Source organism: Streptacidiphilus sp. MAP12-20 (assembly GCF_041262525.1).
In the GTDB taxonomy this organism is placed as follows: domain Bacteria; phylum Actinomycetota; class Actinomycetes; order Streptomycetales; family Streptomycetaceae; genus Streptacidiphilus.
Window position 1 is genome coordinate 396,853 of record NZ_JBGCCK010000002.1, and the last position, 57,671, is coordinate 454,523.

48 protein-coding genes and 2 riboswitches (2 of these 50 only partly in view) are annotated in these 57,671 nt (G+C 73.5%); of the genes, 25 read left to right on the forward strand and 23 right to left on the reverse strand.

All coding sequences use genetic code 11. The features are described 5' to 3' along the window. The 5 genes from ABIA32_RS04040 to ABIA32_RS04060 form a co-directional block, all read right to left on the reverse strand. A protein-coding gene (locus ABIA32_RS04040; RefSeq protein ID WP_370092380.1) for a glycosyl hydrolase crosses the window boundary here: on the reverse strand, positions 1 to 1,306 show its 5' portion. Its footprint begins 1,181 nt before the window's first position; 1,306 of the gene's 2,487 nt are visible here — the first part of the coding sequence; it begins with the start codon at positions 1,304 to 1,306; its stop codon lies beyond the left edge, outside the window. A gap of 259 nt (positions 1,307 to 1,565) precedes the next feature. Further along, complete coding sequence (locus tag ABIA32_RS04045) at positions 1,566 to 2,696, reverse strand: amidohydrolase family protein (RefSeq protein ID WP_370092382.1); 1,131 nt, start codon at positions 2,694 to 2,696, stop codon at positions 1,566 to 1,568. Further along, the gene (locus ABIA32_RS04050) at positions 2,696 to 4,168 is read right to left on the reverse strand and encodes a glutamine synthetase (RefSeq protein WP_370092383.1); all 1,473 of its coding nucleotides are present in this window, start codon (positions 4,166 to 4,168) and stop codon (positions 2,696 to 2,698) included. The genes ABIA32_RS04045 and ABIA32_RS04050 overlap by 1 nt, the downstream gene beginning before the upstream one ends. A 47-nt stretch (positions 4,169 to 4,215) precedes the next feature. Beyond that, positions 4,216 to 5,613, reverse strand: a complete 1,398-nt coding sequence (locus ABIA32_RS04055; protein ID WP_370092384.1) for a hypothetical protein — start codon at positions 5,611 to 5,613, stop codon at positions 4,216 to 4,218. 393 nt (positions 5,614 to 6,006) lie between these two features. Continuing rightward, entirely contained in the window at positions 6,007 to 7,125 is a 1,119-nt protein-coding gene (locus ABIA32_RS04060) for an alpha/beta hydrolase family protein (protein WP_370092385.1), read from the reverse strand. Positions 7,126 to 7,341: 216 nt separating this feature from the next. Between ABIA32_RS04060 and ABIA32_RS04065 the strand changes: the two genes are divergently transcribed. The 10 genes from ABIA32_RS04065 to ABIA32_RS04110 all read left to right on the forward strand — a co-directional run bounded on the left by ABIA32_RS04065 (position 7,342) and on the right by ABIA32_RS04110 (position 21,547). After that, positions 7,342 to 8,742: an NAD(P)/FAD-dependent oxidoreductase gene (locus ABIA32_RS04065; protein WP_370092386.1), complete on the forward strand. Its 1,401-nt coding sequence runs from the start codon at positions 7,342 to 7,344 to the stop codon at positions 8,740 to 8,742. Between the two features lie 266 nt (positions 8,743 to 9,008). Beyond that, positions 9,009 to 9,164, forward strand: coding sequence for a hypothetical protein (locus tag ABIA32_RS04070; RefSeq protein WP_370092387.1), 156 nt, complete (start codon positions 9,009 to 9,011; stop codon positions 9,162 to 9,164). Positions 9,165 to 9,202: 38 nt separating this feature from the next. Further along, positions 9,203 to 9,396: riboswitch (cobalamin riboswitch) on the forward strand. Positions 9,397 to 9,429: 33 nt separating this feature from the next. Continuing rightward, on the forward strand, positions 9,430 to 10,365 hold the full coding sequence (locus ABIA32_RS04075; protein WP_370092388.1) for a cobalamin biosynthesis protein: 936 nt from the start codon (positions 9,430 to 9,432) through the stop codon (positions 10,363 to 10,365). Continuing rightward, entirely contained in the window at positions 10,362 to 11,867 is a 1,506-nt protein-coding gene (locus ABIA32_RS04080; protein ID WP_370092389.1) for a cobyric acid synthase, read from the forward strand. The genes ABIA32_RS04075 and ABIA32_RS04080 overlap by 4 nt, the downstream gene beginning before the upstream one ends. Positions 11,868 to 11,977: 110 nt before the next feature. Then, the gene (cobN, locus tag ABIA32_RS04085) at positions 11,978 to 15,616 is read left to right on the forward strand and encodes a cobaltochelatase subunit CobN (RefSeq protein ID WP_370092460.1); all 3,639 of its coding nucleotides are present in this window, start codon (positions 11,978 to 11,980) and stop codon (positions 15,614 to 15,616) included. A gap of 53 nt (positions 15,617 to 15,669) precedes the next feature. After that, a complete protein-coding gene (locus ABIA32_RS04090; RefSeq protein WP_370092461.1) occupies positions 15,670 to 17,700 on the forward strand; it encodes a putative cobaltochelatase in 2,031 nt (676 codons plus the stop codon). Between the two features lie 2 nt (positions 17,701 to 17,702). Continuing rightward, positions 17,703 to 18,299, forward strand: coding sequence for a cob(I)yrinic acid a,c-diamide adenosyltransferase (gene cobO, locus ABIA32_RS04095; RefSeq protein WP_370092390.1), 597 nt, complete (start codon positions 17,703 to 17,705; stop codon positions 18,297 to 18,299). Next, positions 18,293 to 19,681: a cobyrinate a,c-diamide synthase gene (locus ABIA32_RS04100; RefSeq protein WP_370092391.1), complete on the forward strand. Its 1,389-nt coding sequence runs from the start codon at positions 18,293 to 18,295 to the stop codon at positions 19,679 to 19,681. Before cobO ends, ABIA32_RS04100 begins: the two co-directional genes overlap by 7 nt. 5 nt (positions 19,682 to 19,686) lie before the next feature. Next, positions 19,687 to 20,100: a YchJ family protein gene (locus ABIA32_RS04105; RefSeq protein WP_370092392.1), complete on the forward strand. Its 414-nt coding sequence runs from the start codon at positions 19,687 to 19,689 to the stop codon at positions 20,098 to 20,100. A gap of 70 nt (positions 20,101 to 20,170) precedes the next feature. Beyond that, positions 20,171 to 21,547, forward strand: a complete 1,377-nt coding sequence (locus ABIA32_RS04110; protein WP_370092393.1) for a xylan 1,4-beta-xylosidase — start codon at positions 20,171 to 20,173, stop codon at positions 21,545 to 21,547. A gap of 17 nt (positions 21,548 to 21,564) precedes the next feature. Here the strand turns inward: ABIA32_RS04110 and ABIA32_RS04115 are convergent, their stop codons facing one another. From ABIA32_RS04115 to ABIA32_RS04145, 7 genes are read right to left on the reverse strand one after another with little or no spacing between them, the layout of a single operon-like run. After that, entirely contained in the window at positions 21,565 to 23,631 is a 2,067-nt protein-coding gene (locus ABIA32_RS04115; RefSeq protein ID WP_370092394.1) for a hypothetical protein, read from the reverse strand. An 8-nt stretch (positions 23,632 to 23,639) separates the two neighbouring features. Beyond that, positions 23,640 to 25,004: a lipopolysaccharide biosynthesis protein gene (locus tag ABIA32_RS04120; RefSeq protein WP_370092395.1), complete on the reverse strand. Its 1,365-nt coding sequence runs from the start codon at positions 25,002 to 25,004 to the stop codon at positions 23,640 to 23,642. Further along, positions 25,001 to 25,891: a polysaccharide deacetylase family protein gene (locus ABIA32_RS04125; protein ID WP_370092396.1), complete on the reverse strand. Its 891-nt coding sequence runs from the start codon at positions 25,889 to 25,891 to the stop codon at positions 25,001 to 25,003. Before ABIA32_RS04125 ends, ABIA32_RS04120 begins: the two co-directional genes overlap by 4 nt. Then, positions 25,891 to 26,883: a glycosyltransferase family 2 protein gene (locus ABIA32_RS04130; RefSeq protein ID WP_370092397.1), complete on the reverse strand. Its 993-nt coding sequence runs from the start codon at positions 26,881 to 26,883 to the stop codon at positions 25,891 to 25,893. The genes ABIA32_RS04125 and ABIA32_RS04130 overlap by 1 nt, the downstream gene beginning before the upstream one ends. After that, positions 26,880 to 27,338 (reverse strand): hypothetical protein, encoded by a 459-nt coding sequence (locus tag ABIA32_RS04135; protein WP_370092398.1) that lies wholly within the window; start codon positions 27,336 to 27,338, stop codon positions 26,880 to 26,882. Before ABIA32_RS04135 ends, ABIA32_RS04130 begins: the two co-directional genes overlap by 4 nt. Further along, positions 27,335 to 28,597 (reverse strand): hypothetical protein, encoded by a 1,263-nt coding sequence (locus tag ABIA32_RS04140; RefSeq protein WP_370092399.1) that lies wholly within the window; start codon positions 28,595 to 28,597, stop codon positions 27,335 to 27,337. Before ABIA32_RS04140 ends, ABIA32_RS04135 begins: the two co-directional genes overlap by 4 nt. Then, positions 28,590 to 29,375 (reverse strand): glycosyltransferase family 2 protein, encoded by a 786-nt coding sequence (locus tag ABIA32_RS04145; protein ID WP_370092400.1) that lies wholly within the window; start codon positions 29,373 to 29,375, stop codon positions 28,590 to 28,592. The genes ABIA32_RS04140 and ABIA32_RS04145 overlap by 8 nt, the downstream gene beginning before the upstream one ends. A gap of 390 nt (positions 29,376 to 29,765) precedes the next feature. On the opposite strand from ABIA32_RS04145, the gene ABIA32_RS04150 reads away from it, so the two are divergent. The 11 genes from ABIA32_RS04150 to cobC all read left to right on the forward strand — a co-directional run bounded on the left by ABIA32_RS04150 (position 29,766) and on the right by cobC (position 41,421). Next, entirely contained in the window at positions 29,766 to 31,004 is a 1,239-nt protein-coding gene (locus ABIA32_RS04150) for an ATP-grasp domain-containing protein (RefSeq protein ID WP_370092401.1), read from the forward strand. 84 nt (positions 31,005 to 31,088) lie between these two features. Next, on the forward strand, positions 31,089 to 32,327 hold the full coding sequence (locus ABIA32_RS04155) for an FAD-dependent oxidoreductase (protein WP_370092403.1): 1,239 nt from the start codon (positions 31,089 to 31,091) through the stop codon (positions 32,325 to 32,327). Between the two features lie 92 nt (positions 32,328 to 32,419). After that, positions 32,420 to 32,549: riboswitch (cobalamin riboswitch) on the forward strand. 29 nt (positions 32,550 to 32,578) lie between these two features. Beyond that, positions 32,579 to 33,349, forward strand: a complete 771-nt coding sequence (gene cobI / locus ABIA32_RS04160) for a precorrin-2 C(20)-methyltransferase (RefSeq protein ID WP_370092404.1) — start codon at positions 32,579 to 32,581, stop codon at positions 33,347 to 33,349. 56 nt (positions 33,350 to 33,405) lie between these two features. After that, the gene (gene cobM, locus ABIA32_RS04165) at positions 33,406 to 34,248 is read left to right on the forward strand and encodes a precorrin-4 C(11)-methyltransferase (RefSeq protein WP_370092462.1); all 843 of its coding nucleotides are present in this window, start codon (positions 33,406 to 33,408) and stop codon (positions 34,246 to 34,248) included. Then, complete coding sequence (locus tag ABIA32_RS04170) at positions 34,241 to 35,377, forward strand: cobalt-precorrin-5B (C(1))-methyltransferase (protein WP_370092405.1); 1,137 nt, start codon at positions 34,241 to 34,243, stop codon at positions 35,375 to 35,377. The genes cobM and ABIA32_RS04170 overlap by 8 nt, the downstream gene beginning before the upstream one ends. Continuing rightward, a complete protein-coding gene (gene cbiE / locus ABIA32_RS04175) occupies positions 35,374 to 36,636 on the forward strand; it encodes a precorrin-6y C5,15-methyltransferase (decarboxylating) subunit CbiE (protein ID WP_370092406.1) in 1,263 nt (420 codons plus the stop codon). The genes ABIA32_RS04170 and cbiE overlap by 4 nt, the downstream gene beginning before the upstream one ends. Further along, on the forward strand, positions 36,633 to 38,354 hold the full coding sequence (cobJ, locus tag ABIA32_RS04180; protein ID WP_370092407.1) for a precorrin-3B C(17)-methyltransferase: 1,722 nt from the start codon (positions 36,633 to 36,635) through the stop codon (positions 38,352 to 38,354). Before cbiE ends, cobJ begins: the two co-directional genes overlap by 4 nt. Positions 38,355 to 38,581: 227 nt before the next feature. Further along, positions 38,582 to 38,806, forward strand: a complete 225-nt coding sequence (locus ABIA32_RS04185; RefSeq protein ID WP_370092463.1) for a DUF362 domain-containing protein — start codon at positions 38,582 to 38,584, stop codon at positions 38,804 to 38,806. After that, positions 38,803 to 39,420 (forward strand): precorrin-8X methylmutase, encoded by a 618-nt coding sequence (locus ABIA32_RS04190; protein WP_370092408.1) that lies wholly within the window; start codon positions 38,803 to 38,805, stop codon positions 39,418 to 39,420. The genes ABIA32_RS04185 and ABIA32_RS04190 overlap by 4 nt, the downstream gene beginning before the upstream one ends. Continuing rightward, the gene (locus ABIA32_RS04195) at positions 39,417 to 40,343 is read left to right on the forward strand and encodes a sirohydrochlorin chelatase (protein ID WP_370092409.1); all 927 of its coding nucleotides are present in this window, start codon (positions 39,417 to 39,419) and stop codon (positions 40,341 to 40,343) included. The genes ABIA32_RS04190 and ABIA32_RS04195 overlap by 4 nt, the downstream gene beginning before the upstream one ends. Beyond that, entirely contained in the window at positions 40,333 to 41,421 is a 1,089-nt protein-coding gene (gene cobC / locus ABIA32_RS04200; protein ID WP_370092410.1) for an Rv2231c family pyridoxal phosphate-dependent protein CobC, read from the forward strand. Before ABIA32_RS04195 ends, cobC begins: the two co-directional genes overlap by 11 nt. On the opposite strand, the gene ABIA32_RS04205 is transcribed toward cobC, so the two are convergent. The 7 genes from ABIA32_RS04205 to ABIA32_RS04235 all read right to left on the reverse strand — a co-directional run bounded on the left by ABIA32_RS04205 (position 41,390) and on the right by ABIA32_RS04235 (position 52,820). Beyond that, complete coding sequence (locus tag ABIA32_RS04205) at positions 41,390 to 42,451, reverse strand: SCO1860 family LAETG-anchored protein (RefSeq protein ID WP_370092411.1); 1,062 nt, start codon at positions 42,449 to 42,451, stop codon at positions 41,390 to 41,392. The genes cobC and ABIA32_RS04205 overlap by 32 nt on opposite strands. 173 nt (positions 42,452 to 42,624) lie before the next feature. Further along, positions 42,625 to 43,233, reverse strand: a complete 609-nt coding sequence (locus tag ABIA32_RS04210; protein WP_370092412.1) for a hypothetical protein — start codon at positions 43,231 to 43,233, stop codon at positions 42,625 to 42,627. A 275-nt stretch (positions 43,234 to 43,508) separates the two neighbouring features. After that, a complete protein-coding gene (locus ABIA32_RS04215) occupies positions 43,509 to 44,186 on the reverse strand; it encodes a uracil-DNA glycosylase (protein ID WP_370092413.1) in 678 nt (225 codons plus the stop codon). A gap of 200 nt (positions 44,187 to 44,386) precedes the next feature. After that, on the reverse strand, positions 44,387 to 47,032 hold the full coding sequence (locus ABIA32_RS04220; protein ID WP_370092414.1) for an AAA family ATPase: 2,646 nt from the start codon (positions 47,030 to 47,032) through the stop codon (positions 44,387 to 44,389). A 334-nt stretch (positions 47,033 to 47,366) separates the two neighbouring features. Next, the gene (locus ABIA32_RS04225) at positions 47,367 to 48,458 is read right to left on the reverse strand and encodes an amidohydrolase family protein (protein ID WP_370092415.1); all 1,092 of its coding nucleotides are present in this window, start codon (positions 48,456 to 48,458) and stop codon (positions 47,367 to 47,369) included. Positions 48,459 to 48,460: 2 nt separating this feature from the next. Then, positions 48,461 to 50,995, reverse strand: coding sequence for an aminopeptidase N (gene pepN, locus ABIA32_RS04230; protein ID WP_370092417.1), 2,535 nt, complete (start codon positions 50,993 to 50,995; stop codon positions 48,461 to 48,463). Positions 50,996 to 51,326: 331 nt separating this feature from the next. Next, positions 51,327 to 52,820, reverse strand: coding sequence for an aldehyde dehydrogenase family protein (locus ABIA32_RS04235; RefSeq protein WP_370092418.1), 1,494 nt, complete (start codon positions 52,818 to 52,820; stop codon positions 51,327 to 51,329). A gap of 167 nt (positions 52,821 to 52,987) precedes the next feature. Here ABIA32_RS04235 and ABIA32_RS04240 point away from each other — a divergent pair, with 167 nt between their 5' ends. Beyond that, positions 52,988 to 53,761, forward strand: a complete 774-nt coding sequence (locus ABIA32_RS04240) for a hypothetical protein (protein WP_370092419.1) — start codon at positions 52,988 to 52,990, stop codon at positions 53,759 to 53,761. After that, positions 53,758 to 54,972 (forward strand): TerD family protein, encoded by a 1,215-nt coding sequence (locus tag ABIA32_RS04245; RefSeq protein WP_370092420.1) that lies wholly within the window; start codon positions 53,758 to 53,760, stop codon positions 54,970 to 54,972. Before ABIA32_RS04240 ends, ABIA32_RS04245 begins: the two co-directional genes overlap by 4 nt. 36 nt (positions 54,973 to 55,008) lie before the next feature. Here ABIA32_RS04245 and ABIA32_RS04250 read toward each other — a convergent pair whose 3' ends face one another. Next, positions 55,009 to 55,329 (reverse strand): hypothetical protein, encoded by a 321-nt coding sequence (locus ABIA32_RS04250; protein ID WP_370092421.1) that lies wholly within the window; start codon positions 55,327 to 55,329, stop codon positions 55,009 to 55,011. A 111-nt stretch (positions 55,330 to 55,440) separates the two neighbouring features. Between ABIA32_RS04250 and ABIA32_RS04255 the strand changes: the two genes are divergently transcribed. Further along, positions 55,441 to 55,635, forward strand: a complete 195-nt coding sequence (locus ABIA32_RS04255) for a hypothetical protein (protein ID WP_370092422.1) — start codon at positions 55,441 to 55,443, stop codon at positions 55,633 to 55,635. Between the two features lie 47 nt (positions 55,636 to 55,682). On the opposite strand, the gene ABIA32_RS04260 is transcribed toward ABIA32_RS04255, so the two are convergent. Both ABIA32_RS04260 and ABIA32_RS04265 read right to left on the reverse strand, forming a co-directional pair. Next, positions 55,683 to 55,835 carry a hypothetical protein gene (locus ABIA32_RS04260; RefSeq protein ID WP_370092423.1) on the reverse strand — a complete coding sequence of 51 codons (153 nt, stop codon included), beginning with the start codon at positions 55,833 to 55,835 and terminating at the stop codon, positions 55,683 to 55,685. Between the two features lie 69 nt (positions 55,836 to 55,904). Next, positions 55,905 to 56,351, reverse strand: a complete 447-nt coding sequence (locus ABIA32_RS04265) for a DUF1772 domain-containing protein (protein ID WP_370092424.1) — start codon at positions 56,349 to 56,351, stop codon at positions 55,905 to 55,907. A gap of 91 nt (positions 56,352 to 56,442) precedes the next feature. On the opposite strand from ABIA32_RS04265, the gene ABIA32_RS04270 reads away from it, so the two are divergent. Next, positions 56,443 to 57,021 carry a TetR/AcrR family transcriptional regulator gene (locus ABIA32_RS04270; RefSeq protein ID WP_370092425.1) on the forward strand — a complete coding sequence of 193 codons (579 nt, stop codon included), beginning with the start codon at positions 56,443 to 56,445 and terminating at the stop codon, positions 57,019 to 57,021. Between the two features lie 139 nt (positions 57,022 to 57,160). On the opposite strand, the gene ABIA32_RS04275 is transcribed toward ABIA32_RS04270, so the two are convergent. Next, positions 57,161 to 57,671, reverse strand: partial view of a DUF2332 domain-containing protein gene (locus ABIA32_RS04275; RefSeq protein ID WP_370092426.1) — the final stretch only. It continues 548 nt past the right edge of the window; 511 of the gene's 1,059 nt are visible here — the last part of the coding sequence; its start codon lies beyond the right edge, outside the window — the gene reads right to left on this strand; it ends in the stop codon at positions 57,161 to 57,163.

Consider the following 57,671-nt stretch of genomic DNA (forward strand, 5'->3'; position numbering starts at 1 on the left):
TCTGGGCGAGCGGGTCCAGGCTCCAGCAGGCGAGCGGGAAGTTCCAGTACGGGCCGGGGGTGGTCCAGGTGGCGCCGCCGTCGGCGGACTCGAAGACCTCCTCCAGGCCGGCGTAGACGTGGTCGTGGTTGTTCGGGTCCACGGTCAGCGACTCGTCGTACCAGGACTGCCCGCCGGGGTTGTCCAGCACCGAACCGGAGCCGGCCAGCTTGGCCTTGTTCGCGACCAGGGTCCACGGACCGAACGGCGACCCGCTCTTGGAGACGTAGATGCCGCCCAGGCCGCCGCCCGCGGCCAGCGAGGCCGGGGACTGCACGACGGCGTAGTAGCGCTGGTGGTCGGCCGAGGGCGCGAAGGTGACGGTGCCGACATCGGCGGCGTCGGTGGGCAGGTCGCCCATCGAGGTCAGCAGCTGCCAACTGCCGCCGACCTTGGTGTAGTAGCCGTTGTACGTGCCGCCGGAGCGCCAGCCCGCAGCGACGACCATGCGGCTCGGGTCGGCCGGGTCGAAGGCGATGTCGCTGACGATGTTCTTGTAGGCCGCGCTCGGGTCGCTCGCGAGCGGGTGGCCGGGCAGGTAGTCGGGGCTCGGCGCGAACTCCAGCGTCCAGGGGCCGCTCAGGTGCGTGGTCGAGTGCGACCAGAGGCCCTCGGTGGTGGCCGCGTAGACCCTGTCGCCACTGAAGCGCAGGGCGTGGATGCTGGTGCTCTGCAGCTCGTCGCCGCCGATGCGGTTGTGCGGCGAGAAGCGGCTGTGGGCGGGGTCGTCGAGCATGTAGACGCCGCTGCCGAGGTAGGCGTCGGCGTTGGTGTTGGCCTCGCCGGTGCCGAGCCAGAGGCGGCCCTTGCCGTCCAGCGCGAGCGAGCCCGTGGCCTGCGCGGAGAGCTGGTCGCTGATCGACTTCCACTGGCCGCCGTTGGTGCTGGAGCGCCAGACGCCGCCACCGGCGGTGCCGGCGTAGACGTTGCCCTGGTCGTCCGCGACGACGGCGGCCGTGCGGCCGGTCACCAGGCCCATGCCGGCCGTGGAGTTGGAGTTGTAGTCGCGGTAGCGCGGGTCGTCCGAGTTGTACGGCAGCTTGGTGACGTGCCGCCAGTCTCCGCCGGTGCGCTGGAGGTTCTGCATGGAGGCCCAGGCTGCGCCGTAGGCGCCCGGTGCGACGATGCCAGGGGACTGACGCTCCTCGGCGCGCTGGTCGGCGCCCTCGGCTATGGAGTCTGACTCCCCGGTGGAGCCGTCGCCACCGCCGGTGCTGACCATCGCGCGCATGCCACCGCTCTTCGCGTGGCGGTGGTGGATCGGCATGCCGACAGCGGGAGTTGTGGCCACCAGTCCGCCGGCTGCGGCGATTGCGGTGGCTATGAGTACGAGACGCCGACTGCCACGGTGCGGGCTTGTCAACAGGTCCTCCCCGAGTGTGTGGGTGAACACCGGATGTGTCACTGCGTGCACGACCGTCAGGTACAGGCCGCGAGTGACTTGACCACACTGGGGAGGGTGGCAGCTAGTGCCATGGCACAGCGTTTACCCAACTGTTACGACGCCACATGAGTATCGACTCGTGTCAGCGCGACACAGAGTCAACAGCAGGTAGTTTGTACAGCTTTTGGGCGTTTCCGCCGCCGATGAGCCCAGCGATGCGGGCCGCCTCGGCGGGCACCGGCACGGCCTCGGCAAGCCAGGAGTCGAGCGCGTCGGTGAACGCGGCCGCGCCGACCCGGTAGAGCTCGGGCAGGCCGTAGGCGTCGGTCGAGAAGAGCAGCTTGTGGAAGGGCGCGAGTTCGAGCGTCTCGGCCAGCACACGGCGTGCCCCGGTGCCGACATGGCCCAGCGCGAGCCCGAGGTCGCAGTGGACGGTCGGGAAGGCCTGGGCCAGCCAGGCGGCCTGGCGGTGGTAGGGCCAGCCGTGCAGCAGGACGAGCGGTGTACCGAGCGGCTCGGCGGCGCGGACGAAGTCGGTGAGCAGCGACGGGTCGGTCCGGTGCAGGGTGAGGTCAGGATCGCCGAAGCCGGTGTGGAGTTGCAGCGGCAGGCCCAGCTCCAGCGCCTCCCAGAGCAGTTGGCGCAGCAGCACCGGGTGACGCAGTCGGCCGCCGCCTTCGTCCAGGTACTCCCCCGCCGCACGCGTGGTCTCGGCGGCGGACGGGCGGGCCGGGTCGAAGTCCAGACCGTGGCGGTAGGCGATGACGGACTTGAGCCCGACCGCGTGCCGCGTCGCACGCCGCAGCGCGCTGCGGACCGCGTCCGACCAGCCCGCTGCCGTGGTCCCCGGCGTCGCCAGCTCGGCGACGCGCTCGATCCGCACGATCTCGTGCACGTCCGCCCCGGCCAGGCCGCCGAGCTCGTCCGGCGTCAGCAGGGGGACACCCGCGGCTTCGGTGAGCCCGGTGTCCACCAGGCAGGCGGCCAGGCCGGAGCGGCGCAGCAGCCGTCTAGTGGCCTCGGCCGCGCCGAGCTCGCGGCGGCGCTCCAGATACGCCTCGGGCGACGCGAAGGCGGGCAGGTCCAACTCCGGCGCGCACCACCGCCGTACGGCGAGCCCGAGGGCGCCGTCCCAGGGCGTGGCGCCGGGCGCGGGAGGCCGGTCGGACTCGGTGAGCAGCGAGGCGAACGCGGACGACGACAGCTCGGAGGCGACGACGCTGTGGCAGTGCTGGTCGACGAGCGGCGGCGCCGCGCCGGGCGTCGCGGGCATCAGTAGCGCCAGCGGGTGGCGGCGATGACGTCCTCGGCGGACCTTCCGCCCAGCGTGGCCTGCTCCGCCGCACGGACAGCGGCGACGGCCTCGAAGAGCACGTCGCCGAGCGCGTCGCGCAGCACCGTGGAGCCACGGAAGGCAGTGAGCGCCTGGTCGAGGTCGGTCGGCAGGCGGCGGGGCTGACGCGACGGCGGCAGCTGGGCCGGGTCGCCCTGGACCGGCTCGGGGAGCCGGGCCTTCGCGTCGATGCCCGCCAGACCCGCCGCGATGACGCCGCCGACGGCGAGGTAGGGGTTGGCGGCCTGGTCGAAGCACTTGACCTCGACGTTGGCCGCCGCGTCGGGGCCCTGGATCAGCCGCAGCGCGGCCTCACGGTTCTCCACGCCCCAGCACTGGTACGCCCCCGCCCAGCGGGAGGGCACCAGCCGCAGGTAGCTGGCGACGCCGGGCGCGCCGAGCGCCAGCAGCGCGGGCAGCTCGGCGAGGACGCCGGCCAGGAACGCCTCGCCGTCGGGGTCGCCCGGATTCACCGCCTGGGGTGCGCCGCGGTGACCTGCTGCGGCCGCGGGGACCCCGTGCGCGGACCCGCCGGCGGCCGACCCCTGCTCCCCCGCCCGGACGTCACGCCACGGTTCACCGGACGCGGCGTGCCCCGGATCGGCCAGCAGGTTGCGCCCCTCGCGCCAGGCGCTGAGGTGCAGGTGGCCGCCGTTGCCGACGCCGCCGGGCTCGAAAGCGGGGGCGAAGGAGGCCCGCAGGCCGTGCTGGGCGGAGACGGCGCGGACCGTGGCGCGGACGAGGACCGCGTCGTCGGCGGCGGCCACCGGGTCCGTCGCCGCGACGGACACCTCGAACTGGCCGGGCGCGTACTCGGGGTGCAGCTGCTGCACCGTCAGGCCCTGGGCCTCCAGGGCGAGCAGCAGGTCCCGAAGGTAGTCGGAGAGGTCGGTGAGCCGCTGCAGGCCGTAGGCGGGGCCCTGGCTGGGATAGCTGCCGTCCTCGGCGCGCTGCACGATCCACTCGGTCTCGAAGGCGGCGCGGAAGGTGATCCCGCGCGCCGCCGCCCGCTCGGCCATCGACTTGGCGAAGTGCCGCTGGCAGGCCGCGTGCGGCTCGCCGTCCTGCCGGAAGCGATCCGCCGGGGCGAAGGCCCAGCCCGGCTGCGCGGCGAGCGGCACCGCGCGGTCCAGCGCGGGGAAGAGCCGCAGGTCGCCGTCGGGACCGCCGAGGTAGCGGCTGGTGGTGATCGCGTCGTCGACCAGGAACACGTCGAAGACCGGCGACATGCCGATCCCCTCGACCGCGGCCTCCGCCAGGCGGCGCAGCGGGACGCCCTTGACGCGGGCGATCCCGGCGTTGTCCACCCAGGTCAGCGCGACGGCCACGACACCCTCGCCGCTCAGCCGGGCGGCCGTGAGCCGCGCCTCGGCGCGGGCCTCGTCCCGCGCCTGCGGCTCCTGCTCGTCCACCGGACCTCCCTCGTGGGTCCTCGGCTGTTGCGACTGTCGGCGGGCCGTCAGGCTCCGCCGTCGTGCACGCTGAACGCGCTGCGCCGGGCGGCGCGCGCCACTCCAGGATCGGGGTGCGCGGACGCCACGGCTGCCAGGACATGCCCGGCACGCGGGTGGCCGACCTGGCGGGCCAGGGCGAAGAGGCGCGCGGGGTCGCCGTCGGCCGCGCCCTGGACGTGGCGGACCAGCATCCCGGTGTCGCCGTGCTCCAGCACGGCCGCACCGGTGTCCACCCAGAGCCAGGCGGCGTCCTGCCGGTCCAGCACGTCCGCGGGGAGAACGCCCTCGTCGCTCTGCTCGGCGAGCCAGAGCAGGGCGTAGGGGCGCAGCATGGGCTCGTCCAGGACGTGCCGCACGGCGGGCTCCGCCGGATGCCCGGCGACGCGCAGCGCCTCGAAGGCGAGACCGCGCAGCAGGGCGTCCTCGCCGCGGGCGACGTCGAGCAGGTCGGTGACGGCGCGATCCACCTGACGGGCGGCCAGCCAGGCGCGGTACTCGGCGCGGGCCGGTCCCGGCGAGTAGCCGGCGCAGGCGGCCAGCAGTTCGAAGGCGGACTGTTCGATGTGCCCGGCGGCGGTCTGCGCGACGGTGCAGATCTCCTCCAGCTTGGCGCGCACGGCCCAGTGGCCCAGCGGCGTCAGCTCGACGGACTCCTCGCCGGCTGCGCCGTCTGCCGTGCCGTCGTCGGCTGCGGGTCTGCGGACCAGGGCGCCGACGGCGGCGAAGCCGTCCAGCATCCAGCGCAGCACGGCCGCGATCTCGGCCGGGGTCGGCGGCAGCGCGGCGTCCGCGCGGGCGTCCCGCGCGTCGGCGCGGACGGCGGAGACGGCGAGCGCCGCGTGCGGGACCGGCGAGCCGAGGGTCGGGTGCAGGCCGGCGTGCCACTGCTCCTCCATGCCGCGACGCAGCAGCTCCAGCAGCTCAGGCTCGGCGACGGGACCGGCCACGAGGTGCAGGAAGGAGAGGAGCTGCGGCGCGTGGTCCACCGCCTGCCCGGCGAGCTGGGTCAGCGCGCGGTCGGGCACGGAGACCAGCAGCGTCCAGGCGTCGAAGAGCGCCGCCCAGCCGCGCAGCACCGCCTCGTCGTCGTGCTCCCAGGCGTGCAGCCGCCAGCCGGGGCCCGCGCCGCCGCCGCGCAGCTCGATCAGGCCGGTCAGCCTGGCCCGCTCCCACGCCGCGACGGCCTGGTCGAAGGTCAGCGCGAGGGCCTTGGCGGCGGCTTCGGCGTCGGCGGGCAGAAGGTCGCCCCGGCGGTCCACGGCCGGCAGCTCGCCCGCCCAGCGGGCGATCCGCACCGCGTCCGCGAGCAGGCGCCTCGCCGGCGGGGCGAGGCGACCCAACCCGGGCAGGTCGGCGGGGGGCGTGCGGCGCGGCTGTCCCTTGGGACGGGGCAGCCTGGACACGCGGGCAGCAGGGGCGGCAGGGGCATCACGGTCGCGCGGATTCCGGGACGTCACGCGGTGCAGTCTTCCCCGTCATACGGCAACTTGTCACATCCTCAGGCGTGGCGCAGGTCAGCTGTGCCGTGAGGTAACTGATGAGACGAGGTTGCACTGCCCAGGGGCGCGGGACTCGGCCGAATTGCGGCTCCGCCGCGTGGGCGCGAGAGGTCACAGCGGCAAGGTGCCCTCCCGCCCGTGGTTGCACCCTCCAGGGGCGCGAGGAACTGCGCGAGACACCACCCTGTGCGGATGGCCCTGACCGTTCGGCCTACCAGCTACGTGGGTGGCTTGTCGCGCAGTTCCTCGCGCCCCTGGAGGTGGTGCAACTTCCTCGTCTGCAGGGGCCTTGCGCCTTCAAAGCAAAGGTGTCAGGAACCTCCGGAGGAGGTCTTCGTAGCCGTGGGGGTCGGCGTTCCACAACGCCTCGTGCTCCGTGCCCGGGAACTCCCTGAAGAGGACGAGGTCGTCCCGACGGGAAGCCAGCCCGCGGACCGGGGCGATCGGAGCCACCGTGTCGTCCGGGCTGTGCAGCAGGAGCGTCGGGACGGAGAGGCCGTCGCCCGAGGCCAGCTGGTCGAAGGCCGCCGTGTCGACGCCCGCGCGGCCCTCCGCCGCGCGCATCCCGAGCTCGGCGAGGGCCTGCGGGACGCCGCGGCGGGTCGCCTGGCGGCGGACCGTGGCGCGCCAGTCCAGGACCGGCGAGTCCAGCACCAGCCCCCGAACCGTCTCCCGCCACGCGGACCGCTCCGCCGCCTGCAGGGCCATCGTCGCGCCGATGCCCCAGCCGTAGAGCAGCACGCGGCTCGCGCCGGAGTCCACGGCCAGCCGGATCGCCGCCTCCACGTCACGCCACTCGGTCTCGCCGAAGTGGCCGATCCCGTCCGGCGAGGGCGGCGCGCCCGCGTCGTTGCGGTAGCTGACGCTCAGCACCGGCATCTTGAAGTGCTGGAAGACCGGCAACAGCGGCAGCACCTGGCCGCGGTCCGCGCCCGCGCCGTGCACCGCGATGACCCACGGGTCGCGTAGACCGGAGACGTACCACGCGGGCATAGGGCCGAGCTCGCCGCGCACCGTCGTCTCGGAGTAGTCGAGCCCGAGCGCCGACTTCGGGTCGCCGCGCAGGACCCATGGCGTGAGCACCACCGTCTCCCCGGGCGCGGGCGGCGCGGAGCCGCCGGGCTCGACGACCCTGACGACGGTCTGCGCGGTCGTGGAGACGACGTCGCCGACCACGACGTGGCCGTCCGTCCCCCACTCCAGCGCCCAGCGGCCGGGCCGCTGGGTCTCCGGGGCGCGGGTCAGTTCGACCAGTCCCGGTGCGACGGAGTGGACCCTGAGCCCGCCGACCGAAGCGGGAGCGGCTCCGCCGGACCGGATCGAGATCTCGGAGACCACCCGCCCCGCCACCAGCACGACCGCCCCCGCGCCTACGGCGGAGACGGTGGCCACGGCGGCTGCCTTGCCCCAACGCATGTCGCTCCCCTGCTCGGTCCTACGTTCTCTCCATGCAAGTACCCGCTGCAGCCCGCCGCCACCGGTGCGCGGCCGAACGGGACGCATGTGGCGCCGGGAGTCGACGAAGTGTCCGGAAATCGGGGTCGCGGCCTGACACTGTGTGCATTGCCGCAGCTCCCGGCCGCGGATAGCGTGCCCGCACCGAGCACGTCCGAGCATGGAAGCAGGTCTCCTGTGGGCACGTCCGCCACCGCCAACGGCGGTGTCTCGTTCTGGTACTCCGCCATCGGCCTCCCCGACCCCCGCTCACCACTCGACGGTTCGACGGAGGTCGACGTCGCCGTCGTCGGCGGCGGCTACACGGGGCTGTGGACGGCCTACTACCTCAAGCAGGCGGACCCTTCGCTGCGCATCGCGGTGCTTGAGCAGCGCTTCTGCGGCTACGGCGCCTCCGGCCGCAACGGCGGCTGGCTCTACAACGGCTTCGCCGGGCGCGGCGTCTTCGCCAAGCACTACGGCAAGGCGCGCGCGGTCGCGATGCAGCAGGCGATGAACGACTCGGTGGACGAGGTGCTGCGCGTCTGCGCCGCCGAGGACATCGAGGCCGACCAGGTCAAGGGCGGCGTGCTGGAGGTCGCCTACACCCCCGCGCAGGTCGAGCGGCTGGACGCCTTCGTCGCGGGCGAGCACGCCTACGGCGAGAAGGAGGTCCAGCGGCTGACCGCCGCCGAGGCGTCGGCGCGGATCGCCGTCTCCGGTGTGCTGGGCGGCAGTTGGACCCCGCACGGCGCGCGGATCCAGCCCGCGAAGCTGGTCCGCGGGCTCGCGGAGGCCGCAGAGCGGCTGGGCGTGGAGATCTACGAGCAGACGACGGTGACCGAGATCCTCCCGGCGACGGGCACCGCCCCGGCGCGCGCGGTCACCCCGCACGGGACCGTCTCGGCGCGGTACGTGCTGCGCTGCACGGAGGGCTTCACGGCGAACCTGCGCGGCGAGAAGCGCTCGTGGCTGCCGATGAACTCCTCGATGATCGTCACCGCACCGTTGCCGGCCTCGTTCTGGGACTCCGTCGGCTGGGAAGGCCGCGAAACGCTGGGCGACTTCGCGCACGCGTACATGTACGCGCAGCGGACGGCGGACGACCGGATCGCGCTGGGCGGGCGCGGCGTGCCGTACCGCTTCGGCTCACGGACGGACAACGACGGCTCGACGGCGGCGAAGACGATCGAGCAGCTGACGGAGATCCTGACCCGGTTCTTCCCGGCGGCGCGGGGCGTGACCGTGGACCACGCCTGGTCGGGTGTGCTGGGCGTGCCGCGCGACTGGTGCTCGACGGTGGCCCTGGACCGCGCGTCGGGCCTGGGCTGGGCCGGCGGCTACGTGGGCAGCGGCGTGACCACGACGAACCTGGCCGCGCGGACGCTGCGTGACCTGGTGCTGGGCGAGTCCTCGCAGCTGACGGACCTGCCGTGGGTCAACCACAGGGTGCGCCGCTGGGAGCCGGAACCCTTCCGCTGGATCGGCGTCCACGGGATGTACGCGGCGTACCACTTTGCCGATCGGCAGGAGCTTTCCGGCCGCGCGAGCACCTCACCCGTGGCACGCGTCGCCGACGTGATCTCCGGCCGTCACTGAAGGCACCACCCGAGGTTGCAGCACACTAGGGGCGCGAGGAACTGCGCGAACAACCACCCTGTGCGGATGGCCCTGCTCGCTCGGGGACTCACCACGCGGGGTGGCTTGTCGCGCAGTTCCTCGCGCCCCTGAGGCGTTGCCTGGCTGAGGCCCTGCCGAGAAGCTGAGCGCGGCTCGACGTGCGGAAGTGTCAGGTGTGTCGGACGCTTGTGGAAGGACGGATCGGGGTCCGTCCAGGCCGCAGCATTCGACACCTTGGGGTGCCCATGTCTGTCCTCCTGTGCCTGCTTGTCGCCCCGCTGGGACTGATCGTCATCCTTGGTCTCTCCTGGTTCGAGGACCACGTCCTCCGTCCTCCCGTCAGCCCCGCCGATCAGGTGGTGCAGAAGACCGTGGAGCTGCTGAAGCAGCAACGTCCGTGACCATCGCCACCCTCGCCGCCGGAGTCGCCGGTTGACGCTGCCTCCGGCGACATGGTGGGATCTTTACGCCAAACGGAGGCAAGCAGAGGAAGCCGGTGCGAATCCGGCGCGGTCCCGCCACTGTCACCGGGGAGCACCTGCGAACGACGGCCACGGCAGCGAAACGCCGCTGGAAGGCCCGCAGGTGTGTCGATCCGGAAGCCAGGAGACTCTCGCCTCCGGTTCGTCGATCCAGGGCGCGGACCCTGAGTGAGGACACGCACCGGTGTGCAGCAGCGCCTTCGCGTTCGGGGCCGCGGTGGGCTACGCCGCCGACGCCGTATTCGGCGATCCCCGACGTGGTCATCCCGTAGCGGGCTTCGGGCGCTTCGCCGCCGCGCTGGAGCGCCGGCTCTACCGGGACCACCGGGGCGCCGGGGCCGCGTACACGCTCGTCGCCGTCGGCACCGTCACCGCAGGGGCAGTTCTCGCGCAGCGCGCCGCACGCCGCTCCCCCGCCGGGCAGGCAGCCCTCGCCGCCGCGTCCGCGTGGGCCGTGCTCGGGGGCGCGTCGCTGGTGCGGGAGGCGCGCGTGATCGGGCGTGCGCTGGAGCGCGGCGACATCGACGCGGCGCGTGAGCGTTTGCCGCATCTGTGCGGTCGTGATCCGCGTTCGCTCAGTGAGAGCGAAATCGCTCGCGCTGTGGTCGAATCGGTCGGCGAGAACACCGCGGACGCCGTCGTCAACGCGCTCGTCTGGGGCGCGCTCGCGGGCGCGCCGGGGCTGCTCGCCTTTCGGGCCGTCAACACCCTGGACGCGATGGTCGGCCACCGCTCGCCGCGGCTGCTGCGCTTCGGCTGGGCCTCGGCGCGGCTGGACGACGTCGCCGGCTGGCCCGGCGCGCGGCTGACCGCGCTGCTCACCGTCGCTGCCAGCGAGGATCGGGGGCGCACCTGGCGCGTCTGGCGCCGGGACGCGGGCGCGCACCCGAGCCCGAACGCCGGGCACGCGGAGGCGGCGTTCGCAGGGGCGTTGGGCGTCCGGCTCGGGGGCACGCTCAGCTACGGGGACAGGGTGGAGCACCGTCCGGTGCTCGGTGCCGGACTGCGGCCGGTCGCGGTCGCGGACGTGGAGCGCGCGTGCCGGCTGTCGCGCCGGGTCGGCGCGCTCGCGCTGGTGGCGACGGTGACGGTGGCATGGATGAGGGGGACGCGCGGATGAACGCCGCAACAGGCGCACTGCTGGTCGCCGGGACGACCTCGGACGCGGGCAAGAGCGTGGTGACCGCAGGGATCTGCCGGTGGCTGGCCCGACAGGGCGTCAAGGTCGCGCCGTTCAAGGCGCAGAACATGTCGCTGAACTCCTTCGTGACCCTCGACGGCGCCGAGATCGGCCGCGCGCAGGCCATGCAGGCAGCAGCCGCGGGCGTCGAGCCCGCGGCGGCGATGAACCCGGTGCTGCTCAAGCCGGGCGCGGACGGCCGCAGCCAGGTCGTGGTGCTGGGCAAGCCGGTCGCCGAGGTCGGCGCGCTCGACTACCGCGAGCGCAAGCCCGCGCTGCTGCGGATCGCCCTCGACTGCCTGGCCGAGCTGCGCAGCAGCCACGACGTCGTGATCTGCGAGGGCGCCGGCTCCCCCGCGGAGATCAACCTGCGGGACCGGGACATCGCCAACATGGGCCTCGCCGTCGCCGCCGACCTGCCGGTCGTGGTGGTCGGCGACATCGACCGGGGCGGCGTCTTCGCCTCCATGTTCGGGACGCTGGCCCTGCTCTCCGCCGAGGACCAGGCGCACATCGGCGGGTGGATCGTCAACAAGTTCCGTGGCGACGTGCGGCTGCTCCAGCCTGGACTGGACATGCTGTACCGGCTGACACACCGTCCGTCGCTGGGCGTGCTGCCGATGCTGCCGGGACTCTGGCTGGACGCGGAGGACTCGCTCGATCTCGCCAGCGTCCTCGCGCGCGGCGACGCGGGTCCGCCGCTCGGCTCGGACGTGCTGCGCGTCTCGGTCGTCCGCCTGCCGCGCCTGTCGAACTTCACCGACATCGACGCGCTCGCCCAGGAGCCCGGCGTGCTGGTGCGCTGGGTGACGCGCCCGGAGGAGCTGGCCGACGCCGACCTGGTCGTGCTGCCCGGCACCCGGGCCACCGTGGCGGACCTGGCCTGGTTGCGCGAGCGCGGCCTGGAGGCCCCGCTGCGTGCCCGCGCCGAGCGCGGACTGCCGACCCTCGGCGTCTGCGGCGGGTACCAGATGCTGGCCCGGACCATCACCGACGAGGTCGAGTCTCGGGCCGGGGACGTCCCGGGGCTGGGGCTGCTGCCGGTGCGGATCCGCTTCGCCAAGGAGAAGACGCTGGCCCGGCCGATCGGCACCGCCTACGGCGAGACCGTGCACGGCTACGAGATCCACCACGGCGTCGCGACCGTCGACGGCGGCGAGCCGTGGCTCGACGGCTGCCGCGAGGGCGCGGTCTGGGGCACGACCTGGCACGGCGCGCTGGAGAACGACGGCTTCCGCCGCGCCTTCCTGCGCGAGGTCGCGGCGGTGAGCGGACGGGACTTCGTCCCCTCGCCCGACACCTGCTTCTCCGCCGCCCGCGAGGAGCGGCTGGACCGGCTCGGCGACCTGATCGAGCAGCACGCGGACACCGACGCCCTGTGGCGGCTGATCGAGGGCGGCGCCCCGCGCGACCTGCCCTTCGTGCCGCCGGGCGCGCCGTGACCGACCACCTTCATTTCGCACCATCAAGCAAGACGACCAAGGGAGTTGACCGGGTGGACCAGGACCGGGACCAGCAGCGGACGACAGAGGCGGGTACGAAGGTCCTGCTCCTGTCGACCGCAGACACGGACCTGCTCGCCGCCCGCGCCTCGGGCGCGGACTATCTGATCGGCAACCCGACCAGAACCGATGTCACCGAGGAGCTCCCCGGCCTGCTCGCGGGCGCGGACGTGGTCGTCGTGCGCCTGCTCGGCGGGCGGCGCGCCTGGGAGGACGGGCTCGCGGCGATCGCCGCGTCCGGGCTGCCGACGGTGCTGCTGGGCGGCGAGGCCGTGCCGGACGCCGAGCTGATGGGGATGTCGACCGCGCCGGCCGGTGTGGTCGCGGAAGCGCTGCGCTACCTGGTCGAGGGCGGCCCGGCCAACCTCGCCGAGCTGGCCCGGTTCCTCTCCGACACGGTGCTGCTGACCGGCGAGAGCTTCGCGGCCCCGCAGGCCATGCCGCAGTTCGGCGTTCGGGGGGACGCTGAACTGCGGCACGGACAACCGACGGTGGGCGTGCTCTTCTACCGGGCGCACGAGCTCTCCGGGAACACCGCCTTCGTGGACACGCTGTGCGCGGCGATCGAGGCGAAGGGCGGCAACGCGCTGCCGATCTTCTGCGGTTCGCTGCGCGGCGCGGACGCCGGGCTCTTCGAGCTGCTCGGGCGTTGTGACGCGGTCGTGGCGACGGTGCTGGCGGCGGGCGGGACGGTGGCCGCCGAGGCGTCGGCGGGCGGCGAGGAGGAGAGCTGGGACATCGGCGCGCTCGCCGAGCTGGACATCCCGGTCATCCAGGGCCTCTGCCTGACCTCCTCGCGCGCCGCCTGGGACGAGTCCGACGCCGCGCTCTCGCCGATGGACGCGGCGATGCAGGTGGCGATCCCGGAGTTCGACGGCCGGATCATCTCCGTGCCGTTCTCGTTCAAGGAGATCGGCGCGGACGGCATCCCCGTCTACGTCGGCGACGAGGAGCGAGCGGGGCGCGTGGCCGGGATCGCGCTCCGGCACGCGGCGCTGCGCCACAAGCCGAACGATCAGAAGAAGCTTGCGATCGTTTTCACCGCCTATCCGACCAAACACTCACGCGTGGGCAACGCGGTCGGCCTGGACACCCCGGCCTCGGCGGTGCGTCTGCTCGACGCGCTGCGCAACGCCGGCTACGCCGTCGACGGCTACCCCGACAACGGCGACGAGCTGATCCACCGCCTGATCGCCGCCGGCGGCCACGACGTGGAGTGGCTGACCGAGGAGCAGTTGCGGGCCGCTCCCGCGCGCGTGCCGCTCAAGGACTACCAGCAGTGGTTCGACGCGCTGGAGCCGGGGCTGCGCGAGGGCGTGCGCGAGCACTGGGGCGAGGCCCCCGGTCAGCTCTACGTCGACGGCGACGAGATCGTGCTGGCCTCGCTGGCGTTCGGCAACGTCGTGTTGATGATCCAACCGCCGCGCGGCTTCGGCGAGAACCCGATCGCGATCTACCACGACCCGGACCTCCCGCCCTCGCACCACTACCTGGCCGCCTACCGCTGGCTGGAAAATTCATTCGGCGCCGACGCCGTGGTCCACCTCGGCAAGCACGGCACGATGGAGTGGCTGCCGGGCAAGGGCCTCGGGCTCTCGCGCGGCTGCGCGCCGGACGCGGTGCTGGGCGAGCTGCCGCTGATCTACCCGTTCATCGTGAACGACCCCGGCGAGGGCACCCAGGCCAAGCGGCGCGGCCACGCCACCATCGTGGACCACCTGGTCCCGCCCATGGCGCGTGCCGACACCTACGGCGACCTGGCCAAGCTGGAGCAGCTGCTGGACGAGTACGCGCTCGTCAGCGATCTGGACCCGACGAAGGCCCCGGCCGTCCGCGCGCAGATCTGGACGCTGGTCAAGGCGGCCGAGCTGCACCACGACCTGCACGTGGACGAGCAGCCTGACGACGAGGCGTTCGACTCGTTCGTCATGCACATCGACGGCTACCTGTGCGAGATCAAGGACGTGCAGATCCGCGACGGCCTGCACATCCTGGGCGGCGGGCCCGTCGACGAGGCGCGGGTCAACCTGGTGCTCGCGGTGCTGCGTTCGGCGCAGATCTGGGGCGGCAAGGCCGACGCGCTGCCTGGCCTGCGGGCCGCGCTGGCGGCGCACTTCGGGCTGGTGGAGCGGGATTTGCTCGCCGAGCCGGGCGCCCTGGCAGCCGTGCCGGACGCGCTGCGCGCACTCGTGGACGGCCCGGCACGCACCGGCGCGGACGCGGTGGACCTGCTGGAGCAGCTCTGCCGTCGGCTCGCCGAGGGCATGGAGGCACGCGACTGGGCGGTCGACGCTGCGGGCGAGCTCGTCGCCGAGGTGCTGGGCGGGGAGCGGCTCGAATCCGCTGTCGCGGTACTGGAGTTCGCGGCCGAGGAGGTTGTGCCCCGACTGGCCCGCACCACCGACGAGTTGGACCACATCCTGCGCGCGCTGCGCGGCGGCTACGTCCCGGCCGGGCCGTCGGGTTCGCCGACGCGCGGGCTGGTCAACGTGCTGCCGACCGGCCGTAACTTCTACTCGGTCGACCCGAAGGCCATTCCGTCGCGCCTGAGTTGGGAGGTCGGGCAGGCGCTCGCGGACTCGCTCGTCGACCGCTACCTCCAGGACACCGGCGCGTACCCGAAGTCCGTGGGTCTGACGGTCTGGGGGACGTCGTGCATGCGCACGCAGGGCGACGACATCGCCGAGATCCTGGCCCTGCTCGGCTGCCGCCCGGTCTGGGACGACGCCTCGCGCCGCGTCACCGGCTTCGAGATCGTGCCGACGGGAGAACTCGGCCGTCCGCGCATCGACGTGACCGTCCGCATTTCCGGCTTCTTCCGCGACGCCTTCCCGCACGTCGTCGCGCTGCTGGACGACGCGGTGCAGGCGGTGGCCGCCCTGGACGAGCCGGCCGACGCCAACTACGTCCGCGCCCACGTCGACGCGGACGCCGCCGAGCACGGCGACCGGCGTAGGGCGACGGCCCGCATCTTCGGCTCGAAGCCTGGCGCGTACGGTGCCGGCCTGCTGCCTCTGATCGACGCGCGCAACTGGCGTTCGGACGCCGACCTGGCCGAGGTCTACGCGGTCTGGGGCGGCTACGCCTACGGCCGGGGTCTGGACGGGCGCGCGGCGCGCGGGGACATGGAGCAGGCGTTCCGCCGGATCTCCGTGGCGGCGAAGAACGTCGACACCCGCGAGCACGACCTGGTCGACGCGGACGACTACTTCCAGTACCACGGCGGCATGGTGGCGATGGTGCGCCACCTGACGGGTGAGTCCCCTGCGGCGTACGTCGGCGACAGCGCCGTGCCGAGCCAGATCAAGACGCGCACGCTGGGTGAGGAGACGCACCGCGTCTTCCGGGCCCGCGTGGTCAACCCGCGCTGGATGGCGGCAATGCGCCGGCACGGCTACAAGGGCGCGTTCGAGATGGCCGCGACGGTCGACTATCTCTTCGGCTACGACGCGACGGCGGGCGTGGTCGACGACTGGATGTACGAGAAGCTGGCGGCGGAGTACGTCTTCGACCCGACCAACCAGGAGTTCATGAGGAAGTCCAACCCCTGGGCGCTGCGCGGCATCACCGAACGCCTGCTGGAGGCGGCGGACCGCAAGCTCTGGGCCGAGCCGGACCAGGACACCCTGGACCAGCTGCGCGCCACCTATCTGGAGCTCGAAGGCGACCTCGAAGGGGACGACCAGTGACCGCGATCGCCATCGCCGAAGAGGCCCGCTACCCCTTCACGGCGGTCGTGGGCATGGACGACCTGCGGCTCGCGCTGCTGCTGAACGCCGTCTCGCCGCAGGTCGGCGGGGTGCTGGTGCGCGGCGAGAAGGGCACCGCCAAGTCGACCATGGTCCGGGCACTGGCCGGGCTGCTGCCCGCGATCGGCGTCGTGGCCGGTTGCCGCTTCGGCTGCGACCCGGCCGCGCCGGACCCGCAATGCCCCGACGGCCCGCACGCCGCCGACGCGGCGGCGACGCGGCGCGCCACTTCGCTGGTGGAGCTGCCGGTCGGCGTGAGCGAGGACCGGATCGTCGGCTCGCTGGACCTGGAGCGCGCGCTCGCGGAGGGCGTGAAGGCGTACGAGCCGGGGCTGCTCGCGGCCGCGCACCGGGGCGTGCTCTACATCGACGAGGTGAACCTCCTCCATGACCACCTGGTCGACCTGCTGCTCGACGCGGCCGCGATGGGCCGGTCGTACGTGGAGCGCGAGGGCGTGTCCGTGCGGCACGCGGCGCGGTTCCTGCTGGTCGGGACCATGAACCCGGAGGAGGGCGAACTGCGGCCGCAGCTCCTTGACCGCTTCGGGCTGACCGTCGAGATCGCGGCGACGCGCGAGCCGGAACAGCGGGCGGAGGTCGTGCGGCGGCGGCTCGCCTACGATGCCGATCCGGACGGCTTCGCCGCGCGCTGGCAGGACGAGGAGCGGGCGCTGGCCGCGCGGATCGTCGCCGCGCGGGCGCTGCTGCCGCAGGTCGTGCTGGGCGATGCGGCGCTGCGTCAGATCACCGCGGTCTGTGCGGCGTTCGAGGTGGATGGGCTGCGCGCGGACATCGTGATGGCGCGGACGGCGGTCGCGCTGGCGGCGTGGGACGGGCGGACGCAGGTGCTGGCGGAGGACGTGCGGATCGCCGCGCAGCTCGCGCTGCCGCACCGGCGGCGGCGCAACCCCTTCGACGCGCCTGGCCTGGACGAGGAGAGGCTGGACGAGACGCTCCAGCAGCACGCGGGCCAAGAGCCGGAGTCGGAGTCGGATCCGGACGGCGACCCAGACGGGGACGGCCCCGACGACAGCGGTCCGGACGACAGCGGTCCGGACAACGGCGGAGGGGGCGGCGGCCAGGACGGGCCGGGCGAATCCGAGCTGCCCTCGGCGACGGACAGCGAGCCGACCCCGGCTGACACACCGTCGGACTCCCCCGCACCGCAGTCCGCGAGCGCGCCCGCGCCGCGTGAGGTCGCGCCGGTCGCGGCCGACCAGCCCTACCGGACGCGGCTGTTCAAGGTCCCCGGCACCGGGCAGGGCGTCCAGGGCCGCCGCTCGCGCGCGGAGACCGACAGCGGGCACACGATCCGCTCCGCCCGCCCCAACGGCGCGCTCCAGCGGCTGCACCTGGCCGCCACCGTGCAGGCCGCCGCGCCGCACCAGCTCGCGCGTGGGCGCAGCGGGCGGGCCTTGGTGTTGCGCAAGGACGACTTCCGGCAGCAGGTGCGAGAGGGGCGCGAGGGCAACCTCGTCCTCTTCGTCGTGGACGCCTCGGGCTCGATGGCGGCGCGGCAGCGGATGTCGGCGGTCAAGGGCGCGGTGCTGTCGCTGCTGATGGACGCCTACCAGCGCCGGGACAAGATCGGGATGATCTCCTTCCGGGGCAGCGGCGCCGAGCTGGTGCTGCCGCCGACCTCCTCGGTCGAGGCGGGCGCGGCACGGCTGGAGCTGCTGCCCACGGGCGGGCGGACGCCCCTCGCGGCCGGGCTGCTGCGCGCACACGAGACGCTGCGCGTCGAGCGGCTGCGCGACCCGATGCGGCGGCCCCTGGTCGTGCTGGTGACGGACGGACGGGCGACGGGAGCGCGCACGGCGCTGGACGAGGCGCGGCGCGCCGCCGGGCTGCTGGCTGCGGCCGGGACGGCGAGTGTCGTGGTGGACTGCGAGAGCGGTCCGGTGCGCCTCGGGCTCGCGGCCGAGCTGGCCACACACCTTTCGGCCCCGGCCGTGAAGCTGGACGAACTCCGCGCGGACACCATGACCTCCCTCGTGAGGACGATGCAGAAAGAGGCGGCCTAGCCATGCCCCAGGGACAGCCGACCAGCGTTCCCGACGACGGCCTGACCACGCGTCAGCGCCGCACCCAGCCCGTGCTCGCGGTCCACACCGGCCCCGGGAAGGGCAAATCCACGGCCGCGTTCGGGATGGCGCTGCGCGCCTGGAACCAGGGCTGGCCGATCGGGGTGTTCCAGTTCGTCAAGTCCGCCAAGTGGAAGGTCGGCGAGGAGCACGCGCTCAAGGTGCTCGGCGCGAGCGACGAGGGCGGGACGGTCGCCTGGCACAAGATGGGCGAGGGCTGGTCCTGGGTGCAGCGCGAGATCGCCGAGAGCGAGGACGCGGCGCGCGAGGGCTGGGAGCAGGTCAAGCGCGACCTGGCCGCCGAGACCTACCGCTTCTACGTGCTGGACGAGTTCACCTACCCGATGCACTGGGGCTGGATCGACGTGGACGAGGTGCTGTCGGTCCTCGCCGAGCGTCCTGGCTCACAGCATGTCGTGATCACCGGCCGGTACGCGCCCGAGAAGCTGGTGGCTGCGGCGGACCTGGTGACGGAGATGACCAAGGTCAAGCACCCGATGGACGCGGGCCGCAAGGGGCAGCGGGGCATCGAGTGGTAGCCGTGCCGCGCGTCGTGCTGGCCGCGCCCGCCTCGGGCACGGGCAAGACGACGGTGGCCACCGGCCTGATGGCGGCGCTGACCGCGCGCGGGCTGCGGGTCTCGCCGCACAAGGTCGGCCCGGACTACATCGACCCCGGCTACCACGCGCTGGCGACGGGGCGACCCGGCCGCAATCTCGACGCGTTCATGAGCGGGCAGGAGCGGATCGCGCCGCTGTTCCGCCATGCCGCGGAAGGCGCGGACGTGGCGGTGGTCGAGGGCGTGATGGGCCTGTTCGACGGCGCGGCGCAGCGCGGCGAGCTGGCCTCGACGGCGCACGTGGCGAAGCTGCTGCGGGCACCGGTGGTGCTGGTGGTGGACGCGTCCTCGCAGAGCCGGTCGGTGGCCGCGCTCGTGCACGGATTCGCGTCCTGGGATCCGCAGGTGCGGATCGGCGGGGTGATTCTGAACCGGGTCGCCTCCGACCGGCACGAGCTGCTGCTGCGGGAGGCGCTGGAGGAGGGCGGCGGCGTGCCGGTGCTCGGCGCGCTGCGGCGCAGCGATGCGGTCGCGACGCCGAGCCGGCACCTGGGGCTGGTGCCCGCGGTCGAGCGGGACGCGGAGGCACTGCGGGCGGTCCGCGAGATGGGCGAGCTGGTCGCGGCGGGCGTGGACCTGGACGCGGTGCTGGCGCTGGCGCGCAGCGCTCCGGACCTGAGCGAGCCCGCGTGGAGCGCGCACGACGAGATCGCCGCTCTCGGTTCGGACGCCCCGTCAGGGACGCGGCCGGTGGTCGCGCTCGCGGGCGGAGCGGCGTTCTCGTTCTCCTACGCGGAGAACGCCGAGCTGCTGGCCGCCGCCGGGGCGGAGGTCGTGGCGTTCGATCCACTGCATGACGAGAAGCTGCCCGAGGGAACATCAGCGCTGGTCATCGGCGGCGGCTTCCCCGAGGTCTACGCCGCCGAGCTCTCCGCGAACCGGGCGCTCCGCGACGAGATCACCGCTCTCGCGCAGTCCGGAGCACCGATCTCGGCGGAGTGCGCCGGTCTGCTCTACCTCTGCCGCGCGCTGGACGGGCAGCCCATGTGCGGGGTCCTCGACACGGAGGCGTGCATGTCGCCGCGGCTCACCCTCGGCTACCGCGAGGCCGTAGCGCTCAGCGACAGCCCCCTCGCCCAGGCCGGTACGCGCCTTCCCGGCCACGAGTTCCACCGCACCGTCACCGCCCCGGGCAGCGGCCCCGCCCCCGCCTGGGGCTGGCGCACCCACGACGGGCGGCTGACCACGGAGGGATTCACCTCCCCGTCCCTGCACGCCTCCTACCTCCACCTGCACTGGACGGCGGCCCCGTCCGTCGCCGCCCGCCTGGTCGAGCACGCCGCGCGCCACGCGCGAGAATGACCACCATGACGCGCAAGACCACCCAGCAGCCCACGCCGCCCGCCACCTGCCCCTGCGGTAGTCCCCGCCCCTACGCGGACTGCTGCGGCCCCCTGCACGCGGGCACGGCCCAGGCCGGGACGGCGGAGCAGCTGATGCGCTCGCGCTTCGCCGCGTTCGCCACGCACGACGAGGCGTACCTGCTGCGCAGCTGGGCCCCTGAGACGCGTCCCGCCCGCGTCGAGTTCGACCCGGCGCTGCGCTGGGAGCGCCTGGAGATCCTCGGCAGCACCGAGGGCGGCCCGTTCCACGCGGAGGGCACGGTCGAGTTCCGCGCCCACTACCGCGAGGGCCGCACGCCCGGCACGCTGCACGAGAACAGCCGCTTCCGCCGCGAAGCCGGCGCCTGGGTCTACGTCGACGGCGACATCCGCGACTGATCGGGCGCGCTGCGGACCGGTGGGACCGGTGTCCGACTCCGGGCCCGGCCGGGCGTTCCCGCGTGCTTTCATGGAAGGCGTGGGGGGTCACGCCCGTGAGCCGCGCCCGTGGTCCGGACAGCGCCGACGCCACGGGGCGGTAGCCGTTGCCGCCTTCCTGGCCCTGGGCTGCCTGCTGGCCCTGCTGCGGTCGGGCGACGGCTCCGCGGCCGGCGGGCAGGGCCTGCTGACCTCCCCGACCACCGCGGACACCGCACCCGGTTGGGGCCTGACCCACACCCAGTACAGCGCCGACAACGGCGACCCGACGGCGGACGCGGCCGCCCAGGCGCTGCTCGCCCAGAGTCAGTCGGCCCAGAGTCAGTCGGCCCGGACTCCGCTCGCCCAGGACCAGGCCATGATGGGCTGGGGCGCGGACAACCCCGAGCCCTCACCCGGTGTCTACGACTTCACGCGTCTCGACTCGCGAATCCGGATGATCACGCGGAGCGGCGGCCGTCCGGTGATCACGCTCTGCTGCGCGCCCGACTGGATGAAGGGCGGTCCGGTGGGCCGCACCGACTGGTCGCGCCTGGAGACGGCTCCCTCCGCCGATCACTACGCCGACTTCGCCGCCCTCGCCGCGACCGTGGCGCGCCGCTACCCGCAGGTCCACGACTTCGTCGTGTGGAACGAGTTCAAGGGCTTCTTCGACAACGGCTCCGGACAGTGGGACGCGGCGGCGTACACGGCGCTCTACAACGAGGTCTACCGGGCGATCAAGGCGGTGAGCCCCGGGATCGCGGTCGGCGGCCCCTACCTCCCGATGGACAGCTTCCCGCTCGGCTCGGAGACCTACGCCTCGGCGGTGAGCGGTCGCTGGGGCACGCTGGACCAGCGGGTGGTCACCGCCTTCGACTACTGGCTGCAGCACAAGGCGGGCGCCGACTTCGTCGTGGTCGACGGCTCGACGGTGCCGAAGGACGGTGCCCCGGCCCCTGATCCGTTCGCGGCGACGGAGAAGTTCACCGCCGTCAGTCGCTGGCTGCGGGACCGGACGACGCTGCCGCTGTGGTGGGCGGAGTGGTACGTGGAGCCGCCCAACTCCGGCTGGAACGAGCCCTATCGGGACGCCGTGCTCGCCAGCGGCATGATCGCGCTCGCCGAGGCCCGTGTGTCCGCGGCCTTCTACTGGAATCCGGAGACGAATTCCGCCGACTGCCCCGGCTGCCTGTGGAGCGCGTCGGGCGCGCCGCTGCCGCCGCTGGCACTGCTGCGCGGCTTCGCACGATGGTTCCCGCCCTCGGTGGCGCCGGTGCCCGTCGCGGTGGCGGACCCGCGCGTGCGGGTGCTCGCTCAGGCGGCCGAGGGGGTGGCGGTGAACACCACGGGCGGGCCGCTTCGCACCACAGTGGACGGCCGATCGATGAGCCTCGGCCCGTACCAGATCCTCTGGTTCGCCCGGTAGTCGCAGCGCTGCCCCACTCAACGCAGCGTCAAGAACCGTTCCACAAACGTCAGCAGGAAGCCGCAGACCAGCGCTCCGGCCAGTCCCCCGAACGCCCACCGTCGACGCCCGGCCCACGCGCCAGTCCGCAGCCGGACCACCTCGTGCCACAGCAGCAGCGGCACCAGCACGCCCAGCAGCCCGGCCTCGGCCAGGGTCCAGCCGGTCCAGCGCAGCACCGGGCCGATCGGGCCCGCGCCGATGTCGCGCGGGGCCCGTCCGGCGGGCTCCCGCGCCAGCCGGTAGAGCGCCGCGTCCGGGGTGCTGACCACGACGACGAGGCGAGGGTCCGCGTCCAGTGAGGCCCGGCTGCGGGCGTACCAGTCGGCGGGGTAGCCGTCGTTGGCGGTGAGGTCAGCGCCCTCGGCGCGGGTGAGGACGAGATAGCTCTGCGGACCCGCCTTCTGCAGCGCCGATTCCCACGCGTCCACCGCCGCAGGGTCGGGCGGAGCGGCGGTGCCCACGTACGCGACGGTGTCCATCGCCCGTTGGTTCCACGGGATGGCGGGCGTGGTGGTCGGATTGCCGACCGGTCCGGGATAGAGCACCCGCGCGCTCGGCGAGGCGTGCTGGTAGACCCAGCCGAGCGCGGCGACCTCGCCGCCGGTGACCCGCTCGAACTGCTCGTTGCCGTAGCGAGCCACCCCGAACGCAGCGACCGCGACCACCGCCCAGACCGTCACCAGCGCGGCCGTCCACCACGGCGGACGCGGTCTCCGCTCCTCCACCGGGTAGAAGAAGAGCGCCGCCAGCGCCGCCACGCCCGGCAGCGCGAAGAGGAAGACGCGCAGCGCGATCTCGCCGCCGTAGCTCTGCATGCCCAGCGTGAAGAACGGCATGAGCGCCAGCACCGGGAGCACCCGGTCCCCGCGCCCCGCCGTGCGACCGGCGCGCCGACCGCGCCACCACCCCAACACCGCAAGCCCGAACCAGCCCCCGCTCAGCAACACGCGCAGATAGAGGACGGCTTGATGGGCCGGGTCGCCCTTCACCCGACCGGCCACGCCGCTGCTGACGTTGCCGCCCAACTGCCCCATGCCGCCGAAGATCGTGCTCAGGTGTCCGGACCAGAAGCCCTCCGCCTCCAGGCTGATCCACGCCAGCGCCACCACCGCCAACAGCACGGGGAACCAGAAGCTCAGCGTCGTCCGCCGCGTCAGCCAGAGCATGCCCACGGCCGCGATCATCACGAACGGCGTCAACTGGTGTGCGGCGACCGCCGCGAGGAAGAGCACGACCAACAGGCCCAGCAGCAGCGCCCGTTCGAGCGGGCTGCCCTCCCGGCTGCCGTCACCTTCGGCCGGCCCGTCGGCGCGTCCTCCGGTCCGGCGGAAGACGCTCACCAACACCGCCACGAAGCAGAGATAGAGCGCGTAGCTGAACGCCTGCGGGGAGAAATAGTCCTGGCCGACCCAGGAGGCCACCACGAAGAACCAGAGCGCGCACCAGCGGGCCCGCCGTGGCAACTCCAGTGCACGCAGCAGGACGGTCAGCGCGGCCAGGCAGAGGAGCTGCGAGCCGACCTGGCTCCACTGAAGCACCGGCAGCGGGTTGTCGATCCCACCCACCCGCAGCAGCAGCGCCGCCAGCCCGAAGAAGCCGGGCCAGCTGAAGCGGGCGTCCCAGAGCGGCAGGGTGTGCCCGGTGCGTTCGATGTAGTCGACGAAGCCGAGGTGCTGCCAGGCGGTCGGGAAGCGCGGCAGCGGCTCGACCAGCGCCGCCGCGCCGTGCAGGGCGAGCACGATGGCGAGCAACAGGAAGAGTTGGAGCCGCGGCCGGTCGACCGCGCCGTTGAGCGCCAGGAAGAACAGAGCGCCGAGCGCCATCGCCGCGGCCAACGCCACGGGCGGCAGCGCGGAGACGAGGCCGAGCCCGCCCATGCGGTCGAGGTCGCCGCCGGTCACCCCCGCCATGCCCACCAGATAGGCGACGAGCGCGGCGAGGGCAGCGGCCCAGAGCGCGACCGTCGCCGGACGCGGACGGCGTGGCGACGCACCGGCGGCCCGGTCCGGCTCGGCGTCGAGGCTGACGGGAGGTGCGGTCACGGGCGTCCTCAGGGCAGTGTCGGGGCGTCGGGGACGGGCGGGGCGGGCTGCGCTGCCGGCGTCGGGTCGGCCACGCCGCGCAGCACCTTGAGCAGGCCGGGCAGCGCGCACAGTGCCACCACCGACTGGCTGGCCAGCACCGCCGCGCCGACGCCCGCGATGCCCATCCGGGGCATCAGCACCAGCGACAGTGCCAGCACCAGTCCGCACATCAGCCCTTGGAGCAGGGCGACCTGGCGGGTGCGGGTGCGCGCGCGCAGAGTGCCGAAGTAGACCTCGATCAGGACCCGGGTGAAGCCCGCCGCGGCCAGCCAGCGCAGCAGCGGCGCCCCGGCCTCGGCATAGCCGGTGCCGAAGACGTCGAGCACCTGCGGCGCCAGCAGGCCCAGCAGGGCGAAGCAGGGCAGCGTCACCCAGGCCATGCGCAGCAGCGCGCCGCGCGTATGCGCGCCAAGGAGGGCGGGACGGCGGGCGGACTCGACGGTGAGCGAGGCGGCCATGTTGACCGCGAGCAGGTCGAGGGTGCCGCCGATGGTGTTGATGATGTAGTAGACCGCGTTCTGGTCCGCGCTGACCCTGGCCGCGACGAGCACCGGCACGAAATAGGTGACCACCAGGTTGAACACGGATCCGGTGTAGTCACCGGCCAGGAACCGGCCGATCTGGCGGACCGATGGTGGTGTCGCGCCCGGCTCCGCCTCGGCGATCTGACGGGGCACCAGCCGACGCACGATCAGCAGCCCGATCGGCACCACGGACAGGGCCACCGCCGCGCCCCAGGAGACGAAGACGCCCGTGGCCGGGATCGACCCGGCCAGCAGCACCAGCAGCACGGCCTTGCCCACGGAGAAGGACAGGTTGCCGACCGGCACCCAGACCGCCGCCCGCAGCCCGATCAGCACTCCGTCCTGCAGGGTCAGCCAGGACCAGCCCAGCACCGCGGCCAGGAAGCCGATCGCCCGCATCCAGCCGCGCAGGAAGTCGTAGTGGGACCCCCAGAGCGGCAGCCCGGCGAGAAAGACCAGCGTGATCGCCGTCGAGGCGAGCGCGTTGACGCCGTAGGCGCGGGCCAGCAGCCGACCGGTGGCCCTCCCGGCGACGGGCACGAAGCGGGCCAGCGCGCCGGTGAAGCCGAGCGCGGTCAGGCTCGAGAGGAGTTTCATCGCGGCGATGGCGGCCGAGCCCCGGCCCATGTCCCCCTTGCTGTAGTAGAGGGCCGCCAGCCACCAGTAGCCGAGTCCGAGCGCGCCGGAGACCACGGTGTTGAGCATCAGGGCGTAGCCGTTGCGGAACAGCGGCGCCCCGCCGTCCGACGGCAGGCCGCCGGGGGACTCGGGTTGCGTGGCCGCGCCGTGCGCGGAGGTCGTGGTCACCTACGTTCCTGCCTCCGTGCCTGCTCGATGGGCTGCTCGTTCTGTTCGTTGGGCTGTTCGTTGGACTGTTCGCGCAGGTGGGTCAGCTTGCGGGCGCGGCGCACGACGGCGTAGCCCTTGGTCAGTGAGCGGTCGGCCAGATAGTGCCGGGTGACGCCGAGCCCTTGGACCACCTGTCGGAAGGTCTGCGCGTCCGTGCGCCGACGGATCGTCAGCCTGGCGAGAGCATAGGGTCCTTGACGCGCCTCGGCCAGGGTGTTGGCGACCGCGCAGGCGCCGGTCCAGCCGCCGGCCCGCACGGCGCCGCGCACCCGGGCGTCGGAGTAGCCGAAGGGGTAGCAGAAGACCTGGTCGGCGCGGCCCAGCCGGTCCTCCAACAGGTCGCGGGAGCGGGAGAGTTCGTCGCGGAGCCCGGCCGGTCCGAGGGCGTCGAGGGCCGCGTGGCTGTGACTGTGGGCGCCGGTCTCGATGCCGGACGCCTCGATCTCCTTCAGCTGCGACCAGGTGAGCGTCGTGTCGAGTGGTCGACCCGCGCGGTCGCGCGGGGCGGCGTCGGCGAGCCAGCCGGTGGTGACGAAGAGACTGGCCGTGAGCCGCCGCTCGACGAGCCGGGGCAGCACCTCGCTGTGGAAGTCCGCGTAGCCGTCGTCGAAGGTCAGCACCACGGGGTGGGCGGGGAGCGCCGCCCCGGACCGCCAGTGCTCGACCAGCGCCCCGAACGGGACGGGCGTCAGACCGAGTTCGGCGATCAGGTCGAGCTGTTCGGCGAAGCGGTCCGGGTGCACGGAGAGCCCGTGCGTGGCGGGCGGAGGATCGGCGCGTACCGAGTGGTACATCAGCACGGGAACGGCGGTGCTCCTCGTCGTGGTGCTGCTCTCTCGCTTCATCACGACCCCCCTGCCGCTGGCCGCGCACGTCGGCGGCGCAGGCCGGCCGCGTAGCCCGCCGCCGTGATCAGGGCTCCGGCGGTGATCGCGCCTGCCCGGCCCAGGCCGGACGGGCGGCCGCGCAGCGTGTCGCCCAGCCCCCTGGCGATGCCGGCGGGCAGCACGCGCAGCACGTAGGCGCGCTCGGTGGCGAGCCCGTCGCCCGCGCCGACCCGCTCGGTGACGCGGGCCTTGGACAGCCCCTCGGCCCAGCTGCGGCGGCACAGATAGCGGAAGCGCTCGCGTTCGGCCGTCACCTGGTGGTGGATGACCGCACGGTCGTCGTGGCGGAACTCGGCGTCCGGGCGGGCCTGTTGGATTCTGATGCAGAGCTCGGTCTCCTCGCCGCCGCCGGCGCCCGCGCCCCTTCCGCCGCCGACACCGCGCCCGATGCCGTCGGGGAAGCCCCCCGCGATCGCGAAGGCGCTGCGGCGGAACGAGGCATTGCCGCCCAGGACGTTGCGCACCCGCCCCTGGCCGACGGGCATCCCGCGATAGCTGGCGCCGTGCACCCAGTCGAACTCCTCGGGATACCAGGCCGGTCGCCGCCCCGAGGCCCAAACTGGCAGCGTGCGCCCGCCGATCCCCATCACGGCGGGGTCGGCGTAGCCGGAGACAAGTACGGCGAGCCAGTCGGGTTCGGCGGTCGCGTCGTCGTCGAGGAAGGCCACGACCTCGCCTCGGGCCGCGTCCGCGCCGGTGTTGCGCCCGCCGGAGAGGCCCTTACCGTGGGCGTTGGTCAGGACCCTGACGAGGGGGTCGCCATCGTGGCGCTCCCGGAGCCGGGCCAGCAGCGGCTCGTTGTGGTCCACGACGACCAGGACGTCGAGGGGCGCGAGCGACTGCTTGCACGCCGAATCGATCGCCGCGCAGAGCTGCGGCCAGCGCAGCTCGGTGTAGACGCAGATCACCACGGACGCGGCGAGCTGCGGGAGCGGTTCCTTCGTGGTCATGGCTGGTGCGTTCTCCCCCGGTCGGGTCCGTTCGGTCGGCGGCGGGTACCGAAGAAGCCGACGGCGAGCAGCACAACGGTGATCAGCAGGGCCGCGAGCGCGCCGTGCTGCGGCGACCACCAGCGCAGGGAGAGCATCGCCTGCGCGATCAGCGTGTCGGCCGCGAGGCCGCCGAAGAGGGCGACGAGCAGCCGCAGCGGCAGGTCCCGTCCGGGCAGCGCCCAGGCCAGCGCCGCGCCCGGACCGGCCGGCAGGAAAAGCAGCGCCAGCGCGGCCACCGGCTGCGACCGCACCCCCGCCGCGCTCAGCGCCGTCGCCACGGCGGCCAGCCCGAGCAGCGCCGCGACGGACCGCGCCTGCGCGCGCGACCCCGCCGACGGCCTGCCTCCGCCGGAAGCACCGGCGGGCGTGGGCGGCGACGGGGACGACGTGACGCCCAGCCTGGCGGCGCTCACCCGCGCTCCGCCGCGGGCGGCGGCGTGGGCGCGTGCGCCGTTGAGGAGGGCCCTGCAGGCGAAGGCTCTGCAGACGAGTGTGCCTCGGAGGACGACGCCGCTGACGTGGACGCTGCGGGGGTGGAGGCTGCGGGCGAGCCCGGCCCTGAGGACGACCCAGCAGGCGCCTGCGCCGTGGACACGCGCGCTCCGGACGAGCCCGGCGCGGAGGACGGCCCTGCGGGCGCCTGCGACGTGGGATCGGCCTCGGCGGCTTCGACCGGCTGCGCTGGTCGTCCCGTTCCCGCGCCGGCTGGCGGCGACGCGTCCCCGTCGCTCCCCCTTCGGTTCCGTCGCGCCCGCTGCCACTCCTCCGCCGACAGGACCACCGCAGGAAACGCCCGCAGTGCGGCCAGGACCGGCGCCGCATCGGAGCGGGCGAGCGAAGGATAGACGGGCAGCACCCGCTCGGTCGCGAAGCCCGTCGAGACCAGCCGCGCCGCCACGCGTCCCAGCGCCGCGCCCGAGGACGGCGGTCCCGCGCACAGCAGGGCCACGCCGCCGATCCGGCGGACGCTCTCCACCAGGCGCGGCTCCTCCGGCAGCAGCGCGCCGTCCGTGCGGACGCTGCGGCAGACCACATGGCGGTAGTCGAGCGCGGTCAGCGCCGCGGCGATCAGAGGCGCCAGAAAGCAGCCCTCCGGCCGGACGCCCAGGACCAACAGGACCCGGTCCCGGTCCGGATGCGCCTGCGCGAAGCGGCCCGCGAGCGCGACGCAGTCGGCCGGACGCAACCCGAGCCGGGCGAAACTCGGCGAGGGCGTGGGTCGTGCACTGCCGAGCCAGCGCGCGGGCGCCGACGGCAGACCGGCGCGCAGCGGCGCGAGCGCGCCCTTCAGCGCGATGAGCGCCATGGCCCGGTCGTCGTAGTCCTTGATCAGCACGGCCTCGGCCAGGACGTTCGTGAGATCACGGATCGTCACGTGCCAGTCCTCCAGGCCCAGGCGGCCCCGCAGCAGAACCGCGCTACGGGCCAGTCGCTCGTGCCCGATGCGCACGGCGCGCACGCCGGCACGCACCGGAAACGACGCGTCGGCAGGAATCCGGAGCAGCTGCGACCCGGCGCCCTGCAGGCGATCCGCGGTCAACTGCGCGAGGGCCGCGGCGGCGAAGTACGCCGCCGCCGCCTCGCCGCGGTCGGCGGCGTCGAGCAGCCGCTGGACCAGGGCCGAGGCGTCGGCGTCGGAGACCGACCGGGCCGCGGCCGTGAACTCAGGCATGGCGTGTCCTCCGAACCAGGTGCGGCTTCGCGCTCGTGGCTCCCGCGGCTCGCTCGCGCAGCAGGGTCCGCAGCACGCGCTGGCCGTCGCGGAAGGTCCGCAGATTGGACCGCCCGGTGCGGCGCGGCAGTTCGAGCGTCGGCACCTCCGCCACGCGAAGGCCCTCCAGCAGGGCCCGGCAGACCATCTCTGTCTCGATCTCGAAGCCCGAGGAGCGCAGGTCCAGGCGGGCCAGCGCCTCCCGCCGGAAACCGACGAAGCCGTAGCAGAGATCGGTCAGCGAGGCCTGGTAGAGCAGGTTGGTGAGAGTCAGCAACGCGCGGTTGCCGCCGCGGCGGAGCGCGGTGATGTCGAGCGAGCCGCCCCCGCCGGTGAAGCGGGAGCCCTTGACGACGTCGTAGCCGTGTTCGAGAAAGTGCACGTAGCGCGGGATCTCGCGAGGCGACATGCTGCCGTCCGCATCGATCATGATGATGAAGTCGCCCTTGGCGTTCAGGAATCCGGTGCGCAGCGCGTTTCCCTTGCCTGGTCCGCTCTGCGGCACCACGCGCAGCGACGGCAGGCAGGCCAGGGCGCGCCCGGCCGTGTCGTCGCTGGACTCCCCGTCGACCAGGATCACCTCGTCGACGCAGTCCGGGATCCGGCTGAGCACCCAGGCGATGTTGGCGGCCTCGTTCCTGGCCGGCACCACCAGACTCACCAAGCCGCCGGCGACGTGGACGACGTCAGCGGCGGCCCTGGTGGACGACCCCGCGACGGAGCTGACTGTTGCTTCCATTGGATGCACCTCGGTCCCCCCGCACGGCGCGGCAACGCGCCGTGAAGGTGCGTAAGAATGGCCTTGCCCCCTGGCGGCTTCCCCTCGCCGTCATCCTCAGCACGGTATCCGCGTCGGCGGCTCTGCGAAAGCGGTCCGACACAATCAGTTAACATCACGTCAAAACAAGAGCCTCACAAGCGGAATGTCATTTCTCAGTGGTAACAGTTGGCTGCTCATCGCTCACGCGCGTTCACTGGTGTCGCACGCCTGCCCCGGCGTATCCGATGCGCTGCCCGTGCGCCCCCACAGCTGACACGCACTCCTTGTGAAGCCGAGACGTCGGGGGGTACCTTGCGTTCCGGGTCCGACGCCGAGATCGGAGTCGGCACCGTATCCCGGGGGGGACTTGTGGCTCATCGGCCTTTAGCGCCCGACACCGCCGTGCCTGCTCTCGTACTCAAATTCGGCCACTATCCATTGCACCACGGAGGTGTTGGCGCGATCCGTTCACTCGGCCGGCTGGGCATCGAGGTGCACGCCGTCTCCGAGGACCGGTTCACGCCGGCGGCCCTCTCCCGGTACACGCGCCGCGCCCACGTCTGGCACACGACCGGCACCGAGCCGCCCGAGCGCCTGTTGACCGGACTCCTCCGGATCGGCGACCGGATCGGCCGCCCGGCGCTGCTCATTCCCACCGACGAGGAAGCTGCGGTGCTGGTGGCCGAGCACCAGCGCGAGCTCGACGGCCGCTTTCTCTTCCCGCGCACGCCGGACGGCCTGGTCAGGGCGGTGGCCAGCAAGCAGGGACTGCACGAACTCTGCCGACGCCACGGAGTCAGCACGCCGCACGCCGTCTTCCCCGAAAGCCGGGCCGCAGTACTGGAGTTCGCGAAGTCCGCGGTCTACCCGCTGGTGGCCAAGAACCGCGACCCCTTCGCCCGCCGCGCCAGCCCCGCCGTCCCCGGGACCACCCGGATCGACGACGCGGAGGCGCTCGCGGCGCTGGCCGAGGCGTGGGACGAGCGGCCGGGGGTGGTGCTCCAGGAATATCTGCCGCGCGCGGACGCCGAGGACTGGATCGTGCACATGCACACCAGTGCGACGGAGGACGCCCGGGTTCTGTTCACGGCGGTGAAAGTCCGTTCGTGGCCGCCGCATGCGGGAATGACGGCGATGGCGGTCACGACTCCGAACGAAGAACTCGCACAGCAGTCCGCAGATTTCTGCAAGGAGATCGGATTCGCCGGTGTGTGCGATCTCGACTGGAGATTCGATCGCAGGGACGGTCGCTACAAGCTCCTCGATTTCAATCCGCGTATCGGCGCACAGTTCCGACTGTTCGAGACGGAGGCCCGAGTCGATCTCGTCCGGGCGCTCCATCTGCATCTGACCGGGCGGCGGATCCCGGCTGCCCCGCAGATCGACGGTCGGCGGATCGTCGTCGAGAACATCGACCTGCTGGCCCGGCTGGCCTACCGGCGCTCGGACTACCGCACGCCGTCCGCGCCGCCCCGGCGCAGCTGGACCGAGACCGAACTGGGCTGGTGGGCGGCGGACGACCCGCTGCCGTTCCCCGTGATGCTGGCGCGCTCGGTGGGCCCGGGGCTGCGCTACGTCGCTTCGACGCGCCGGGCGCACAACACTTGACGGCCCGTCATCTCAGGGGGCACGCCCGCTGATTGCGTGACCCGCGCACCACCCGCGCACCACTGCGAGAGGAAGGAGCCTGCGATGTCCCACCCCGCGCAGGGGAGCCGCCCTGGCTCGCGCACCGTCGTCGTGATCGGCGCCGGTCCGTACGGACTGTCGGCCGCCGCTCATCTGCGGGCCGCCGGACTGTCCGTGCGCGCCTTCGGCGATCCCATGCACAGCTGGCGCGACACCATGCCCGCCGGCATGTTCCTCAAGTCGACGCCGGACGCGTCCACCATTTCCGCCCCGGCCCCCGGTCACGCACTGCCGGACTTCTGTCGCGCGACCGGCGAGACGGCGCCGAGCGACCACGAACGGGTGCCGATCGAGCTGTTCACCCGCTACGGGCAGTGGTTCCAGCGGGAGCTGGTTCCGTTCCTGGAGCGGAGCAGTGTGCTGTCGGTCCGTCAAAGTGATTCCGCAGACGGGTCTTTCAACCTCGCCCTCGACACAGGGGAGACCTTCTCCGCCCGCGCCGTCGTGGTCGCCAGTGGACTGACCGGCTTCGCCCACGTCCCTGACGTGCTCGCCCAGCTCGCACCGGACGGGCCCTCTGCGGACGGCCCGGTCTCGCACAGCTCCCAGCACACGGACCTGGCCGCGCTCGCCGGCCGTTCCGTGCTCGTCGTCGGCGCCGGCCAGTCCGCGCTGGAGGGCGCGGCGCTGCTGCACGAAGCGGGCGCGCAGGTCGAGCTGGTGGCGCGGACCCCGCGCGTGCGCTTCGGCGGGCCCCCCGCGAGCGGGCTGCGCTGGCAGCCGGAGTCGCCGATGGGGCCGGCCTGGTCGCTGTGGGCCATGGCCCGCTACCCGCAGGCATTCCGTCCGCTGCCGCCCGGACTGCGGCTGCGGCTGGTCAAGGAGGTGCTCGGACCGAGCGGCGCCTGGTGGCTCCGTCCGCGCGCCGACGGTGTCTTCCCGGTGCACGCCGGCCGGCAGCTGCGCGGGGCGCGGCGCGAGGGCGACAAGGTCGTCCTCACCACGGCCACGCCCGCCGGCGCGGCCCTTGACCTGACCGCCGACCACGTCCTCGCCGCCACCGGCTACCGCGTCGATCTGGGCGCACTCCCCTTCCTCTCGCCCGAGCTCCGCACCCGCCTGGTCCGGGTCGGCGGCTTCCCCGCCCTGGACGCGGGCATGTGCTCCACCGTCCCCGGACTCTGGTTCACCGGCCTCCCGGCGGCCGCGAGCTTCGGCCCGTTCATGCGCTTCGTCTGCGGCACCGACTTCGCCTCGGCGCGGATCAGCGCGGCCGTCGCCGCCCGCGCGGGCGGGTCCTGAGGGGGGGTGAGCGCGGCACTGCGGCACGTGGCTCAGCCCACAGGGCGTCCGGTTGACTGCCATACGCGCAGCATGGTGGGATTTCGAGGCCTGAATTATTGATTTACGGCGGCAATGACGAGGAAGTCCGGTGCGAGTCCGGCGCGGTCCCGCCACTGTCAGCGGGGAGGCGGAGCGCCGCCCCGCGAGCCAGGAACTCTGGCCGCCGTCACCACGAGCCGGGGCGCGGACCCCGAGTGAGGACTGCTGCCGTGCGCGTACGCGCGTCTGGCCCACGCCTGATCGGCGTGGGCATGGGACCGGGTGACCCCGAGTTGGTCACCGTCAAGGCCGTGCGTGTACTGCGCGAAGCGGACGCCGTGGTCGTGCCGGTGATGGACAGTGGTGAGACCGGGCGCGCCGAGGCCACCGTGCTGCATCACGCCGACGCCGCGAAGATCGTGCGGGTCGTCTTCGCGCTGAACGAGCGCGAGGACCGGGCCCGACGCGAGGCCGCCTGGGACGAGGCCGGCGCGTGCGTCGCGGAGCTGCTGCGGGAGCGTGACGGCGACGACGACGGGTCTCACGGAGCGACGGTCGCCTTCGCGACGATCGGCGACCCGAACGTCTACTCCACCTTCACCTATCTGGCCCACACCCTGCGCGAGCTGGTCCCCGACCTGACGGTCGAGACCGTCCCCGGGATCACCGCGATGCAGGACCTCGCCGCCCGCAGCGGCACCGTCCTCGCCGAGGGCACCGAGCCGCTGACGCTGGTTCCGGTGACGGCCGGAGCCGCCGTGCTGAAGGAGGCCCTGGCCGGGCCGGGCACCGTCGTCGCCTACAAGTTCGGCCGCCTGGCCGCGCAGGTCGGGGACGCGCTGCGCGAGGCCGACCGCGAAGGAAACGCCGTCTGGGGCGCGGCGCTCGGCCTGCCGGACGAGCAGCTGAGCGAGCCAGGAACACCGATCGACGGCACGCTGCCGTATCTGTCGACGCTGATCGCTCCGGCGCGGCGCGAGGGCCGAGGGGGAAAGCTGTGACCAGCGCGAACACCACTGAGAACGCCACCGGGACCGGAACTGCGACGGCGACCGCGATCGGCAAGGTGACCTTCGTCGGGGCCGGGCCCGGCGCCGCCGACCTGCTGACCTTCCGCGCCGCCCGCGCCATCGCCGACGCGGACACCGTGATCTGGGCCGCCAGCCTGGTCCAGGCCGAGGTCCTGGAGCACGCCCGCGAGGGTGCGGAGATCCTCGACTCCTCGCTGATCCCGATGGAGGACGTGCTCGCCGTCTACGAGCGCGCCGCCCGCGAGGGCACGCGCGTCGCCCGGATCCACTCCGGCGACCCTTCGCTGTGGGGCGCCGTGCAGGAGCAGCTGGACCGCTGCCGTGAGCTCGGCCTGGAGACGGAGATCGTCCCCGGCGTCTCTTCCTTCGCGGCCGTCGCGGCGCTGGCCCAGCGGGAGTTGACGATCCCGGAGGTCGCGCAGAGCGTCATCCTCACCCGGCTGGGCGGCGGCAAGACGCCGATGCCGCCGGGCGAGGAGGTGCGCGAGTTCGCCCGCCACGGAACGACGATGGCGATCTTCCTCTCCGCCGCCCGCACGAAGCAGCTGGTCGAGGAGCTCCTGGAGGGCGGCTACGCGCCCGAGACGCCGGTCGTCGTCGCCTACCAGGCGACCTGGCCGGAAGAGCTGCTGCTGACCTGCACCGTCGCCACGCTGGAGGCGACGGTCAAGGAGCACAAGCTCTGGAAGCACACGCTCTTCCTGGTCGGCCCGGCGCTGGCGGCCGAGGGCACCCGCTCGCACCTCTACCACCCCGGCCACTTCCACACCTTCCGCAAGGCCGACCGCGCGGCCCGGCGTTCGCTCAAGGCCGTCGGCGCCAACGCCGGAGGCGAGCTCGCGCCGACGGCCACCGACAGCCATGGCTGAGCTGCGGGAGCCCGATCTTCCGCGCACCGCGAAGGTGCGTCAGGGTCCGCTGCGAAGCGGCTGGACCACCGGCACCTGCGCCTCCGCCGCCGCACGCGCGGCGGCGCTGCTGCTGGTCGGCGGCGAACCGCAGGCGCAGGTCGACGTCGCGCTGCCTTCGGGCAACCGGGTCGGCTTCGCCGTCGAGCGGTGCGAACTGCTGCGCCCGGGGCGGGCGGAGGCCGTCGTGGTGAAGGACGCCGGGGACGACCCGGACGTCACCCACGGCGCGCATCTGACGGCCACGGTGGCATGGCGGGACGAGCCCGGCATCGCCCTGCACGGCGGGGTGGGCGTGGGCGTGGTGACCAAGCCGGGCCTCGGCCTCGAGGTGGGCGGCCCCGCCATCAATCCGGTGCCGCGCGCGATGATCACGCAGGCGGTCGGCGAGGTCGTGGACCTCGCCGAGCGCGGCGTGGACGTGACGATCAGCGTGCCGGACGGCGAGCAGCGGGCGCGCAAGACGACCAACGCCAAGCTCGGCATCATCGGCGGCATCTCGATCCTCGGCACCACCGGGATCGTCCGGCCGTTCTCGACCGCGTCCTGGCGGGCCTCGGTCGAGCAGGCCGTATCGGTCGCGGCCGCGCAGGGCGAGCGGGCGATCGTGCTGTGCACGGGCGGGCGGACGGAGAAGGGCGCGATGGCGCTGATCCCTTCGCTCCCCGACGTCTGCTTCGTCGAGGTCGGCGACTTCACCGGTGCTGCCCTGCGCCGCGCGGTCGAGGGCGGGATGGAGCGCGCGGTCTTCGTCGGCATGGTCGGCAAGCTGACCAAGCTGGCGGCGGGCGTGCTGATGACCCATTACACGCGGTCGAAGGTGGACACGAACGTGCTCGCCGAGATCACAGCGGCGGTCGGCTCGCCGGCCGAGGTCGTGGCCGAGGTGGCGGCAGCCAACACCGCGCGGCACGCCTACGAGCTCTGGGACGCGGCGGGGGTGCTGGCCCCGGCCGGGCTGCTGCTGTGCGAGCAGGTCGCGGACGTGATGGTGCGGTTCAGCGAGGGGAAGCTCGCGGCCGAGGTCGCGATGGTCGACTTCACCGGGCGAGCAGTGATCGCTTCGACGGGCGGGGTGCTGCTGCCGTGATCACCGTCCTCGGCGAAGCCCAGCCCTCAGCCGCCTTCGTCGCCCAGTCCGCCCTCGTCCTCGGTGCGCGCCGCCACCTCGACGCCGCGCAGGTCCCTGGCGACCGCGCGCTCGTGCTCGGTCCGCTCGCGCCCGCGCTCGATGCCGTCGCCGCGCTGCGCGACAAGGACCCGGACGTCCGCGTCCTCGTTCTCGCCTCCGGCGACCCGGGGTTCTTCGGCATCGTCCGCGCCCTGGCCGAACGCTTCGGCACGGCCGCGCTCGACGTGCGCCCCGGCGTGAGCAGCATCGCGCGCGCCTTCGCCCGCCTCGGCGCGCCGTGGGACGACGCCGTCGTGGTCAGCGCCCACGGGCGCGATCCGCGCCGGGCGTTCAACATCTGCCGCTCGCAGCGGAAGGTCGCGGTACTGACCGCGCCGGGCGCCGGCCCGGCCGAGATCGGTGCCGCCCTGCTCGCCATGCCGGGCCTGCACCGCCGCCTCGTCGTCGCCGCCGACCTCGGAGGCCCAGCCGAGAGCGTCATCGAACTCACACCCGCCGAGGCCGCCGCGCGCGACTGGCCCGCCGTCAACGTGGTCCTGTGCCTGGCCGACGAAACCGCGGTCGAGGACACGATGCGCGCCGTCGCCGGCTACCAGGGACCGCCCGAGGGCGGCTGGGCACTGCCGGAGGAGGCCTTCGAGCACCGCGACGCGATGCTCACCAAGGCCGAGGTCCGCGCCTTCGCGCTGGCCCGGCTCGGTCCGCGCCTCGGCGAGCTGGTCTGGGACGTCGGCGCCGGCAGCGGCTCGGTCGCCGTCGAGTGCGCGCGCCTGGGCGCGGCGGCCGTCGCGCTGGAGCGCGCGGCCGATGGCGTGGCCCGCATCCGCGCCAACGCCGAAGCGCATGGGGTCGGCCACGCCGTCGCCGTCGTGCACGGCAGCGCACCGGACGCGCTCGCCCAACTCCCAGCCCCCGACGCCGTCTTCGTCGGCGGCGGCGGTGCGGACCTGCCCGCCGTCGTGGCCGCCGCGAGCGCGCGGGCCCGTCGCACGGTCGTCGTCACGCTGGCGGCCCTGGACCGCGTCCCCGAGGTGCGCCGCACCCTGCTCGCCGCCGGATTCACAGCGGATGGCGTGCAGTTGCAGGCCAACCGCCTCGCACCGCTGCCCGGCGAGGTCACCCGGCTCGCCGCAACCAACCCCGTCTTCGTCCTCTGGGGCACGCGCCTCGCCTCTCCCTCGCCCGACTCTTCGCACCACACAGGAGTACTGACGTGATCGGCCTGATCGCCGCCACCGCCGCAGGCCGCCAGGCCGCCACCCAACTCGCCGAGGCCCTGCGGCCCGACGAGACCCGCGTCTACGAGGGCCCGGTCGGCGAGGCGCTGCGCCGCGCGTACGGCGAGTGCAGCCAACTCGTCTGCTTCCTCGCCACCGGCGCGACTGTGCGTCTGCTCGCGCCGCTGCTCGCGGCGGAGGGCTCCGACAAGCACAGCGACCCCGGCGTGGTGTGCGTCGACGAGGCGCGCCGCTTCGCCGTCGCGCTCGTCGGCGGGCACGAGGGCGGCGCGAACGCGCTGGCCGCGCGGGTCGCGGCCGCCCTGGACGCACAGCCCGTCGTCACCACCGCGACCGACGCCATCGGCCTGCCGGGCCTGGACACGCTCGGCCTGGCCGTCACCGGCGAGGTCGCGGCGGTCAGCCGCGCGATCCTCGACGGCGCGCCGGTGCGCCTGCTCGGCGGCGACCGCTTCCCGCTCCCCGCGCTGCCGACGAACGTGTCGGGCGATGCCCCGGCGGGCTCCCCGACGATCGTCGTGGGCGACGAACTGCCAGACAGCCAGGCGGGTCCGACCATCCACCTGTTCACGCCCAGCCTCGTCGTGGGCGTCGGCGCGAGCAAGGGCGCCCCGACGGACGAGATCCTCACCCTCGTCCGCGCCACGCTCGCCGACGCGGGCCTGAGCGAGCGCGGGCTGCACAGCCTCGCCAGCGTCGACGCCAAGGCGGAGGAGCCCGGACTGCTTGCCGCAGCCGCCGAACTCGGCGTCCCGGTGCGGTTCTTCCGCGCGGCCGAGCTCGCCGCCGTGGCCGTGCCCAACCCGTCGGACGCACCGCTCGACGCCGTCGGCACCCCGAGCGTCGCCGAGGCGGCGGCCCTGCTCGGCGCGGGGGCGCACGAACTCATGGTCCCCAAGCGCAAGTCGGCTCCCGAGGGTCGCGCCGCGATGGCGACCGTCGCCGTCGCCCGCCGCCCGGCACGCGGTCGGCTCGCCGTCGTCGGCCTCGGCCCCGGCGCGCGCGACCTGGTCACCGAGCGCGCTCGCACGGAGCTGCGCCGCGCGTCCGTCATCGTCGGGCTTGACCAGTACGTCGACCAGATCCGCGACCTGCTCCGCCCCGGCGTCCGGATCGAGGCCACCGGCCTCGGCGCGGAGGAGGAGCGCGCCCGCAGCGCGGTGCGGCTGGCGCAGCAGGGCCTCGCCGTCGCGCTGATCGGCAGCGGCGACGCGGGCGTCTACGCGATGGCGTCCCCGGCTCTGGCCGAGGCGGGTGACGACATCGACGTGGTCGGCGTCCCCGGCGTCACCGCGGCGATGGCGGCGGCGTCGCTGCTGGGCGCGCCGCTCGGCCACGACCACGTCTCGATCAGCCTCTCCGACCTGCACACGCCCTGGGAGGTGATCGAGCGCCGCGTCCGCGCGGCGGCCGAGGCGGACTTGGTCGTCACCTTCTACAACCCGCGCAGTCGCGCCCGTGACTGGCAGCTGCCGAAGGCTCTCGCCATCCTCTCCGAGCACCGCGACGCGCCCACCACTCCGGTCGGCATCGCCCGCTCCGTCTCCCGCCCGGACGAGTGGCACAAGGTCACCACGCTGGCGACGCTGGACCCGGCAGAGGTCGACATGTTCACCGTGGTGACGGTCGGCAACACCGCTTCGCGGGAGATCGCCGGCCGCTTCGTCACCCCGCGCGGCTACCGGTGGCAGGAGTGAGCGGGGCGCCAGTCCACTCCGGGGGCAGCGGAGCCGGGAGCGAAAGGCGCGCAGCCGACCTGGCCCCGCGCACGCTGAGGCCCGCCGTCCACTGCTTCCGAGGAACCTCGCCCAGCGGCGGGGCCGAAGCGCGAGAAGGCGAGTGGACCCTGCGCGAGCCGGACTCGGCCGCCCCCGGAACCCAGGCCGTGCCCAGCTCACCGCCGCGCGCAGCGCGTTTCGCGCCCGTGGCGGTCAGTGACCGCTGTCAGGGGTGCGGGGCCTGCCTGTTGACCTGCCCCACCCATGCCATCCGCCCGCACGGCAACCCGCTGCTGGTCCTCGCGGACCTCTGCACCGGCTGCCTCGAGTGCCTGGACGTCTGCCCGGTCGACGCGATCGACGTGCTCGACTCGATCGACACGTTCGGCGCGATCGGCCTCGTCGACCACCCACTGGAGCCCACCCCATGACTCGCCGTCAGGTCCATCCCATCGAGCAGGAGTCCTACCGAAGGCTGCGGGCCCGCGCCGACACCTCGCACCTGCCGCCGTTGACCCGCGCCGTCGCGGAGCGAATCGTGCACTCCAGCGCCGACCTCGCCTACCTCGACGACCTGGTGATCGCCGACGAGTCCGTGCTGCGCGCCGCCGCCGACGCGCTCGCCGCGGGCGCGCCGCTGGTCGCGGACGTGGAGATGGTCGCGGCCGGGATCACCAAGCGGCAGGCGCTCTGCCGGGTCCGCGAGGCCAAGGGCGACCCGGCCACCGGACTCACCCGCTCCGCCGCTGCCGTGCGGATGGCCCTGGACGAGGTCGGCCACGGCGCCGTCTGGGTGATCGGCTGCGCGCCGACCGCGCTGGAGGAGCTGCTGCTGCTCGACGCGCGCCCCGCGCTGGTGATCGGCCTGCCGGTCGGCTTCGTCGGCGCGGCCGAATCCAAGGCCGCGCTGCGCGCGTCGGGGCTGCCCGCCGTGAGCAACATCTCCGAGAAGGGCGGCTCCGCCGTCGCCGCAGCCGCCGCCAACGCCCTGCTCTACCCCGATCTTTACGAGACTGCCCCCGCTTCCCCCGAGGAGAACCTGTGACCTCCCCCGCCCTGCTGCTCGTCGGCCACGGAACCCGCGACGACGCCGGCGCGGAGGCCTTCCGCGACTTCGTCGAGTCCCTCAAGGCGCGGCTCCCCGAGGTGCCCGTCGGCGGCGGCTTCATCGAGCTCTCGCCTCCGCCGCTCGCCGACGCCGTCGCCGAGCTCGTCGGCCAGGGCGCGAAGCACTTCGCCGCCGTGCCGCTGGTGCTGGTCTCCGCCGGACACGCCAAAGGCGACATCCCCGCCGCGCTGGTGCGCGAGCGCGAGCGCCACGCGGGCACCAGCTTCCGCTACGGCCGCCCGCTCGGCCCGCACCCGTCGCTGCTCACCGTGCTGGAGCGACGACTTGACGAGGTCGTGACGCCGGAGGAGCGGGCCGACACCACCGTGCTGCTGGTCGGGCGCGGCTCGACCGACCCCGACGCGAACGCCGAAGTCGCCAAGGTGGCCCGGCTGTTCTGGGAGGGCCGCGGGCTCGCCGGCGTCGAGACGGCCTTCGTCTCGCTCGCCGCGCCGGACGTGCCGACGGGACTGACCCGCTGCCGCCTGCTCGGCGCCAAGCGGATCGTGGTGCTGCCGTACTTCCTGTTCACCGGCATCCTGCCGGACCGCGTCGAGGCGCAGACCAGCGAGTGGGCCGCCGTCCACCCGGAGCTGGTCGTGCGCCAGGCGGGTGTGCTCGGCGCGACCGAGGAGCTGGCCGAACTGGTGCTGGAGCGCTACCGCGAGACCCAGGCCGGGGATCTGCGGATGAACTGCGACACCTGCGTCTACCGGATCGCGATGCCGGGCTTCGAGGCCAAGGTCGGCGCCCCCCAGCGCCCGCACCACCACCCCGACGACCCCGCCCACGACGACGGTCACGGACACGGCCACGGCGACCACCACCACGGCCACCACTCTCCCAGCCATGCCCACTGACCCGGAGCTCGTGCGGCTGCGCCACCACGGCGACACCGAGGTCGGCGGTGGCCTGGCCGACCTGGCCGTCAACGTGCGCACCGGGACGCCTCCCGCCTGGCTGCGCCGCGTCCTCACGGACAGCGTGGCCGGCCTCGCCGCGTACCCTGACGGCGCGGCAGCCCGCGCGGCCGTCGCCGCCCGGCACGGCCGCCCACCCGACGAGGTGCTGCTGACCTCGGGCGCCGCAGAGGCTTTCGTGCTGCTCGCACGGGCCTTGACGCCCCGTCAGGCTCTGGTGGTGCACCCGCAGTTCACCGAGCCGGAGGCGGCGCTGCGCGATGCGGGCCACCCGGTGGCCCGGCACGTGCTGCGCGCGGAGGCGGGGTTCCGACTCGACCCTTCGGCGCTCCCCTCCGATGCCGATCTGGTCGTGGTCGGCAACCCCACCAACCCCACCTCCGTGCTCCACCCGGCCGATGCGGTGGCCTCGCTGGCCCGGCCGGGCCGGGTCCTCGTGGTCGACGAGGCCTTCGCCGACACTGTGCCCGGCGAGCGCGAGAGCCTCGCCGGACGTCGGGATGTGCCGGGCCTGGTCGTCCTGCGCAGCCTCACCAAGACCTGGGGTCTGGCTGGTCTGCGCATCGGCTACGTGCTGGCCGAGCCGCAGCTGATCGCCCGTCTGGAGGCCGCCCAGCCACTGTGGCCGGTCTCCTCCCCCGCGCTGGCGGCGGCGATCGCCTGCAGCACGCCCGACGCGCTCGCCGAGGCCGAGGCCGCGGCGAGGACGAACGCCGCCGACCGCGACCACCTGCTCTCGCGCCTGGCCTCGCTGCCGGGCGTCCGCGTTCACGGAACGCCCGCGGCCTCGTTCGTGCTGATCGAGTTGCACGGCGCGGACGCCGTCCGGCTCGATCTGCGCGAGGCCGGGTTCGCGGTCCGCCGCGGGGACACCTTTCCCGGCCTCGACACGAACTGGCTGCGGATCGCGGTCCGCGACCGGGCAACGACGGACGCCTTCTGCGCCGCCCTCGCCGAGGTGCTCACGCGGCGGGCGAGCGGCGGGCTCAGCCGCGACGGCGCCGCCGCGTCAGCATGACGGCTCCGGCGCCTGCGCCGACGAGAATCAGCGCGCCCCCGGCGATGACGGGGGTGGCGCTGCTGCTGCCGGTCATGGCGAGGTGAGTCGAACCCGAGCCGCCGGTCGTGCCGGTGTCCCCCGCCGTGGCCGGCGTGCTCGCCGTGACGGAGGCACTCGGGCTGACGGACCCGCCCCCCGAACCACCGGTCCCGCCACCGGCGGTACCCGACCCGCCGGTCCCGCCCGTGCCGCCCTGGATCGGCGTGCCGGTCGCGGTCGGCCCGCCACTGCCGCCGCTGCTACCGCTGCCGCCGCTGGAGCTGCCACTGGTGCCGGACGAGGACCCGTCGCCCTTGGTGCAGGAGACGTCCGCCAGCGTGATCTTCCCGGTCACCGCCGCGACGTTCAGGTTGAGCGGGTTCACCGTCACGTCCAGTTCCAGCGCGGTCGCCGCGGCGGTGCTGGACGTCGTGCTGTGCTTGGAGAGCCAGAGGTCGACCTCGCCGAGCCCCGGCACCGGTACCTTCGTCAGCCCCGCTGCGCTCAGGCTGACTCCGATGCCCAACACCTTGACCTGCCCCAGGAGTTCCGCCGAGGCCGTGGGCGCGCCGTTGACCGGGCAGTCGGCCTTGGCCGAGACCAGGTGCGCCCCGAGCAGCGTGGTGAACGGCAGGCCCGGCAGGTGCAGTTTCGCGTCGGTGAGCACGACCGAGGCGTGCGAACCGCTCGCGTCGACCGTTGCGTCCGTCTCACCGACCTGCGCCATCAGCAGGTTGACCGGCTGCCCGGCCTCGACCCCCGACACGACGGCCGTGAGGGCGGCGCCACTGCGGGAAGCGGGCGCGGTGATCTTGTTGAGCGTGACGTCGACCGGTACGTCGACCGATCCGTTGAGCAGCTTGACGTCCAGCCCGACCTCGGCGGTGGTGGCGGAGGCGGTCCCCGAGCCGCTCGTGGCGTGGGCGGGCTCGGCCACCCCCAGCAGCGAGACGGCGGCGAGCGCGCCGGAGAGCGCGAAGGGCATGGCGAAGCGACGACGGGAAGACACGGTGTAACCCCCACCTGGGAACGTACGTGCACGCGCAGCGCGTACGGGCAGTGCACGATCTCGGACGCCGCCAATTCTTGCGAACCGTCCGTCACGACGTCAGCACACGCAGTCAGTTCACTCGTAAGAGTGATACATCCTCAGAAACCCCAGGAGTCACCACGGGCGTTCGCTCACAGCCGGCGACTCGCCTCGCGCAGCCGCAGCGTGGCCCCGGTCAGCGCAGGAGCCGAGACGAAGGCCCACAGGGCGAGCGCTGCCGTGAGCCCGAGACCGATGTTCGCGCCGACCCCGGCGTGGTAGCCGGCCTCGGCCGGTCGAGTCTCGATATTGACGTACAGGACGATCTCAAGAACGAGCGTCAGACAGGCGACCACCCCGACGGTGCGCGCGCTGCTCGCACCCGCGTCCCCGTTCGCGGCGAGTGCCGTGGCGAGCAGCAAGGTAACCACCAGGAGTCCCAGCACCGCGAGAGCGATCCACTTCGTCGCCTGCTCGCCGACGGGACTCCTGTACAGGCCGGGCACGTCCCACAGGCCGAAGAAGCGCGTCTGCAGGCCGGACGAGGGGTACATGTAGTCCTCGGTCGTCGGCGTGGTGATCAGCCAGCTCATCGCGGTCGACGCAGCCGTCATGGCCACCAGCCCCAGACCCCACGCCGCGACCCGCAAGCGCACGCGCAAGTGGTGCTGCACCGCGTCGGTATGGCCGACCAGCGCCCTTCGCCACTCCGCCGACGCCTCGTCCGCCGACGAGCCCTTCCGATCCCCACGCTCAACCACTCTGCCGCGCCCCCGCCCAACTGCCCAAAGCTGGCCCCATGCGGGCACCCACGTGTCTCGCGACGGACCATAGCCCAAGTGACCGACAGCAGGCGGGTTCGGGGCGGATTCACGTGTCGGGCAGTCGGGCCGGGCGTTCGCGCTCATGGCCGGTGTCGAGCTTCGGCGCAGGCCCCTCGGGGCCGATTCTGGAGCGGTTGTGGGGTGACGCCGTACGACCCCGCTGAGCGGCTTCGCCGCTGGGAACCGAGCCGACAGCGCTTCAGCGCTGCCCGCTACGGCAGCCGCCAGTCCACCGGTTGGCCACCCTGCCCGACCAGCAGGTCGTTGGCGCGACTGAAGGGCCGAGAGCCGAAGAAGCCCCGGTCCGCCGACATCGGGCTCGGGTGCGCAGACTCGACGCAGGGCACCTGCCCCAGCAGCGGACGCAGGTTGCGCGCGTCACGGCCCCACAGGATCGCGACGAGCGGCGTGCCGCGCGAGACGAGCGCTCGGATGGCCTGGTCGGTGACGGCCTCCCAGCCCTTGTTCCGGTGCGCACCGGGGTTGCGCGGGGCGGTCGTCAGCACCCTGTTGAGCAGCAGCACGCCACGCTGGGTCCACGGAGTGAGGTCGCCGTTGGACGGGGCCGGCAGCTCCAGGTCGCGCTGGTACTCGGTGTAGATATTGACCAGGCTCCCCGGCAGCGGCCGCACCTCGGGCGCGACCGAGAACGAGAGGCCGACGGCGTGGCCCGGCGTCGGGTAGGGATCCTGCCCAACGATGAGCACCCGCACATCCGCCAGCGGCTGCTGGAACGCCCGCAGCACGTTCGCGCCGGCCGGCAGATAGCTGCGGCCGGCGGCGATCTCGCCACGCAGGAAGTCACCCATCGTCGCCACCTGCGACGCCACGGGCTCCAGGGCCGTGGCCCAGCCGGACTCGACGATCTCACTCAAAGGACGCGCTGCCATCCGGCAAGCTTAGGCCCTGCCTGAACCCACCCCGCGCCCAGGGACCGTGAGCCGAAGCCCCGGCTGACGCGACCTTGCGAACGCGGATCGCAGCGGGCCCCACCGGAATCCGAGACCCGTGGGTCCGGCCCCGGATGGACGATGAAGTCCCAGTCATGCTCCGGCGGTTCGAAGCACGTCGGGTGGTGCCCCGTCGCGCGCTACGACTCCGCGCGGGCGCGCGCCTGCCGCGCCAGGCCGTCCGCCGAGCAGGCTTCGGCCAGATCGGCCGCGCGGCGGAAGGCGGGGGCCGCGTCGCGGCCTGCCGAGGCGAGCGCGTCGGCCAGGTCGAAGACGGCGCGGGCGCGCTCGTAGGGCGCGGGTGCCCGATCCAGGATCCCGACGGCGGTCTCCAGCTCGGCGACGCGCTGCTCCGGGTCCACGGTGAGCTCCGCGGAGGCCCGCATCGCGACGCCGATCGCCGTCAGCGTCCCGTAGCGCTCGGCACGTTCCAGCTGGTCCGCGGCCAGTTCGCGGGCCCGTGTGAGATCGCCGAGGCCCGCGCAGGCGGCGGCCAGTGCGCGCTCCCAGCCGCACCAGCCAGGGTTGCGCATGCTGCGGCCGTCCAAACGTGCGCCCGCCTCGGACAGTTCGGCCTCGGCGTCGACGAAGGCGCCCTGCGTGAGCAGCAGCCCGCCGCGTACCGTCTGCGCGTCGGGGAAGACCACCGCGTTGGAGTAGGGGGCGTGGAACGTGTAGCGGTCCGCGAGCAGGTCGGCCTGGTCCAGCTCGCCCCGCGCGGTCAGCACCGCGATCAGCGTGCCGACCGCGTACCAGTGAGCAGGGGTGCCCTCCCCGACGCGGTTGGCGAGCTCGAGGCCGAGCCGCGCGCTGGCCTCGGCCGCCGCCAAGTCTCCGGTGCGGTAGTGGACATAGCCGAGGATGGTGTGCCCGAATGCAAGGTGCGCGCCGCGCCAGCCCGCCTCCTCGTACTCGGCGATGCCCTGGGCGAAGAGCTCCAGCGCGCGCTCGGGACGGTCGCCGTACATGTACGTCATCGCGACCAGGACCGGGACCTCGAAGCCCCATTCCGGGTGCGCCCAGCGCAGTTCACCGCTCAGCGCCAGGTCGCTGTAGTGCAGGGCGACGTTGACCGGCTCGCCGCGCACAGTGGCGTCCCAGGCCCGCAGGCCCAGGACGTAGCGGGCGGCCATGCTGCGATCGCCCTGATGGTCGAGGGATTCGGCCAGGTCCGCCAGCCGCTTGGAGCGCTCCTCCGAGCCCTCCTCCCAGGCGTCGAAGGCGCACCACATGAAGTTCCACACCTGCATCTTGAGCCGTACGGCCTCGTCGTCGGTGCGCAGCGCCTCGTCGGCCATGGTCATCGCGGCCTCGGCCAGGTTGTTGCTGTGCGCGAGCGACTGGGCGAGCCGGACGCTGATCTCCTCACGCAGCCGCTCCGGGATCACCGGCTGGCGCAGCGCCGTGCGCAGCTGCCCGGCGGTGGCCGCCGGGTCGTAGAGGAGGGTCGAGCAGCCGAGCTCGAAGAGCACCTCGGCCCGCTCGGCGACCGGCGGCGGCTCTGCCGCCGCCCGCGCCAGGCAGCGCTGCGCGGTCTCGGGCGCGCCCGACTGGAGGAACAAGCGTGCGGCTGCGCGCAATTGCTCGACGCGTCCGGCGTTCCCCTGCGGCGGCACCTCCAGCCAGTGGCGCGCGGCGATGACCGGGCTGCGTCCGGCCTCGAGCACGGACCAGGCGGCCCGGTCGTGCAGCTCCGTCCGGGTCTCCTCGGGAATGCTGTGATAGACGGAGGTCGCGATCAGCGGGTGGACGAACTCCAGGATCTGCCGACCCGTCAGGATACGGGAGGCGCGCAGCTTCTCCGCCGCGGCCTCGGCCTCCGCGGGGCGCAGCGAGGAGACCACGCCGGCGAGGTCGAGCGGCGTGGCGATGCCCAGCACGGCCACCGCGCGGGCGAGGCTGACCGGCCCGTGGCCGAGCCTCCGGAGACGCGCGATCATCCCGTGGCCGGTGTTCTCCGAGGCCAGCTCGCGCAGTTGCCCCCAGGAGGACTCGGCAGGCGCGATGCCGCGCTCCCGCGCCTCGGCGACCAGCTCCACGGTCTCGAACGGGTTGCCCCCGGTCACGGCCCAGATCTCGCGGGAGAAGCCGTCCTCGACGGCGGCGCTCCTGCCGTCCTGCTGGTACATCTCGCGGACGAGGGCGTCGACCGCCTCCGGGGTGAGCGCGGAGAGACCGAGCGGCCGGACGCCGTTGTCACCGGCCATGGCACGGAACGCGTCGGCCCAGTCCGGCAGTTCGTCCGGCCGGTAGGCGACGACGAGAAGGATCGGCAGCTCGGCGACGCGGGACGAGAAGGCGGCGAGCCAGGCCAGCGAGTCGGCGTCGGCCCAGTGCGCGTCGTCGACGATCAGGACGAGTGGTCCCCTGGACACGGCGAGATTGGTGACCACCCAGTCCAGCCCGTCGCGAACACCCTGCGCGTCGGGCGCGCCTCCGGTGGATGCCAGGCCGAGGGCCGCGCCGACGATCTCGTACCAGCCACCGAGGAGCAGGCGCCGGCCCTCCTCGCCCGCCTCCTCCAGCAGGGTGCGCAGCAGCCCGCGCACGACGTTGAACGCGGAGCCCTGCTCCTGCTCGCCGCCACGGCTGGCCAGCACGAGCAGCCCGGCGGCCTCGGCGTCTCTGCGCGCGGCGGCGAGCATGCTGGTCTTCCCGAGCCCGGCCGCGCCGGTCACCAGGAGCAGCCGGTCGTTCACCGCCTCGGCGCGCTCCCCCTCGGCCAACTCCGCGACAGCCGCGCGCAGGGCGGCCAGTTCGTTGTCCCGCTCCAGCAGCAGACGCACGCTGACCTCCGTGTTCCACGTTCCGCGTTCGAGCGTAGTACCCACAGCGATCCCGCGAGGGCGAGTTGCATTTCCAGGCACGCGGGTGCACCTGTGCGCAGACGACCAGTTGCACCTCCCCAGGGGCGCGAGGCTCTGCCGATTTGCGGCTCCGCCGCGTAGGCGCGACAGGTCACGACGGAGGGTCCGTGGCAACATCCAGGGGCGCGAGGAACTGCGCGACAAGCCACCCCGTGTGGTGAGTCCCCGAACGAGCAGGGCCGTCCGCACAGGGTGGTTATTCGCGCAGTTCCTCGCGCCCCTGAGGTGCTGCAACCTGAGGTGGTCGAGATCCTCAGACGGTCATCTGTCGGCCGTTCAGGATGATCGCCTGGGGGTCCAGCAGGACGCCCACGTCCTCCCGGGGGTCCTGCGCGTAGACGACCAGATCCGCCGGCGCGCCCTCGTCCAAGCCGGGACGGCCCAGCCACGACCGCGCGCCCCAGGTGGTCGCAGACAGCGCAGCGACGCGCGGGAGGCCCGCACGGACCAGCTCGGCGACCTCCTGGGCGACAAGCCCGTGGGGGAGCGAGCCGCCCGCGTCCGTGCCGGTGAAGATCGGGACGCCCGCCTCGTACGCGGCGGCCACCGTCGCGTAACGGCGGCCGTGAAGCGCGCGCATCGTCCCCGCGTACGCGGGGAACTTGGCCTCGCCCGCAGCCGCGTGCTCGGGGAAGTGGGCGATGTTGACCAGCGTCGGCACGATCGCCACGCCGCGCTCCGCGAAGAGCGGGATGGTGTCCTCGGTCAGGCCCGTCGCGTGCTCGACGCAGTCGATGCCCGCCTCGACCAGGTCGCGCAGGGCGTCCTCGCCGAAGACGTGCGCCGTCACCCGCGCGCCCTCCGCGTGCGCCGCCGCCATCGCCTGCTCCAGCGCCTCCCGGGGCCAGCAAGGCGCGAGGTCGCCGCGGTCGCGGTCGATCCAGTCGCCGACGAGCTTGACCCAGCCGTCCCCGCGCCGTGCCTCCGTGCGGACGTACGCCGCCAGCTCGTCGGGCTCGATCTCGTGCGCGTAGTTGCGGATGTAGCGCCGCGTCCGAGCGATATGACGTCCAGCGCGGACGACCTTCGGGAGGTCCTCACGCTCGTCCAGCCAGCGGGTGTCGGCCGCTGAGCCCGCGTCACGCAGCAGCAGCGCACCGGCCTCGCGATCGGCGAGGGCCTGCTTCTCGCTGGTCGCCTCGTCGACCGCGCCGTGCGCGTCCAGTCCCACGTGACAGTGCGCGTCGGTCAGGCCGGGCAGAGCCCAGCCCCGCACGGACTGCACCTCGGCCCCCGTGCCCGGCGCGGTGAAGCTGATGCGACCGTCGATCACCCACAGCTCGTCCCTGACATCCTCAGGGCCGACCAGAATCCGTCCGCTGACGTGCAGCACCGGCTGATCCATCGTCACTCCCCCTCCACAGCGGAGCCGTCCAGCATCCGCCCGCGCACGGCTCGGCGCATGTCGTCCAGACGGTCCGTCAGGCCGCGTCGCAGTGCCGCGCCCAGGTCGTCGCGGGACAGCTGACGCTCGCCGTGCCCCAGCGTCTCGGCCGTCGCGGCGAACAGCGGGAAGCCGCTCTGCGTCGTCAGCGTCCGCGCGATCGCCGGTCCGCGACGCTGCGCCACCGCCACGGCATCAGGGAAGAACCGTCCGGGCAGGCCGAGTTCGTCCAGCAGTTCGCGCTGCTCGGGCTGCCACAGGCCGTCGATCGACGCGGCCAGCAGGTAGTTGGAGAGGTCGCCGGCGAACACCGCCTCCCAGGCCGCCAGTTTCGTCTCGCGGGCCGGCAGCGCGGCCCGGCAGCGGGCCGCGCCCTCGGCGCTGGTCGCGCTCGGGTCGCGGTTCACCTCGGCGGCGATCTCGGCCTCCCCGACCGCGCCGAGCACGCACAGCCGCAGCAGCAGCTGCCAGCGCAGCGCCGGGTCCAGCTCGGGGCCGCCCGGGACGGCGCCCTCCTCCAGCCACTCGCCCAGCTCGGTCTGCTCGGCGGGGGTCGTCGCCGCGCCCAGCAGACCGCGCACGGCCACCAGTCGCAGGCCGGTCGCGGCCGCGTCCCCCTCGGTCCGGCGCAGCAGCGTGCGGCAGACCTCGACGATCACGGCCAGCGCCCAGGGGCGACGGTGCGGCGGCAGGTACTGGTCGGCGACGACGCCGCGCGCGAAGGCGAGCACGTCCTGGACCAGGTGCACGGAGTCCTCGCCCGGCAGGTGCGCGGCGACCAGTTCGAGGTAGGCGGAGCCGGGCAGTTCGCCGTCGCGCACCTGGTCCCGCGCGCTGTTCCAGAGCACGGCGCGAGCGAGCTCGTCCGGGATCCGGCCGAGGGACTCCCTGACGGCGGACCAGGACTTCTCGTCCAGCCGGATCTTGGCGAAGGCGAGGTCGGTGTCGTCCGGCACGAGCAGCTCCGCGCGGGGCTCTGGCAACGGCGTCGGCGTGCCGGGGACGAGCTCCAGCGCCTTGCGGTGCCGCAGCGTCAGTGCACCGCCCGGCAGCCGGTCGTAGCTGCCGATGGTGATCAGGTGCGGGCGCAGCTGTCCGTCGGCGGAGCTCTGCTGGAGCACGCCGTCGACGGGCTGAAGGGTGTCCAGGCCGGTGGTGCGCAGCCAGCGTTCGGCCCAGGCGTGCACGTCGCGCCCGCTCGCCCCGGCCAGGGCCTGGAGCAGGTCGTCCAGGGTGGCATTGCCGAAGGCGTGCGCCTCGAAGTGGCGGTTCACGCCCTCGAAGAAGGCTTCGTCGCCGAGCCAGGCGACCAGCTGTCGCAGGGCGGCGGCACCCTTGGCATAGGAGATGCCGTCGAAGTTCTGCAGCGCGTCGGCGGTGTCGGCGACGCCCTCCGGGGCGACGGGGTGGGTCGACGGGCGCTGGTCTGCGTCACGGCCCCACGCCTTGGTGCCGGCGAAGGAGGTCCACGCGCCCGCGAAGCGGGTCGACTCGGCGACGACGCGGAAGCCCATGTACTCAGCGAACGACTCGTTCAGCCAGAGGTCCTCCCACCAGCGCATGGTGACCAGGTCGCCGAACCACATGTGGGCCATCTCGTGCGCGACGATCATCGCCCGGTGCTCGCGCTCGGTCTCGGGGACGGCGGAGCGGAACAGCAGGGTGTCGCGGAAGGTGACGCAGCCCGGGTTCTCCATCGCGCCGACGTTGAACTCCGGGACGAAGCACTGGTCGTAGCCGCCGAACGGATACCGCTGACGGAACAGCCCGTGGTAGGCGTCGAAGCACTGCCGGGTGACGGTGAGCAGCTCGTCCGCGTCCGCGTCGAGGTAGGGCGCGAGGGAGCGGCGGCAGTGCAGACCGAGCGGAATCCCGTCGTGCTCGGACAGCACCGAGTGCAGCGGCCCGGCGACGACGCAGACCAGGTAGCTGCTGATCGCGGCGGTCGGCGCGAAGCGCGTCCGCACGGCGTCGCCGTCCGGGCCGTCGACGTGCTCCCGCTCGCCGGTGCTGTTGGCGACGACGGTCCACTCGGCGGGCGCGGTGACGGTGACCTGGTAGGGCGCCTTGAGGTCGGGCTGGTCGAAGGAGGCGAAGACGCGCGGGCCGTCGTCGAGGAACGCCTGGGTGTACACGTAGACCTCGCCGTCGGCGGGGTCTACGTAGCGGTGCATGCCCTCGCCGGTCCGCGAGTACGCCATGTCGGCGTCGACCAGCAGCTCGTTGTCGGCGGCGAGCGCCTCCAGCGGGAACCGGCCGTCGTCCAGCGCGTCGGGGTCGAGCTCCCGGCCGTTGAGCACGACGCGGTGCAGCGTCGCGGCCTTGACGTCCACGAAGGTGCCCGCGCCGGGCGTCCGGCAACCGAAGTTGATCACGGTCACCGACCGGAACACCTCGGCCCCGACGGTCAGATCCAGTTCGACGGAGACGCAGCGGACGTCGAGCAGCCGCCGGCGAACCTCGGCTTCGGCGCGGGTGAGGGCAAACATGGAGATCATGCTATGCGCTCCACCCCTGCCGGGACCCACAGGGCGTCCGCACGCCGCGGTTACACCTCCAGGGGCGCGACGGCTTCGCCGCGTGGGCGCGACACTTCACGACGAAGGGCCAGTTGCAACCTCCAGGGGCGCGGGACTCTGCCGATCTGCGGCTCCGCGGCGTGGCGCGACACGTCACGACGAAGGGCCAGTTGCAACCTCCAGGGGCGCGGGGAACTGCGCGACAAGCCACCCACGGAGCTGGCAGGCCGAACGATCAGGGCCATCCGCACGGGGTGGTTTCTCGCGCAGTTCCCCGCGCCCCCAGCGTGCTGCAACTACCTCGTATGCGTCACAGGCGCGGCTGCAACGCCTGCGGGACGCTCTGGAAGGCCACCGGACGGAGCCAGCGCTCGACCGCCGCGCCGCCGACCGAGGTGCCGGAGGAGGTCGCGGCCGGGTACGGGCCGCCATGCTGCATCGCGTCCGCGACGGCGACCCCCGTCGGCCAGCCGCCGAAGAGGACGCGTCCGGCGAAGGCGGCGAGGGCAGCGAGCCACGCCGGGGCCTGCGGGTCGTCGGCGGGCGTGTGCAGGGTCGCGGTGAGGCAGCCGTCCATCCGGCCGAGCACCGCCGCCGCTTCGTCCGCGTCGGCGTAGCGGACCAGGACCGTCCCGGGGCCGAAGCATTCCTCCAGCAGCAGCTCGTGGGAGTCGCGCAGGGCGGCCTCCGCCGTCACGCTCAGCACGCCTGGCAGGACGGCGAGCGGCGCCTCCGCCGACGCCGCAGGCCCTGCGGGGGCGAGGGCCTGCACGTCCGTCAGCGCGGCCCGCGCGGCGAAGCCGTCCAGGAAGGCCTCCCGCATCCGCGCGTCGAGCAGCACCCCGGCCGGGACCTGCGCCGTCGCGTCGGCGACCGCCTTCGCACACGCGTCCCCCACCGAGCCCGCCGGCAGCAGGACCAGGCCCGGCTTCGTGCAGAACTGTCCCATCCCGAGCGTGAACGAGCCGACCAGTCCCGCTGCCAGCTGCTCCACCGCGCCGGGCTCGGCCAGCGCGGCCGGGGTGACCAGCACGGGGTTCACGCTGCCCAGTTCGCCGTGAATTGGGATCGGCCGCGGGCGGGCGGCCGCCAGGTCGAACAGCGCGCGACCGCCGCGCGGCGAGCCGGTGAAGCCGACGCCTGCCAGCAGCGGATGGCGGACCAGCTCGGGGCCCGCCGCGAAGCCGTGCACCAGGCCGATCGTTCCCTCGGGCAGACCGACCTCGACCGCTGCCGCACGCAGAGCCGCCGCGGCCAGCTCGGACGTCTCAGGGTGGTCCGGGTGCGCCTTGACCACGACCGGGCAGCCGGCCGCCAGCGCGCTCGCGGTGTCGCCGCCGGGGACGCTGAACGCGAACGGGAAGTTGCTCGCCGCGAAGACCCCGACGACGCCGAGCGGCAGCTGCACCCGGTACAGCTCGGGGCGGGGCGGGGTCAGGCCCGGGTCGGCGGTGTCGGTGCGGATGTCGAGGAAGCCGCCTGCGTCGGCGGCGCGGTCGACCAGGTCGGCGAAGTAGCGCAGCTGGTAGACGGTGCGCGCGAGTTCGCCGGTGAGGCGGGCTGTTCCGAGCCGGGTCTCCGCGTCGGCGGCGGCGACCAGCGACTCGCCTCCGGCGTGCAGGCGCGCGGCGGCGGCGCGAAGGAGCGCGGACCGGCGCGCACGATCGGCGAGCGCCGGCAGCGCGGCGTGCGCGGCGCGGACGGCGGCGTCGACCGCCGCCGGGTCGGCTGCGACAGCGACGGGTGCGTCCCCGCGCCGCTCGCCCGTTCGCGGATCGAGACTCCAGACCGACTCGGCGCCCATGGCGCGCCCTCCCTGCTGCTCAGCGAAACCCATCACTGCAATGTCACATGATTCTACCGCGCCGACGAGCCCGATGGCGGCCCCGGGGAGCTGTCAGTCCCTCCGGCTAGACCGGACGCACACGCTACGCCGGGCCCGACCAGGCCCACCAGCATCCGGGGGTGGCCATGAACGCCGACACTCCAACTCCTCCCATCACCCACCGCTATCTCTCCCTCGCCGGGCTGCGCCATCGCGGCTGGACACCGAGCATGGTGGCCAAGCTGCTGGGCGCGCCCGACAAGACCGTCCGCAACCCGCACTTCCACGGCGCCGCGCCCTCCCGCCTCTACGCCGTCGCACGCGTCGAGGCCGCCGAGGCGACGGACGCCTTCGCCGCGCTCGCCTCCGCCGCCTCCCGGCGGGCCTCCTGTTCCCGTGCCGCCGCCGAGCGACGTCGGCGGGCAGTGCTGGCCGAGGTCGCGGGCCTGTGCATCCGAGTCCCGAGACTCGCTCCCGACTGCCTCACCTCTCGCGCGGTCGCGCACCGCAACCACCGTGACGCGCAACGCGCCTGTCGCCGCGTCGAGCACCGGCCCGCCCCGGCGAGCGTCGACGCCGCGGAGCCCGGCGCGCTGCGCCGCTGGCAGGTCAACTACCTGCGGCACGCCCTCACCGACTACGACGCGGTGCTCGACGGACTGGCGGGCACGGCCGGCCGGGCCGAGGCGGAGCTGCTACTGCGCCGCCGCGTCTACGAGGCAATCGGTGCGGCGTACCCGCACCTCGCGGCGGAGTGCCGCAGGCAACTCAACGAGCGTCAACCTCCTCCGTCCGCAGCCCACAGCGGTTACCGTGTGGGCGAGGCCGGTCCCGCCGGCCCGTCCGACCTGTCCGCCGGGTCGGAGCCGTCCGAGCCGCCCGAGCCGCGAGATCAGCACCGCCCCTGGAGGCCCACGTGACCGAAGTCCTCAGCTCCGGCGGCAACGTCCCGCTGGGCGCCCTCCGGGTCACCGTGGAGGTCGCCGCGCCGCGCGCGCTGGACGTCTCCGCGCTGCTGCTCGCTGCCTCGGGCAAGGTCCGCTCGGACGCGGACCTGGTCTTCTTCAACGCGCCCGAGGGCCCCGGCGTCCGCTGGACGCCGGGCGGTGGCATCACCGTGGACATGAGTGCCGTCCCCGCGGACGTCGACAAGGTCGTCGTCACGGCCAGCCTGGACGACGCGGCCGCGACCTTCGCGGGTACGGAGCCGACGGCGACGGTGCGCGACGCGACGTCAGGCGAGGCGCTGGCCACGTTCACCCCCGCGCGGCTCGGCGTCGAGACGGCCCTGGTCGTGGTGGAGCTGTACCGACGCGGCGGCGCATGGAAGCTGCGCGCGGTCGGGCAGGGCTACGCGAACGGACTCGCGGGGATCGCGACGGACTTCGGCGTCGTCGTCGACGACCCCGGCCCGGCCGCCGCCCCCACCGTTGCCGCTGCCGCTCCGGCTCCGATATCCCCGCCGGTGGCCCCGGTCTGGGAGCCGGTCCCGGCGCCGATCGCACCGCCGGCCGCCCCAGCGCCCACTCCCCCTGCCCCTGCCCCTGCCACCACGCGGGTCACCCTCGACAAGGGCCGCGTCTCGCTCACCAAGGGCAGCTCGGTCTCCCTGATCAAGGACGGCAAGCCCTTCCTCGCCTCGGTGCGGATGGGCCTCGGCTGGGAGCCCGCCCGGCATGCCCGCAGCATCGACCTGGACGCCTCCGTCGTCGCCTACGACAACCAGCGCGGCGAGTTGGAGAAGGTCTGGTTCAGCCACCTCAGCGGCTTCAACGGCGCGATCCAGCACGCCGGTGACAGCCTGACCGGCGAGGGCAGCGGCGACGACGAGACCATCACCGTGCATCTGCAGGGGCTCCCGCCGCAGGTCACGGGGCTGGTCTTCACCGTGAACTCCTACAGCGGCCAGAAGTTCACCGAGGTCAGGAACGCCTACTGCCGCCTGGTGGACGCGACGACCAACACCGAGCTGGTCCGCTTCGACCTCACCAACGCCGAGCCGCGCACCGGCGTGCTGATGTGCAAGTTGGTACGGATGCTCACCGGCGAGTGGGTGATGACGGCGCTGGGCGTCTACGCCGACGGCAAGACGGTCAAGGAAATGGTCAGGATCGGCGCCGCCTCCCTCTGACCCACCGCAGCAGACAGACGGACGGACCGGCGGCCGTCAGTCGCTCCGGTGCGTCCACAGCTCGGTCGGGATACCGAGACCACGCAACCACCCGTGGACGCCCGGCACGATCTCCTCGCTCCGGCGCACCAGCGCGTCCAGCAACTCTCTCCCGGACACCGCCCCGACCACCCGCATCAACTCCGGCACGTCCGCCGCTCGGACGGTGACGACGTACTCGTACTCGGGCAGCCCCGGCCGCAGATCCTGCCCCTCGAAGACGAGGTCGCCGTCCGCGCGCAGGCCGACGGTGAGGTAACGATGCGGCAGTTCCGGCGATCGCAGCCGTGCGGTCTCCACGTAGGTCTCGTTCTCCACCCGACCGATCCGACCACTCCCGCCGAGCGGTGGCAAGCACAATTTCGCAGGCCCCGGGCCCCGCAGCCGACCGGCAGGCACGCTGTCAGTGAGGGCAGCTAGATTCGAAGCATGCTGAACCTGGACACGGTCACCGTGCTCTCCCGCGCCGACCTGGCGAACGCCCGCATTCGGGCCCTCCTCGCCGGCGCGGCGGGCCGTGGCCTCGACGCGGACGAGCGCCGGCTCTATGCACGGCTCGTGGACGAGTACCTGCACGCCAAACAACGCGAGCGCCTGCCCGCCGAGATAGCCGCTGCGGCCTGACGAGGCGTCGCCCGATCGTCGCCCACTCGAACGGTTTTGACGCAGAGTCAAGCCTCGGACAGGAATTCCGGCGCGGCCCACGCGCCGTCGTCGACCGCGAGCCACGGCGCGACCGCAACGGTGGTGGGCGTCACCCCGGCGAACGCCATGACATCCCGATGGAGATGGGACCGGTCGGCGTAGCCGATCTCCGCCGCCACCAGTGCGGCGCTGTGCCTTGGTGATCTGGATCAAAGACCTCACCGGAACGGAGTGGGGATTGTGCGCCATCAGGCGAGGGCGGCGGCCAGCAGGGCGAAGGCGGCGATGATTACGGCGACGCGGACGTAGTGGTAGCGGTCCCAGCGGCTCATCTGCTCCTTCCAGTCCTCGGGCCGGTTCTCGGGAGTCCACGTCTTGCCCTGGTTGTTGATCGGGACGAGCAGCAGGATCGACATGATCACGCTGAGGATGAGCAGTGCGGCGGCGGTGACAACCAGGCTGGTGCCGTGGTTGTGCCATCCGGCGACGGCCCAGACCGCGACGAGGACGAGCGAAGTGCTGTACCAGACCGGCATCACGGCGCCGAGCATCCGGCCTCCGTGGGCGCGGCCAATCAGGCCGTTGTCGCCGGGGAGGGCGTTGAGGATTCGGTTGATGACGAAGGCGACGGAGAACTCCACCCCCACCATCACGCCGACGACCACGGTGGTGAACACCTCAAGTGCGTTGAGCATGATGACCCCTCCAGGGATCTAGCGTCACTAGCTGATGAGGCAACGCTAGTACTGCTGCCGCTCGCTTGTCTAGCGGTGCTAGGATCGATTCATGTCGGTACAGGAACGCAAGGAACGCGAACGGGCGGCCCGCGAACGCCTCATCTTGGCGACGGCCCGCGAACTCGCCGAGCAACAGGGCTGGGACGCGGTCACCACCCGCCGACTCAGCGAGCGCATCGAATACAGCCAGCCCGTCCTCTACAGCCACTTCCGCGGCAAGCGGGAGATCATCGGCGCCGTCGCCCTCGAAGGCGCCACCGAGATGGCCGCGGCGCTGCGGGCCGCGACCTCCGCCGCGGACGGTCCGCGCGCCCGGGTCACCGCCCTCGCCCGCGCCTACCTCGACTTCGCCGCACGCAACCCGGCGGTCTACGACGCCATGTTCCAGCTCGACGGCGGCCTGGCCTTCGCGAACGAGGACACCCCGCAACCCCTGAAGGACGGCTTCGCCGCCCTGCTGGAAAGCCTCGGCGAGGTCGCCGGGGACGGCGTCCACCCGGGACTGTTCACCGAGGTGTTCTGGGCGGCCCTGCACGGACTGGCCACCCTGACCCGAGCGGGACGGCTGCCGCCGGAGGACACCGAACCGAGGGTGGAGCTGCTGGTAGACCGACTCGCCATGGTCTGACACACCATCCCGGCGGGCACGCAGCCGGGGCCCTCGGGCCCCGCCGCTGCCTGCCTACGGCATCGCTTCCGGTTCCACGGCACGGTCACAGCCGCTGCCGTCCGGCCCTGGCAGCTCGAATGAAGTCGCCGGAAGCAGCCTAGAGCGTCTCGACCCAGCGCAGGTGGCCCTCGACCACCGCGAGGGTGCGGTCGTCCCCGTCGGGGCCACGCAGGCGCAGTGCCGCGCCGATGCGGTCGCGGCGCGAGGCCGCGGGCCGAAGATCGGGGTCGGGGCCGTCCTCGACGCAGAGCCACCACAGCGGGCCGGCCGTGCCGACCGCAGCGATCGCCGCGTCGAACGCGGCCCGCCGATCCAGCGACACGTGCATGCGGGTCGCAGAGTGGTAGACCACCCGCGGCTCGCCCGGCGGTAGTTCCGCCGCCAGCGCGGGCAGCACGTCGACGGCGTCGCCGCGCAGCACCTGCGGCGGGTCCGCGGCGACCACGGCGAGCGCCGCGGCCAGCAGCCTGCGCTGGTCCAGGTTCTCCGGCCACACCAGAGCCTCAAGCCAGCGGCGGTCCGCCTCCGCCCGCACGTCGACCGGGTTCAGGTCGACGCCGTGGACACTGGCCAGCGCGGGCAGCGCGTCCAGGTCGGGGAGGGTGTCC

Excerpts from the sequence above, each read along its gene's own strand:
- ABIA32_RS04045 (WP_370092382.1), bottom strand. The coding sequence starts at position 2,696 with ATGCCCGCGACGCCCGGCGCGGCGCCGCCGCTCGTCGACCAGCACTGC.
- ABIA32_RS04060 (WP_370092385.1), bottom strand. The coding sequence starts at position 7,125 with ATGCGTTGGGGCAAGGCAGCCGCCGTGGCCACCGTCTCCGCCGTAGGC.
- ABIA32_RS04070 (WP_370092387.1), top strand. The coding sequence starts at position 9,009 with ATGTCTGTCCTCCTGTGCCTGCTTGTCGCCCCGCTGGGACTGATCGTC.
- ABIA32_RS04080 (WP_370092389.1), top strand. The coding sequence starts at position 10,362 with ATGAACGCCGCAACAGGCGCACTGCTGGTCGCCGGGACGACCTCGGAC.
- ABIA32_RS04090 (WP_370092461.1), top strand. The coding sequence starts at position 15,670 with ATGGACGACCTGCGGCTCGCGCTGCTGCTGAACGCCGTCTCGCCGCAG.
- cobO (WP_370092390.1), top strand. The coding sequence starts at position 17,703 with ATGCCCCAGGGACAGCCGACCAGCGTTCCCGACGACGGCCTGACCACG.
- ABIA32_RS04105 (WP_370092392.1), top strand. The coding sequence starts at position 19,687 with ATGACGCGCAAGACCACCCAGCAGCCCACGCCGCCCGCCACCTGCCCC.
- ABIA32_RS04110 (WP_370092393.1), top strand. The coding sequence starts at position 20,171 with ATGGAAGGCGTGGGGGGTCACGCCCGTGAGCCGCGCCCGTGGTCCGGA.
- ABIA32_RS04125 (WP_370092396.1), bottom strand. The coding sequence starts at position 25,891 with ATGAAGCGAGAGAGCAGCACCACGACGAGGAGCACCGCCGTTCCCGTG.
- ABIA32_RS04130 (WP_370092397.1), bottom strand. The coding sequence starts at position 26,883 with ATGACCACGAAGGAACCGCTCCCGCAGCTCGCCGCGTCCGTGGTGATC.
- ABIA32_RS04140 (WP_370092399.1), bottom strand. The coding sequence starts at position 28,597 with ATGCCTGAGTTCACGGCCGCGGCCCGGTCGGTCTCCGACGCCGACGCC.
- ABIA32_RS04145 (WP_370092400.1), bottom strand. The coding sequence starts at position 29,375 with ATGGAAGCAACAGTCAGCTCCGTCGCGGGGTCGTCCACCAGGGCCGCC.
- ABIA32_RS04155 (WP_370092403.1), top strand. The coding sequence starts at position 31,089 with ATGTCCCACCCCGCGCAGGGGAGCCGCCCTGGCTCGCGCACCGTCGTC.
- ABIA32_RS04170 (WP_370092405.1), top strand. The coding sequence starts at position 34,241 with ATGGCTGAGCTGCGGGAGCCCGATCTTCCGCGCACCGCGAAGGTGCGT.
- ABIA32_RS04190 (WP_370092408.1), top strand. The coding sequence starts at position 38,803 with ATGACTCGCCGTCAGGTCCATCCCATCGAGCAGGAGTCCTACCGAAGG.
- cobC (WP_370092410.1), top strand. The coding sequence starts at position 40,333 with ATGCCCACTGACCCGGAGCTCGTGCGGCTGCGCCACCACGGCGACACC.
- ABIA32_RS04215 (WP_370092413.1), bottom strand. The coding sequence starts at position 44,186 with ATGGCAGCGCGTCCTTTGAGTGAGATCGTCGAGTCCGGCTGGGCCACG.
- ABIA32_RS04225 (WP_370092415.1), bottom strand. The coding sequence starts at position 48,458 with ATGGATCAGCCGGTGCTGCACGTCAGCGGACGGATTCTGGTCGGCCCT.
- pepN (WP_370092417.1), bottom strand. The coding sequence starts at position 50,995 with ATGATCTCCATGTTTGCCCTCACCCGCGCCGAAGCCGAGGTTCGCCGG.
- ABIA32_RS04235 (WP_370092418.1), bottom strand. The coding sequence starts at position 52,820 with ATGGGCGCCGAGTCGGTCTGGAGTCTCGATCCGCGAACGGGCGAGCGG.
- ABIA32_RS04240 (WP_370092419.1), top strand. The coding sequence starts at position 52,988 with ATGAACGCCGACACTCCAACTCCTCCCATCACCCACCGCTATCTCTCC.
- ABIA32_RS04255 (WP_370092422.1), top strand. The coding sequence starts at position 55,441 with ATGCTGAACCTGGACACGGTCACCGTGCTCTCCCGCGCCGACCTGGCG.
- ABIA32_RS04265 (WP_370092424.1), bottom strand. The coding sequence starts at position 56,351 with ATGCTCAACGCACTTGAGGTGTTCACCACCGTGGTCGTCGGCGTGATG.
- ABIA32_RS04270 (WP_370092425.1), top strand. The coding sequence starts at position 56,443 with ATGTCGGTACAGGAACGCAAGGAACGCGAACGGGCGGCCCGCGAACGC.